Annotated in this window: 45 protein-coding genes (2 of these 45 only partly in view); 25 read left to right on the top strand and 20 right to left on the bottom strand. The window is 38.8% G+C overall.

Going from position 1 to position 57,671, the window contains the following annotated elements; genetic code table 11:
• Positions 1-969, bottom strand: partial view of a DUF5060 domain-containing protein gene (locus tag R9C00_21475; GenBank protein ID WPO34273.1) — the 5' portion only. 822 nt of this gene lie to the left of the window's left edge; the window shows 969 of its 1,791 coding nt (coding positions 1-969); its start codon is at positions 967-969; its stop codon lies beyond the left edge, outside the window.
• A gap of 497 nt (positions 970-1,466) precedes the next feature.
• On the opposite strand from R9C00_21475, the gene R9C00_21480 reads away from it, so the two are divergent.
• Together R9C00_21480 and R9C00_21485 are read left to right on the top strand one after the other, a co-directional pair.
• Positions 1,467-3,263 (top strand): M1 family metallopeptidase, encoded by a 1,797-nt coding sequence (locus tag R9C00_21480; protein ID WPO34274.1) that lies wholly within the window; start codon positions 1,467-1,469, stop codon positions 3,261-3,263.
• A gap of 161 nt (positions 3,264-3,424) precedes the next feature.
• Positions 3,425-4,477 (top strand): glucosaminidase domain-containing protein, encoded by a 1,053-nt coding sequence (locus R9C00_21485; GenBank protein WPO34275.1) that lies wholly within the window; start codon positions 3,425-3,427, stop codon positions 4,475-4,477.
• 4 nt (positions 4,478-4,481) lie between these two features.
• Here the strand turns inward: R9C00_21485 and R9C00_21490 are convergent, their stop codons facing one another.
• Positions 4,482-5,834 carry a hypothetical protein gene (locus R9C00_21490; GenBank protein ID WPO34276.1) on the bottom strand — a complete coding sequence of 451 codons (1,353 nt, stop codon included), beginning with the start codon at positions 5,832-5,834 and terminating at the stop codon, positions 4,482-4,484.
• A complete protein-coding gene (locus R9C00_21495; GenBank protein ID WPO34277.1) occupies positions 5,800-6,387 on the bottom strand; it encodes an RNA polymerase sigma factor in 588 nt (195 codons plus the stop codon). The genes R9C00_21490 and R9C00_21495 overlap by 35 nt, the downstream gene beginning before the upstream one ends.
• Positions 6,388-6,828: 441 nt before the next feature.
• On the opposite strand from R9C00_21495, the gene R9C00_21500 reads away from it, so the two are divergent.
• Positions 6,829-7,539, top strand: a complete 711-nt coding sequence (locus R9C00_21500) for a phosphatase PAP2 family protein (protein WPO34278.1) — start codon at positions 6,829-6,831, stop codon at positions 7,537-7,539.
• A gap of 160 nt (positions 7,540-7,699) precedes the next feature.
• A complete protein-coding gene (locus R9C00_21505; GenBank protein WPO34279.1) occupies positions 7,700-8,761 on the top strand; it encodes a hypothetical protein in 1,062 nt (353 codons plus the stop codon).
• A 302-nt stretch (positions 8,762-9,063) separates the two neighbouring features.
• Here R9C00_21505 and R9C00_21510 read toward each other — a convergent pair whose 3' ends face one another.
• From R9C00_21510 to R9C00_21525, 4 genes are all read right to left on the bottom strand, one after another.
• Positions 9,064-9,942, bottom strand: a complete 879-nt coding sequence (locus R9C00_21510; GenBank protein ID WPO34280.1) for a fructosamine kinase family protein — start codon at positions 9,940-9,942, stop codon at positions 9,064-9,066.
• 74 nt (positions 9,943-10,016) lie between these two features.
• Positions 10,017-10,442 carry a hypothetical protein gene (locus tag R9C00_21515; protein WPO34281.1) on the bottom strand — a complete coding sequence of 142 codons (426 nt, stop codon included), beginning with the start codon at positions 10,440-10,442 and terminating at the stop codon, positions 10,017-10,019.
• Positions 10,443-10,807: 365 nt separating this feature from the next.
• A complete protein-coding gene (locus R9C00_21520) occupies positions 10,808-13,171 on the bottom strand; it encodes a transglycosylase domain-containing protein (protein ID WPO34282.1) in 2,364 nt (787 codons plus the stop codon).
• Between the two features lie 175 nt (positions 13,172-13,346).
• Positions 13,347-15,617, bottom strand: coding sequence for a tetratricopeptide repeat protein (locus R9C00_21525; GenBank protein ID WPO34283.1), 2,271 nt, complete (start codon positions 15,615-15,617; stop codon positions 13,347-13,349).
• A 496-nt stretch (positions 15,618-16,113) separates the two neighbouring features.
• Here R9C00_21525 and R9C00_21530 point away from each other — a divergent pair, with 496 nt between their 5' ends.
• From R9C00_21530 to R9C00_21560, 7 genes are all read left to right on the top strand, one after another.
• Positions 16,114-16,977: a M23 family metallopeptidase gene (locus R9C00_21530; protein WPO34284.1), complete on the top strand. Its 864-nt coding sequence runs from the start codon at positions 16,114-16,116 to the stop codon at positions 16,975-16,977.
• A 442-nt stretch (positions 16,978-17,419) separates the two neighbouring features.
• Positions 17,420-17,869, top strand: a complete 450-nt coding sequence (locus R9C00_21535) for a polymer-forming cytoskeletal protein (protein ID WPO34285.1) — start codon at positions 17,420-17,422, stop codon at positions 17,867-17,869.
• Entirely contained in the window at positions 17,793-18,041 is a 249-nt protein-coding gene (locus tag R9C00_21540) for an AtpZ/AtpI family protein (protein ID WPO34286.1), read from the top strand. Before R9C00_21535 ends, R9C00_21540 begins: the two co-directional genes overlap by 77 nt.
• Positions 18,042-18,170: 129 nt before the next feature.
• On the top strand, positions 18,171-18,590 hold the full coding sequence (locus R9C00_21545; GenBank protein WPO34287.1) for a hypothetical protein: 420 nt from the start codon (positions 18,171-18,173) through the stop codon (positions 18,588-18,590).
• Between the two features lie 128 nt (positions 18,591-18,718).
• The gene (locus tag R9C00_21550; protein ID WPO34288.1) at positions 18,719-19,354 is read left to right on the top strand and encodes an LON peptidase substrate-binding domain-containing protein; all 636 of its coding nucleotides are present in this window, start codon (positions 18,719-18,721) and stop codon (positions 19,352-19,354) included.
• A 249-nt stretch (positions 19,355-19,603) separates the two neighbouring features.
• Positions 19,604-20,332: a DUF4231 domain-containing protein gene (locus R9C00_21555; GenBank protein ID WPO34289.1), complete on the top strand. Its 729-nt coding sequence runs from the start codon at positions 19,604-19,606 to the stop codon at positions 20,330-20,332.
• Between the two features lie 225 nt (positions 20,333-20,557).
• Complete coding sequence (locus R9C00_21560) at positions 20,558-20,962, top strand: nucleoside 2-deoxyribosyltransferase domain-containing protein (GenBank protein WPO34290.1); 405 nt, start codon at positions 20,558-20,560, stop codon at positions 20,960-20,962.
• 26 nt (positions 20,963-20,988) lie between these two features.
• Here the strand turns inward: R9C00_21560 and R9C00_21565 are convergent, their stop codons facing one another.
• Positions 20,989-21,609 carry a class I SAM-dependent methyltransferase gene (locus R9C00_21565; GenBank protein ID WPO34291.1) on the bottom strand — a complete coding sequence of 207 codons (621 nt, stop codon included), beginning with the start codon at positions 21,607-21,609 and terminating at the stop codon, positions 20,989-20,991.
• A 268-nt stretch (positions 21,610-21,877) separates the two neighbouring features.
• On the opposite strand from R9C00_21565, the gene R9C00_21570 reads away from it, so the two are divergent.
• Together R9C00_21570 and R9C00_21575 are read left to right on the top strand one after the other, a co-directional pair.
• Positions 21,878-22,336 carry a DinB family protein gene (locus R9C00_21570; protein WPO34292.1) on the top strand — a complete coding sequence of 153 codons (459 nt, stop codon included), beginning with the start codon at positions 21,878-21,880 and terminating at the stop codon, positions 22,334-22,336.
• Between the two features lie 60 nt (positions 22,337-22,396).
• Positions 22,397-23,080: a CAP domain-containing protein gene (locus R9C00_21575; protein WPO34293.1), complete on the top strand. Its 684-nt coding sequence runs from the start codon at positions 22,397-22,399 to the stop codon at positions 23,078-23,080.
• Between the two features lie 169 nt (positions 23,081-23,249).
• Here the strand turns inward: R9C00_21575 and R9C00_21580 are convergent, their stop codons facing one another.
• Entirely contained in the window at positions 23,250-24,083 is an 834-nt protein-coding gene (locus tag R9C00_21580; protein ID WPO34294.1) for a maleylpyruvate isomerase family mycothiol-dependent enzyme, read from the bottom strand.
• Between the two features lie 176 nt (positions 24,084-24,259).
• Between R9C00_21580 and R9C00_21585 the strand changes: the two genes are divergently transcribed.
• From R9C00_21585 to R9C00_21595, 3 genes are all read left to right on the top strand, one after another.
• The gene (locus tag R9C00_21585; GenBank protein WPO34295.1) at positions 24,260-26,356 is read left to right on the top strand and encodes a polysaccharide lyase 8 family protein; all 2,097 of its coding nucleotides are present in this window, start codon (positions 24,260-24,262) and stop codon (positions 26,354-26,356) included.
• Positions 26,357-26,464: 108 nt separating this feature from the next.
• Positions 26,465-26,740 carry a hypothetical protein gene (locus tag R9C00_21590; protein ID WPO34296.1) on the top strand — a complete coding sequence of 92 codons (276 nt, stop codon included), beginning with the start codon at positions 26,465-26,467 and terminating at the stop codon, positions 26,738-26,740.
• A gap of 219 nt (positions 26,741-26,959) precedes the next feature.
• Positions 26,960-29,503 (top strand): ATP-binding protein, encoded by a 2,544-nt coding sequence (locus R9C00_21595; protein ID WPO34297.1) that lies wholly within the window; start codon positions 26,960-26,962, stop codon positions 29,501-29,503.
• Between the two features lie 189 nt (positions 29,504-29,692).
• On the opposite strand, the gene R9C00_21600 is transcribed toward R9C00_21595, so the two are convergent.
• Positions 29,693-30,121, bottom strand: coding sequence for a beta-carotene hydroxylase (locus R9C00_21600; protein ID WPO34298.1), 429 nt, complete (start codon positions 30,119-30,121; stop codon positions 29,693-29,695).
• 469 nt (positions 30,122-30,590) lie between these two features.
• Between R9C00_21600 and R9C00_21605 the strand changes: the two genes are divergently transcribed.
• The 3 genes from R9C00_21605 to R9C00_21615 all read left to right on the top strand — a co-directional run bounded on the left by R9C00_21605 (position 30,591) and on the right by R9C00_21615 (position 34,072).
• The gene (locus R9C00_21605) at positions 30,591-32,093 is read left to right on the top strand and encodes a hypothetical protein (GenBank protein ID WPO34299.1); all 1,503 of its coding nucleotides are present in this window, start codon (positions 30,591-30,593) and stop codon (positions 32,091-32,093) included.
• A 190-nt stretch (positions 32,094-32,283) separates the two neighbouring features.
• Positions 32,284-32,691, top strand: a complete 408-nt coding sequence (locus R9C00_21610) for a YkvA family protein (protein ID WPO34300.1) — start codon at positions 32,284-32,286, stop codon at positions 32,689-32,691.
• Between the two features lie 238 nt (positions 32,692-32,929).
• Entirely contained in the window at positions 32,930-34,072 is a 1,143-nt protein-coding gene (locus tag R9C00_21615; protein ID WPO34301.1) for a nitrilase-related carbon-nitrogen hydrolase, read from the top strand.
• Positions 34,073-34,191: 119 nt separating this feature from the next.
• On the opposite strand, the gene R9C00_21620 is transcribed toward R9C00_21615, so the two are convergent.
• Both R9C00_21620 and lpcA read right to left on the bottom strand, forming a co-directional pair.
• A complete protein-coding gene (locus R9C00_21620; GenBank protein WPO34302.1) occupies positions 34,192-35,475 on the bottom strand; it encodes a TIM barrel protein in 1,284 nt (427 codons plus the stop codon).
• 180 nt (positions 35,476-35,655) lie between these two features.
• Positions 35,656-36,234, bottom strand: a complete 579-nt coding sequence (gene lpcA, locus R9C00_21625) for a D-sedoheptulose 7-phosphate isomerase (protein ID WPO38786.1) — start codon at positions 36,232-36,234, stop codon at positions 35,656-35,658.
• Between the two features lie 556 nt (positions 36,235-36,790).
• Here lpcA and R9C00_21630 point away from each other — a divergent pair.
• Positions 36,791-38,389, top strand: coding sequence for a carbohydrate-binding domain-containing protein (locus tag R9C00_21630; protein WPO34303.1), 1,599 nt, complete (start codon positions 36,791-36,793; stop codon positions 38,387-38,389).
• Positions 38,390-38,529: 140 nt separating this feature from the next.
• Here the strand turns inward: R9C00_21630 and R9C00_21635 are convergent, their stop codons facing one another.
• Positions 38,530-39,765 carry a M48 family metallopeptidase gene (locus R9C00_21635; protein ID WPO34304.1) on the bottom strand — a complete coding sequence of 412 codons (1,236 nt, stop codon included), beginning with the start codon at positions 39,763-39,765 and terminating at the stop codon, positions 38,530-38,532.
• A gap of 940 nt (positions 39,766-40,705) precedes the next feature.
• Between R9C00_21635 and R9C00_21640 the strand changes: the two genes are divergently transcribed.
• Positions 40,706-43,840, top strand: coding sequence for a hypothetical protein (locus R9C00_21640; GenBank protein ID WPO34305.1), 3,135 nt, complete (start codon positions 40,706-40,708; stop codon positions 43,838-43,840).
• Positions 43,841-44,005: 165 nt separating this feature from the next.
• Here R9C00_21640 and R9C00_21645 read toward each other — a convergent pair whose 3' ends face one another.
• Together R9C00_21645 and R9C00_21650 are read right to left on the bottom strand one after the other, a co-directional pair.
• Positions 44,006-44,377: a response regulator gene (locus tag R9C00_21645; protein ID WPO34306.1), complete on the bottom strand. Its 372-nt coding sequence runs from the start codon at positions 44,375-44,377 to the stop codon at positions 44,006-44,008.
• 323 nt (positions 44,378-44,700) lie between these two features.
• On the bottom strand, positions 44,701-45,246 hold the full coding sequence (locus R9C00_21650) for a biopolymer transporter ExbD (protein WPO34307.1): 546 nt from the start codon (positions 45,244-45,246) through the stop codon (positions 44,701-44,703).
• A 395-nt stretch (positions 45,247-45,641) separates the two neighbouring features.
• Here R9C00_21650 and R9C00_21655 point away from each other — a divergent pair, with 395 nt between their 5' ends.
• A complete protein-coding gene (locus R9C00_21655) occupies positions 45,642-46,706 on the top strand; it encodes a sialidase family protein (GenBank protein ID WPO34308.1) in 1,065 nt (354 codons plus the stop codon).
• Positions 46,707-46,712: 6 nt separating this feature from the next.
• Here the strand turns inward: R9C00_21655 and R9C00_21660 are convergent, their stop codons facing one another.
• The gene (locus R9C00_21660; GenBank protein ID WPO34309.1) at positions 46,713-49,403 is read right to left on the bottom strand and encodes a bifunctional acetate--CoA ligase family protein/GNAT family N-acetyltransferase; all 2,691 of its coding nucleotides are present in this window, start codon (positions 49,401-49,403) and stop codon (positions 46,713-46,715) included.
• Between the two features lie 886 nt (positions 49,404-50,289).
• Between R9C00_21660 and R9C00_21665 the strand changes: the two genes are divergently transcribed.
• Complete coding sequence (locus tag R9C00_21665) at positions 50,290-50,520, top strand: hypothetical protein (GenBank protein ID WPO34310.1); 231 nt, start codon at positions 50,290-50,292, stop codon at positions 50,518-50,520.
• Positions 50,521-51,043: 523 nt separating this feature from the next.
• Positions 51,044-51,529 (top strand): hypothetical protein, encoded by a 486-nt coding sequence (locus tag R9C00_21670; protein WPO34311.1) that lies wholly within the window; start codon positions 51,044-51,046, stop codon positions 51,527-51,529.
• Here R9C00_21670 and R9C00_21675 read toward each other — a convergent pair.
• Positions 51,526-52,038, bottom strand: coding sequence for an HNH endonuclease (locus R9C00_21675; protein ID WPO34312.1), 513 nt, complete (start codon positions 52,036-52,038; stop codon positions 51,526-51,528). The genes R9C00_21670 and R9C00_21675 overlap by 4 nt on opposite strands.
• A gap of 515 nt (positions 52,039-52,553) precedes the next feature.
• Between R9C00_21675 and R9C00_21680 the strand changes: the two genes are divergently transcribed.
• Positions 52,554-54,242 (top strand): LptF/LptG family permease, encoded by a 1,689-nt coding sequence (locus R9C00_21680; GenBank protein WPO34313.1) that lies wholly within the window; start codon positions 52,554-52,556, stop codon positions 54,240-54,242.
• Between the two features lie 60 nt (positions 54,243-54,302).
• Here R9C00_21680 and R9C00_21685 read toward each other — a convergent pair whose 3' ends face one another.
• From R9C00_21685 to R9C00_21695, 3 genes are all read right to left on the bottom strand, one after another.
• Entirely contained in the window at positions 54,303-54,584 is a 282-nt protein-coding gene (locus R9C00_21685) for a hypothetical protein (protein ID WPO34314.1), read from the bottom strand.
• A gap of 25 nt (positions 54,585-54,609) precedes the next feature.
• Positions 54,610-55,017 (bottom strand): NAD(P)H-dependent oxidoreductase, encoded by a 408-nt coding sequence (locus R9C00_21690; protein ID WPO34315.1) that lies wholly within the window; start codon positions 55,015-55,017, stop codon positions 54,610-54,612.
• Between the two features lie 172 nt (positions 55,018-55,189).
• Positions 55,190-57,671, bottom strand: the 3' portion of a protein-coding gene (locus R9C00_21695; GenBank protein WPO34316.1) for a two-component regulator propeller domain-containing protein. It continues 842 nt past the right edge of the window; 2,482 of the gene's 3,324 nt are visible here — the last part of the coding sequence; its start codon lies off the right edge, out of view; the stop codon is at positions 55,190-55,192.

Consider the following 57,671-nt stretch of genomic DNA (forward strand, 5'->3'; position numbering starts at 1 on the left):
TCGTGCGATCAACTCTCGGTAATACAATTTCCGTTGCGCTCCCACGCCGCCATTGTCCAACAAGCCTTGGTTTTCGACTTCCGCTAATTTAAAATGAAGGAATAAACCTTTTTCTTGAGCATGGTCAAAAACAATCTCCCACTGGTCTAGCTTAGAAACATCAAATCTATCATAGGTATCGTAATCGATATAGGGAAATACATTTTGGTCATCGCCTACAATATTGAGCGTGAGGAAAGAAACGCTATTCAGTCCTTTGGAAGAAAGGTAGTTCATACCGCCAATAAGCGCTTTTCCCTTTCCCTCTTTCCAAGTCGGATCGCCTTCCTTCCAGTCTTGCAAATGCGCCGCCCAAGTTTTTACCATCTTGTCTTTGTGCCCATCGTTGTGGAACATGCCGTCAAAATCGGCGTACGAAAGCATGTTTTCAGGAGCGTCGGGTCCTTGTTTTAGAAAATACTCTTTCGTTCCTTCAAACTGCAAATAGTGGCCTCCAACGTAACTCAACCTTCCTTTTGCCCTAAAGTCCACACCCGTTTTGTCCGTTTCGGTGATGGAAAAAGAGCCTTTCGTTCCGTCCATAAACTCACCAGAAACTCCAGTTTTTTTCTTGTCGCTCACCGCAGCCCAGTTACCTTTCCTGAAGTCAACGGCATACGTCCATTCTCCAACTTCGTCTGGGGCAAAATGCACTCGCCACACATTTCCTTTCTCGGCAGAACTCTCGCCAGCATTGCCATCAGCGGCAAAATAACCCGGTACCGTATAGCTCTTTCCCGACACCGCATGGTTAAATTCTACATTGAACCTATAATTCATAAATGGATTGAAATCGTCAGCCTCGCTTACTTCTGGGCCTTCAAAATCGATAGTAACTTTGTGCCATTTTTTTAGTTCTCCGGATACTTTCCCCTGCCCCAAGGTAAGCTGCGAAATGGTCAATAAAATGAATAATGAAATCAATTTCATATTTAGCTCTTTTAGTATTTAGTAAAAAAATCACGCTCAAGTTACGAATACAGACATTTTTCTAGGAACAAAAATCTAGGAAAACCTTTGCGCATAATAAAAATGAAGTAAAATTGAACTTTGCCTAATTCACATTAGGCTGTATCATGGTAAGAAGTAAAAAGATGTTTCCTAAGAAGAATAACAAGTATAGATTAGGCTAAAATCAAATAAGTATGGTGTTATTCAACGGGCTAACCCATTGCTAGTGATAAAATGATTATAGGTCACGCAAATAAAGCGTGACAAACTCTATATGATGAATCTTACTCGATAAGAATTAGGTAGGGTAATTCTAAAAAAGATACCATTCATTTCCATTTAAGGAAAAAATAGTCATTTTTTGGAGCTGAAACCTAATACAAACAATTATGAGATTGCGTAGCTTAATCAACTTATCAATACTTTTTACAGCAAGTTTCTTGATTATATCTTGTGAAAAACCAAAGGAAAAACCAATGGAAAAACCTGAACCTAAAGTAGCTAAATCTGAAGACCACCATAGCTTTGCCCAGCCAGAGCAGGCAATAATGACTCACTTGGACTTAGAATTGGAAGTGGATTTTGAACAAAAACAATTGAAGGGAAAAGCTAAAATCCATTTTAAGAATAACAAATATGATCAGCTATTTTTGGATACAAGAGGCTTAGAAATTGAAAAGATAACAGTAGGAGACAGGGAATTAAAATATACCTTACATAATGAAATTGAATATTTGGGAAGTGCCCTAGAAATTGAAATAGACACGTTTACCGAAGCATTAAATATTTTCTATAGAACATCTGCTGATGCACCAGCTCTCCAATGGTTGAGCCCTCAGCAAACAGCCGGTAAGTCTGCGCCATTTCTATTTACCCAGTCTCAAGCAATACTTGCAAGAACATGGATACCTTGCCAAGACAGCCCAGGTATTCGGTTTACTTACAATGCCAAGATTAAAGTTCCCAAAGGACTTACCGCCCTCATGAGTGCAGAAAGCCTCACAACTGACAGTTCAGATGGTTTATTCGAATTTAAGATGGAACAACCCATTCCCGCCTACCTCATGGCACTTGCAGTGGGAAAACTAAGTTTTGAAGCACTTGGCTCACGGACGGGAGTATACGCAGAGCCGGCTACTATCCATAAAGCAAAAAAAGAATTTGAAGATTTGGAGGAAATGCTGGAAACAGCCGAGAAAATATATGGAGAGTATGCTTGGGGAAGATACGATGTACTTGTTTTACCACCGAGCTTTCCTTTTGGAGGCATGGAAAACCCGAGGATTACGTTTGCCACCCCAACTATTTTGGCTGGTGATAAATCTTTGGTTTCATTAGTTGCTCACGAGCTTGCCCATTCTTGGTCTGGCAATTTGGTTACCAATGCAACTTGGAACGACTTCTGGCTTAACGAAGGCTTCACTGTCTATTTTGAATACCGAATAATGGAAGAGATTTATGGAGAAGATGTATTCAAAATGCTGGCTCTTATAAGTTACCAAGACCTCCAAAGTGAACTAGAATCGATGAACTTTTCCGAGGATACTCACCTCAAGCTTAACCTGACCGGTCGTGATCCGGACGAAGGGTTGACTTCCATTGCTTACGATAAAGGCTTTTTCTTCTTAAAACTGATTGAAGAAACTGTTGGAAAAAAAAGCTGGGACAAATTCCTGATCAATTATTTTGATGAACATAAATTCAAATCGGTAAATACAGAAGAGTTTTTAGCTTATTTGGACAAAAATCTTTTGGATACCATTCCGGGCTCAAAAGATCAAATTATTCCTGAAAAATGGGTGTATGGCCCGGGATTACCAGACAACTGCCCTCAAATAGTATCGGAAAAATTTGAAAAAGCAGAACAAGCAGCGAATAACTTTATTGAAAATGGCACTGCCCCCACTAACACAAAAGGATGGATGTACCAAGAATGGGTTCATTTTATAAGGAGTTTGAATGGAAAAATAGATGCCAAACAAATGGGACAGTTAGATGCTCTATTTGGATTGAGCAACAGTGGAAATAATGAAGTTTTATTTGAGTGGTTGATGCTGGCAGTAGATAATCATTACACCACAGCATACGGCCAGTTGGAAAAATTTTTGAAGGATGTAGGAAGAAGAAAGTTCATTGCACCATTGTATAAAAAAATGGCAGACGATGAAAATCTTAACAAAACAGCAGAAAGAATCTACAAAAATGCTAGACCAAACTATCATTATGTAGCTACTTCTACCATTGATCAGTATTTCAGCAATTCTAATCAATAGGCCCCACCTTCACAATCCCTTGTATATGAAGCAAGTAGATTTATGCAAAAATCTACTTGCTAATTTTATAAACATTTTATGTTTATTTATTGCTCATTAATTAAACAATCATTATTTTTGCCAATATAATTAACTATCAAATGTTTAAATAATTGGCAATCATGAAAGAAGCTAGATTTACTTTGCCCATCAAATACAAGGGGGACAGCGTTTCCGTGGGCATCAACAGCTGGAACCCTTTTCTGCACATCAAGGGACAAAATATATTCTTCATATTAGACCGAAGAATATTGCTTGCCATTCTCGCCTTGATGGTTGTAATACTTTTCAAAGGCTCCTTTAGCAAGGAACCGAGCGCTATTTATCATTACTATAATTTTGGAGAGGGGATGGATAAAATTTCGATCCCTGTTAAAAGTAATGAACCCCAGATTAATGATGAACTGCTTGACATTCTCCCTGACCTAGAGGAAGAACTTGAGCTTGAAACAGATCCAGGAAATGATAATATTAGGCAAGCCTTTCTAAGGGAAAAACACAAGATCACCTATAAATATATAGTAGGTAATAATGTAGCAAGGGCAGATCTATTGGACGACTATTCCCTTAAGGAAATGAATGAACAAATAAGCAGGTTATTTGTGAATATGATTCTAGACAAAATACCTATGGAGGATCATGTTTACCAATATTTTACCGATACGGCAGATTTAAAAAAGATTGAAACTTGCCTAATGGAACAAGCTAAATTTAATATTCCTGCATCCATTAAGCTTAGCCAATCTGCGCTTGAAACCAGCTATGGACGAAGGATTTTAAACAACAATTACTTTGGAATTAAAGATAAATCGGGGAAAACCAGAAGAAAAACAACTACCGAATACTATACAGCCGCTGAGCTTAAAAGAAATAAAGACAAGGTTGTTTCACAAAAATTGGTAAAAAAGAATGGCAAGACTTTTTATAAGTGCACTGTGCGAGATCATTTCCAAGAATACATTACTCCTTGGCAATCTTTTAGGGCGCACTCAACTTATTTGAGAAACAACAATAGGTATCACAAACTATTTTCAAGAGGGAAAGATTTTAATGAGTGGGCCGATACAATTGGAAGCACTAAAATGGGTGGGGTTGGATATGCCACATCTCCTATTTACGGGAAAATATTGAAATCAATAATCAAAAGATACCACTTGGATTTACTTGATTACTAAGCCCTTACTTCTTTAATACGAAGTTATATTTCAAAGATACTCCAGCTGACCTGAACTTCAGGGATTCAGAACCTATAGCTTTGAGCGGCAGCCTTACAAAAGGCTCGATTACGTAGGAATTATTATTTTTCAACACTCTTTCTAACCCTACTGACAAATTAATAGCTGAAAAAGCGTCAATAGAATTCATTCCATAATGCTCTCTACCAAACTCCAACAAAGTAACATCAGGCACGTTAGTCTCAGCCGGAACAACAAACTCTTCCTCCTTAAATTCATATATTTCTTTAAAGTTCACGTAGCTATTCACTCCGGCACTCCCATAAAGTGCAAACTTCCCTACAGTTCCAATGGAATATGATACATTTATAGGGATGACAATAGAATGCATCAACGCTTCTTTTGTTACCATCTCCACCTTTCTTGGAGGCGAGCCTTTCCCTTGAAAAGCCACATCATCAACCACTAGCCCATTTAGTTCAACAGCAGAAAATTTATACGGATTAGCTAACCCTTTAGCCTGATACTGCCCCAAAAGCAGTCCGCTTGAGACTTTTAGCTTTTTTGCAACTGGGACATTCACCAGCATTCCAAATTCAGCTCCTGGCTTTGTATACCCTAACTGGTTCTCATGGTTGAAAGATGCAAAAGCTCCTGTCGAGATACTTAAAGTCATTGGGTTTCTAAAATTACCGTTTACATTTTGAGACTCGCTTGGAACTATAACAAATCTCTTTAACCCCTTTTTATTGAGCCTTCTTTTTTTATCATTTTCTACACCTAATAATTCCACATCACTTTTTTGCAAAGAGTTGCCATAACTATTTGCAAGTAGATTTATTGAAACCTTTTGAAACAATGGAGTTCTGTTGATAGAAGGCGCATTTTTTACAAGTACTGTTTGAGGATAAAAAGTACTTTTTCGAACATAAGCAATAGCCTCTTGGTTTTTTATTACCTCAGGTTTTTCTTTAACCCAACCAACTCTTTTGCTGGTTTTTGACCTTAGTTCAGTTGCAGCTTGCTCAACTAACTGTTGTGATTCCAGACCTTTTGCGGTTTGCTCATTTTGAAAACCTTCTTCTATCCCCCCCCTTCTTGCCAACATGGATGCTGACATCATTTCAGATTGCACTATTCCCCCATCTTGATCACCCAATTGGAAGGGCACAATAGAGAATAATAGCATTGCTGCTATTGTCGATATCTTAGCTAATGGAAAGCGTGGTTCAGGAACAAAATTGGTTGGTAACTTTTTTTCAAATTTATCCCAACTTGTGGGATCATACTCTGGTTGTAATGAATCAAGTTCTTCTCTAATTTTATCCGCCAGCCTCTTGTCGAACAGTTCTTTCATATCTCTCCGTAAATAATTCCTTTACTTTTTCCCGAAGTATATTTTTGGCTCGAGTCAGGTTCGAACGTGAAGTCCCCACCGGTATATTCATTTTTTCTGATATTTCCTGATGAGAATAACCTTCAAGTTCGTAAAGGTTAAACGTTAGTCTGTATTTGTCTGGAAGTTTTTGGAGAAGGGTTAAAATTTGCTCGGCTGTCAACTTACTTATGATGTCATAGCTGTAAGTTATATCTGATGCACCCTCAAGACAAATAGTTCCTTTTTCTATCTGGTTTTTACCTCTGTAATAGTCTATTGATGTATTTATAATGATTCTTCTAACCCAACCTTTGAATGACTTGTTTAAGTCATACAACTTCAACTTCCCAAAAACCTTCATGAAGCTATCATTAAAAATCTCTTCCGCCTCTTCCTTATTACCTGCATAGCGCATTGCTATGGACATTCCATATCCATAATAAGACTTATAAAGCTCTTCTTGAGCTGTCCTTTTGCCTTTTAAGCATGCCTTAATGCACGTAATCTCTTTTTGAGTTAATCCATTTTCCATAAACTACGAAAGTGGCATTTTAAACTAAGATACCATTTAATGTTAGGCTCTCCTAACAAATTACCAACAATTTCTTAGACCCAACTTTTAAGCTTATGGTTTAACGGCTCAAATTATATTTTAATATTATTTTTATATTGGTTCATTATCTTTCTATACGGACAAAATTTACTAAAACGCTGCATTCCCCTCCTATTTTTTCTTCAAATCCTCTAATTTTATTACCCAACATTCAATACAGTCTATCTTCTTTTATTCTCACCTGCCAAAACTTATATTCCAACCCCAAATATCTCATAAACCATCTAGCAATTCCCCCTTTGCCTATTTAATTTTTTGTTCATACCTTATTCATCAAGTTTCCTGAAAAGGTGATTAATTTGCACTCGAATTTTCGACCTTTTCCTTTAAGCATCTTCACTAACACCAACAGTTACAACGATGTACTCAAAGCAATACTCTCCACATCCCAAATTTCAAAAATTTCACCAATTACAATATTTGGTGGCTTTTCTCTTTCTCATGCCGCTTATTCTGACCTTACCCAAAGGTACCATTAGTATAGCTGTAAATTCTTCCTATAACATTTTTTCTGATTTATTTTTCAAATACATCACCAACTTGGGGCACGGAGTTGTGTTCGGAGTTGCTGTGCTAATCTTACTTTTTTACAAATATTCTTACTCTCTAATTATGCTTCTTGCAGGGTTAATGCACGGGCTTATTGTTCACTATTGTAAAAACTATGTCTTCAGTGAAATGGCTCGCCCCACGGCTTTTTTTAGCAACCCAGATGTTTTGCATTTTGTAGATGGAGTTGCCGTCCATGCTACCCGCTCTTTTCCTTCAGGCCATACTGCTACTGCTTTTGCTTTTGCATTTCTGCTTCCTATGATGCTTCCTAAAAAAAGGCTTTCTTTCATTCTATTTACCTTCGCTGTTCTGACTGCATATTCTAGAATCTACTTACTCCAACATTTCTTTATTGATACCTATTTTGGAGCACTAATCGGCATAGGTACTTCATGGGCTATTTGGCAGTTTTTTGAAAAAACTCCTGCAATCAAAAATAGCAGAGCCCTCAACTCTTCTTTAACCAAAGATTTTGATCTAGACAAAAAGCTGCCGATCCTATTTTGGAAAAATCAGTAATGTTTGCTTATCAATTAAGCCTGATTTACCATTGTTTTCATCTTTCAGTTTGAATAAAAATTAAGAATTAGTTAAGGTTTGAGTTAAAAAAAGCAGATTTGGATAGAAGTTCTAATATTTGATCCTTCTTCCCCAAACAACTTACTTTTAACTACATCAAATGAAAAATGGGAAAAACAACTTTGACTCTTTAAAAAAACTGTTCAAAAACTCACCTACTATTCCTATCAATAAAAAAGATAGGGTGCTTATCATCAGTGATTTTCACATGGGAGACGGTGGCTCTACCGATGACTTTATTCCCAATTCGGACTTACTCATCTATGCCCTCAGAGAGTTTTATCTCCCTAAAAATTACACCCTCATTTTGAATGGTGATGTTGAGGAACTTCAGCGTTTCGACTACAAGAAAATAAACAAACGGTGGAAAGAGGTTTACAAATTATTTGATGAGTTTAACGCCAAAGGGTTACTTTATAAAACCATTGGAAACCATGACATTGGACTACTTTCTAAAGAATCGCCCACTACTAACTATGAACTTCATGAAGGAATTGTTTTAAACTATAAAGAGAATGACATTTTCATTTTCCACGGTCACCAGGCTTCTGCCAAGTACAATAAACATAATGCTTTGGTTGGGTACACCCTAAGGTACCTAGCTAATCCTCTGGGCATTAAAAACTACTCCGTAGCCCATAATAGCCGCAAAAAATTTAAGATCGAGAAAAGCACGTACAATTTCGCATCTAAACAAAAGGTGGTTGCTATTATTGGGCACACGCACCGCCCACTTTTTGAATCATTACCCAAGTCTGAGAGACTTCGATATAAAATAGAAGAGCTGTGCCGGAATTATTCTGAAGTGAGCAAAGAAGAAAGCAAGGCAGTTAAAAAACTGATTGATATTTATAAAAAAGAACTTAAGAAGCTTTATAAGGAAGATAAAACAGAAGGCGAACAGGATATCTACAACTCGTTCATACACCTCCCTTGCCTCTTTAATTCGGGCTGTGTGATAGGGAAAAGAGGGATCACGGCACTCGAAATAAGCAAAGGAGAGATTAGTCTCGTCCATTGGTTCGATAAAAAAACGAGTAAAAAATACCTCAAGCACAACGGCTACGATCCTATTCAGATAGGTACCTCAGATTATTTCAAGATGTTGATTAACAAAGAAAAACTTAGCTATATTTTTACAAGAATCAATCTACTAACCTAGTTAGTAACTATTGGATAAAAAAAGACCGGAGGCAGGTAACATTACCTAACCCCCGGTTTCTAATCTAAACCCAAATCCAATTAGATTTACTTTAAATTCTTAGCTATCAAACTTATTTATGCTTTTAAAACAAAAAAACTGGAGTAAAAAATTAGCCTACAAAAAATCAATCTAAAAAAGTTCAACATCATACTATTCAAGATACCAATCATAAATAAAACAGATCATCCAGCTGATTAGTTGGGTGCTTTTCAACTCTTATACAGCACATATCTTTGTTTCTGAACTGCTATCAACATTTCTTAGGTATATTTTCTCAATATGCTATCTACTCCTGACATATATCCTACTCCAAAAAGGTTTACATGAACGAGTAAGGGGTAGAGATTGTAAATATCTAAGCGTTCTTCAAGTCCTTTTTCCGTAGGGTAAGTTTCTTGATAAGCCTGATAGAACATGTGGGAGAATCCTCCAAACAGTTTTGTCATGGCCAAATCGACTTCTCTATGCCCAAAGTACGTTGCTGGATCTATCAAGCAAGGCTCTCCCTTTTCCCCTACCATCAAGTTCCCATTCCACAAATCACCATGAACCAATGACGGATGCTCTTGGACAAGCAAATTAGGCAGCTTGGCAGCTAAGGCATCAAGCTTTTTCAAATATGTTTTTGAGATAACACCGCTTTCAATTGCCAGCCTAAACTGAGGCTCAAGTCTGTTTTCAACAAAAAAATCAATCCAGTTACTTTTAAAGGTATTTGTCTGTGGAAGAGAGCCTATAAAATTATTTATACTTAACCCATACTGCTCATTTTTACTCCTATGCATCTGAGCTAGTTGCTTTCCCAAATCTTCCCAATAGCTAGACGAACGAACGCTTGATTCAATGTATTCCAACACTAAAAATGCAATTTGATTTACTTCACCAACCCCTATTGGTTTAGGTATCTTTATCGCATTTGCTTTTATCATTAAAAAAAGCCCTTCTTGCTCAGCTGCAAACATCTCTTTTGGCTGCGATTGGTTCCATTTGATGCAATAGACACCCTTAGTTGTCTTTAGCTTCGTTGCATTGTTGACACACCCTCCAGACAAGTTTTTCTCACCTAGCACAGCTATTTCTTCTTCAAAAACCTGGCTCAACGCCTTTTCATAAAATTCTTGTTTAGAAAACTCAAACATATTAGCCTGTGTGGTTAGCATTAAAAAACCCCACACCAAAGTGCGGGGTATATTTTATGAAATGAACCGTTTTATTATTTATGTAAATTAGTTATGAAACCAAATAAGCTTTGCCTGATATTGGCAAGCTCTTCTAAAAAAGAAACCATTTTTTCACCATAAGCTTTATGTTCTTCTCTAGACCTATCATTTTCGGGAATAGGGGCACCAGACTTGCTTAGTCTTATCAGATGCTTTCTGTGTTGTGAGACATCATGCTTAATCTGGTAAACAACTTCACCTCCGTAATACGTAATGAGGCTTTGCAGGTGGGAAATTTGTTTTTTTTCTTCTTTAGTTGTTGTGACAGCGTAATAATGGTCGAGCAAGCGTTGGAACAATTTCAACTCTTCGCGCCAAAATAATGCATCGGCTTTCCACTCATCACTTTGCTGTACTAATTCATCCAAGCTTGCTTCGGAAACGTATTCATTTGTGGGAGCTTCTACTAAAAGTGCCATAGGCTTTATGTATTTTAGTTTATGGAGATTAAATAAATAGATAAAGTAGTCTTTTCTTCATATTTACTGTTTTTGGTGTGAAAATAAACCTCCTAATTGCGCTTATGATCAGCAGCTTGATTGAAAGTTCTGTTATAATCCTCAACTTTTTCATGACGATCATTGGCAAAACAAATGATTTTCATCAGTAAAAACCCCTCCCTAAATTACCAGTAAAGACTCAAAAGGAAGAATGTTTCCATAAGCCGTGTTCTTGTTTTTCAATGTAAGAAAAAAATTGCTATTATCCATTTAGAAAAGGGAGATTTTGAGCAAAAAAAAGCACCGATATTTCCATCGGTGCTTTATATTATTTTTAGTGGCCCTTAATTAAACTCATTCTCATCAACCCTTCCTGGCAAAATAAAATTACCAGTAGAATCTGTAGAGCTTTCATGAACCTCATATTTCCAACAGTCAAGCTCTCCAATGGGTGTCACAGGCTTGGGGAACTCTCCCTTTTCAAAACCCAATTCCTCATCCTCAAATAGTTTCTCCATAAAAAGAGCATAAGCTGGCATCGCCTGTCTACCTCCTTGACCGTATTTCAAGCTTCTAAAGTGAATGCTCGTATCATCGCCACCAGACCAAACTCCTACTACCAAATCTTTGGTGATTCCCATAAACCATGCATCTGAATAGTTTGAGGTTGTACCTGTTTTACCTCCTACTTGATTTCCCCTTATAAAATTATAGCCTTGCTGCCCTTCTTTTACTTGACGAACCCTCAAGCCTACGGAAGTCCCCCCTCTCTCCTCGTTCGATCCTCTCAACATATAGCTCATGGTATAAGCCACATCTTCTCCAAATGTCTGGATAGTTTTAGGAGTGAAAGCAGCCAACACCTTTCCTTCTTTATCTTCTATACGGGTAATGAAAAGTGGTTCTGTCCAAATTCCCCCATTCACAAACGGGGTATATGCAGCTGCCATTTCAAATAAAGAGACATCGCTAGTTCCTAAACACAAAGAAGGCACACGCTCTAGCTTACGGTTTATTCCATATTTTTGGCGCAAATAACCAATCCCAAATTTATCTTCGGCATAATTAGCCACCAGCTCGGGGCCGTGGTCACCAAACTCTTTCATTAGGTAAGCGGCAATCGTGTTCTTAGACATCGCCATGGCTTGTCGTAAGGTAAAGGTAGCACCTGAATACTCTGAACTGTTTTTAGGAGTCCAGACATCGCCAGAGGGCAGCGTAAAAGTAATAGGCGCATCTACTACCTTGAAACATGGGTGGTATTTATGTTTGTCTATTGCATAAGAATAGAGAATAGGTTTAAAAGTAGACCCAGGCTGGCGATAACCTTGTTTCACGTGGTCAAACTGGAAGTACTTATGTTCTATCCCTCCTACCCAAGCTTTAATATGGCCGGTAAACGGGTCGACCGCAATCATCCCTGCCTGTAGGAAATGCTTGTAGTAACTTACCGAATCGATAGGGCTGAGAACTGTATCCATTTCGTGGCTCGGAGTATCCCAAGTAAACACCCTCATTTTCACAGGCCTGTTCAGCACGGCATCTATCGAATCTTTTTGGTCGCCAAACTGCTTTTTGAGCGAAGCATATCTTGGAGTACGCCTAATCACCCTATTCAAGAATCCTTTTATCTCTTTATAATCATCTGTTATCCATGGGTTTCTTCCTTTCCAATGCTCAAAAAACAATCCTTGCTGCTTGGTCATATGCTCCTCTATCGCCTCCTCTGCCAGCTTTTGCATACGAGTATCGATAGTGGTATATACTCGCAAGCCGTCTGCGTAAAGATCGTAGTTCGACCCGTCCGCTTTTGTATTATTCTTGCACCAAGTCCTTAATTCTTTGGCTAACTCTGCCCTGAAATAAGTTGCCAAGCCTTTATTATGACTTGCCACCGAATATTCTTCCAAGCCTATGGGCAGCTCTTTTAGAGAATCTAACTCTTCTTGGGTAAGGAAATCATACTTCTTCATTTGCCCAAAAACAGTATTTCTCCTCCTGATTGAGTTTTCAGGATTGAGACGAGGGCTGTAAGCGGTTGGGGCTTTGAGCAACCCGACCAAAATAGCAGCTTGGGGAACACTCAAGCTATCAGGCTCAACATTGAAAAAAGTCTTGGAAGCTACTTTTATCCCAAAAGCATTGCTACCAAAATCTACTGTATTGAGGTACAAAGTCATGACCTCTTTTTTGGTGTAATATTTTTCAATATTTACTGCCAAAATCATTTCCTTTACCTTTATGATAAACGTACCCACCAAAGGCATCCGGCATAGTGTTCCATCGTTCAGTGCACCCCTTGTCTGGAAAAGGTTTTTGGCAAGCTGTTGGGAAATAGTACTTCCTCCGCCTTGCAGATCGAAAGAAACAATTCCATAAAACACCCTTAACAAACCTATAAGGTCAACGCCACTATGCTCTTCAAATCGTATATCTTCCGTAGCAGTAAGGGCATTTATCAGGTTGGGGGAAAGGTTATCGTATTCTACACTACTTCTGTTTTCCCTAAAATATTTGCCGAGCAGTTCCCCATCAGCTGAAAAAACCTCCGACGCAAGTTCATTTTTAGGGTTATCTAGATCGCTCAGGTCGGGCATTCCTCCGTACAAGCCAAACCAATTGTACCTAATGGAAGAAATCAACAATGGGAGACCAATTATCGCAAGGAAAAAAATCACCCAAGCTATCCTTGTTATATTTTTATACATACTATCGTTTAAAATTTCCTGTAATGTTGGGATGAAAGTAAAATCAACTACTAGTTTAAACACCCCAATTGCAAAAGTATTAAAAAAGTAGGCTTCAAAATGGTTAAAAAATTATAAAAAGCGCCTGTTGCAACAAACGTCAAAAACCAGTCCTTTCCTTTCGAAGCTCGCTAGCTTATTTTTTTTCATCTCCACCGCCATCATCGGGAGGAGTTTGCCCACCTTCCTCTTGCTCGTTTATAGACTGTTGTTCCACGGCAGAAGCCCCCATTTGGCGTTCTTTTTCTGAAAGCCCACTCATGAGTGTTTTTGCATAAGCTACCAACTCGCTTTCTGTGTAGGTTTTCATGAACTTGTCTAATTTTATGTAGTATTCGGTGATATTGTCGGTTGTTTTCCCAAGTATCATCACCTTGAGCAGGGCTATTTTGTCAAGCAAGTTGTTTTCGGGGTATTGCGTAACAGCCAAGCTCAAAAGCGAATCTGCTTGCTCAAACTCATCTGCTTTATAAAGCTCGTAGCTATGCTTGTACATATTGGCCACCTTTTCATTAATCACATTACTCTCTTCCACATAATTCGGATTGACAATAATGCGCGCATAAAAAGACTTAGGGTATTCCTCGACCAATTTGTTTTTATAAGGATTAGCATCACAGCTATCGTAGTCGGTGCAGAGCAAATACATGATGTAAATTGCCTCTGGCGTATTTTCATGGTAGGGAAATTCATCCGCCATCCGATTAAACGTGGTGAGAGTATTCTCCAGCTCTTTTAACTTATAATAATAAGTTTTGCCCAATCCAAATAGCCCTTCTGCTAGTTTTTCTTTTACAGCCTCCATGGCTTCATCGCTGTTGGGAATTTGCGCTTTCCGTTGATCAACCGTCTGCACCGAGGCAAAAATATCTTCTTGTTCTTCTTCTCCTTTCTTCTTCTTTGCAGTATTCTGCTGTTGCTGGGGGAGTTGCTGAATTAGCGAAGAACTTTTACTTACCAACCTCCAGTTGTCTTCTAGCGGTCGGGTTCCCCAAATCCGCACAAAATTAGTTCTTCCAAATACCACGGCAGATGAATTGTAGAAATACCATCCTCCTTCTACTTCTACTTCAGAGCTTTCCGCTGAAGTAGGTTGCACTCTTTTTTGGGCAGCCAATTCTCGGTTTTCCCTCGTTTGAAGAATCTTCTCTTTCTCTTTTGTGACTTCTGCGGTAAGTACGCTATCGAGCTCAGCAGGCTCCATGTTCGAATAATTGATGAGCCTATCTTGGTCACGAACCATGTTGAGGTATTTTACAAACTCCTTCAGCACCTCCGCCTTTTCCTTTACCTCTTCATAGACCTTAATATCTTTTGGCATCACCTGCATGGTGCTATCGTAATAGAGTGCCGCATTTTCAAAATCTTTGAAATGGTCGTAATAAATCTCTCCCATTTTCAAATAAGAATACGATTTTTGAACCGTGTTAGAGCTACTCACCTGTGCCGATTCACTCAAATAATTAATCGCACTATTATGCTCGTTGCGCTTAATTTCAAATATGGCCATTTCGTAATAAATCTTGTCGCGGTACTCCCAGTTATTCTCATCGGAAAGCAATTTCCGATAATACTTCGACGCTTTTATTACGTCGTCTTCGGTTTCCAACTTTTTCACCCCCGATCGGTTTAGATCAGCTTGGAAAGCAAGCTCAAAATCAGGATTGTGCTTCATCACGGCATCGTAGTTTAAAAAGGCCTTCTCGTCATCGCCAAACATCTCATAAATCTGCCCTAACAAATAGTAGTAATGAGCCTTGTCTTTTTTCTTTTGAATAAGTGGCATCGCCCTCTCAAGGTGCTCCACCACCAGCGGGTAATCTTCTATAAGACGGTAATAATGGGCCATTACGATGTGGTAATCGCGGGTATTGTCTTCGCTAAAGGGTACTTTTTCTTTTCGAATAAAGTCGAGCGTTGCAAACATATTATCATACTCCCGAGCTTCAATGTACGTCCGCATGAGCTTCACCAAAGCTTCATGCCGAGTATCTGCATCTTTCGAGTAGGTATTCACAAACTTGTAGGTAAGCGTGGCGTTCATAAAATCGCCTTGGTACAGCCGAGAAGTCCCTATAAGTATATAGCAATCGTCCACCCACTCGCTAGTCTCGTGCCATTGGATGGGCAACGATGCCTTTTCTATCACATAATCGAAGCCAGTTTTCTGGGAGCGGGTATGGTTGGTATCTATCGTTACCAATACTTGCAGGATATCGTTGTAATCGTTGACAGGCTCACCAAATAGCGTATTCTCTATTTCTAACATCTTCTCTTTGGCAAGAAAATAGGCATTGAAACGGGCAGTGGTGTCATGATAAGCCTGGCATCCAGAGAATAACAAGACCACGCTCAGCAACCTTACCCAGGTTATAAGTGATAGTTGGAAACAATTCTTCTCTTGCATAGGTATAAGTAAATGCTTTTGATGTAGCGAACACTTAGTTGAAACAAATGCTTTGCATAAGCCATTCCATTTTTTACAAATATAACAAGAAGGCTCTCTGCGCCAACTTATTTGTAAAATGTTGAGTATTTCAGAATTTAGGACAAATTCTATTTGCATTAAAACAATCAACCTTTCCCCTTCATTTACTCATTACTCGCACTTCCCAACCAAGCTCTGTAGACCCGAATAGCCAACACCCCTTAATCAGCTGATATACAGTACCCTATTTATTTTCTAAAATACCCCTCATGCTTCCTTAGTAAAAAGATGTACTTTTGCACCCAATACGCTCAAATGTATGATATGTAATGGGAAAGTGTTATTATAGCTTTCCAAAAAGGGTTTTGTGAAAAGATTATGAGTTTCATTGGATACGATTGAGCGTGACTTTCCTTCAAAAAACCAGCTTGCGCTTAGTTTAAAGGAAACTCTTTTAGTAATTTGAACAGATAGTTTGAAACAGAGAAAAACAATATCAAATCGGCTTACATCAAGGTTGTTGCTCATTGTAAGAGATGAGGAAAATTTTGCGGAGAAGACGACTATAAAATTCAGCTATGCTAAGCTAATTTTATCGGTAAGTATCTTTTTCTTAGTCATGCTTGGCTTGAGTTTTGCCCTGGCCACCACAGTGCTTTCCAAATGGTTCGACCCCAGAACCGAATCATTAAAAACAAGTTCTGCACTACTCGAAATAGAAGACAAGCTCGACTCGCTAATAATAGAGGTGGACATGAAAGACAGGTACATCCAAAATCTGAAAATGGTACTGGAAGGAGGAATCCCTATTACCGAGCTACAAACAAGTGAAACTATTGACTCGTTTAAACCTAACCAGTACAGCAACAACGAGATACACCCTATAGATTCTCAATTCAGAAAAGAATTTGAAGAGGATGATTACGAACAACTTTCACTCATAAACAGCACCCGTCACGAGCTGCAAGAGTTTTTCTTTTTTATGCCCATTAGCAATGGAGTAGTTTCCAAAGAGTTTAGTGTAAAAGAAGGCCACTATGGCTTAGATATTGTAGCTAAAAAGAATGAGTCTATTAAGGCTATTGCCGACGGTACAATTATTATGTCATCGTGGACGCAAGATGCTGGCTACGTGATAGCCATCCAACATAAGCACCAGCTAATTAGTGTTTACAAACACAATTCCGTGTTACTCGGCACAGTGGGGAAAACAGTGAAAGCAGGCGATATTATAGCTATTATAGGGAATACAGGAGAATATACGGACGGACCTCATTTGCACTTGGAAATATGGTTTAATGGCAATCCGGTGAACCCTCAAGACTTTATTCCACTATAATTATTTTCATAATGTCGGCAGATATCGTTATCTTGACATAGGGAATAGGAGAAAATGAACCGAACTATTTATAAAAGCAATGAAATTTTATAGATGATTCTTTCGAGTATTTCTAAATTACAAGCTAACCTACTTTTTTTTAGCAAGCAGCCCGCATCAACTTTTGAACAAGCTCTAAATGAGCCAGACTTTAATGAGTATCTCGCTATTAAAAAACTAACCTACAACTTCTCTGACAGGCTTTTGAAGGAAATATTCTTTTTGTAGAAATTGCTACAATCAGTTTTTTTTTCTCATTTTAGCAAAATCAACTACATTAATCGAGCCTGTGCCCACTTCATATTTTGAAGTAACCAACTGACTAGAAGACACTTTTACCCGAAATCATGGTGTAAACAGTGCTCAAATGATTGATTAAGAAATAATTAAAATCTGAATCATAATGAGTTTATTTAACAACAAAGCCGAAAGGCAAGAAGAAGTACAAATGAGTAATTCGAGTAATATCATTGGCAAAGGCACTGCTATTACTGGTGACTTGGAAACATTTGGCAACATAAGAATAGATGGAAAAGTAACTGGAAATGTACGCTCTAAATCTAAAGTTGCCCTAGGCGATGGCTCTATGGTAGAAGGCAACATCTTCAGTCAAAATGCTGAGGTATCTGGTGAAGTTGTAGGAAAAATTGATATTACAGATGTGCTTGTTTTGAAGCCTTCGGCGGTGATCAATGGTGATATTTATGCGGGAAGATTGATCATAGAATCTGGAGCTACTTTTAACGGAAACTGCCAAATGGGCGATAAAGCAAAAGATGGACAAGCCAAAGCACCAGTCAACGGAAAAACAGAGCAAAAACCAGCGGCAAAACCCCAAACCGCTACTAAGTGATTACGCTAAGTACTCTGGGATAGCCACCAAAATGGCCCTCACCATGGTAGCTGGGGTATTGGGAGGAATGAAAATAGATGAATGGCTTGAGCTTGAAACACCTATTTTTACCATTATTTTAGCCCTCCTTTCTTCTGGTTTAGCTATTTATATCATTATAAAAGATACCTGATCGGTCTGAGCCGTCTTTCTTCACAGAAAGACGGCTTTTTTTGTACTCTCTCTCCAAAAGCTATATTTGGCAGGTCATAAATTCACAAAGCACTTTTGTTTCAGTATAATTGCAAACATATTTACCCTAATGAAGCAAATGGAACAAGTTTCGGCACAATTCAACAAATTCATCATTACCCTTTCTATTCTTACCGCTCTCCTACTTACACTTTTTATTGTAGCTTTTGAAGTGGCGCATATAGCCGAAGCCCCCAAACTTGTATATGGGTTTTTCCCCTATTTTTTCATCCTCACAGCCTTTATCCATCATACCTTACTCAAAGCCAACCAGCAAAAGAGCAACCAGTTTGTAAATAAGTTTTCAGGCTTGCTTGGGCTCAAAATGTTTCTTTCGGCAGCAGTGATAGGCGTTTGCGCTTACATCTACAAAGAGCAGATGAACCAAATCGTCACTTCTTTCCTCATCCTCTATTTTTCATACACAGGAGTAGAAATCACTGCAATAAACAAAGCCGTACGAAGCAAACCAAAGCCTGATTCCGAATAGTTTGGGCAGTAAATTTGATAAAAAACAGCCTTGTTAAAAGATTAACACTGCGATTATCACAACCTTTCTGGTTCAATTTGTTGTTAAAGATAAAAAAGGACTCTTTTTCGATAAAAACAGATCTGGGTATGTTAATCAAACTCCCTCTTTTCCCCCTCAAACTGGTGGTTTTCCCCAACGAAACCCTCAACTTACACGTGTTTGAGCCCCGCTACAAGCAACTTGTGAACGACTGTGTAGAAAGCGGAGCTACTTTTGGAATATCTACCTTCCTGAACAACAAGGTACAAGCATGGGGTACTGAGATACGCATCCACTCCATCACCAATACTTACAAAGATGGCAGGATGGACATATCAACCAAGGGAGATAGAATATTTAGGATTGAGAATTTTAAAAACCCGATGGATAGGCAAAAACTCTATGCAGGTGGAGAAATCGAGTTTAAAGAGTTCACCGACGAAGTTTCCAATGAAAGACGGGCTAAACTGCTGAAACTTTTAGAAGTGTTTTTTGAGCTAATAAAAATAGATATTGATGTCCCTGTCAATGATCCATTTCTTTCATTCAGGGTCGGGCATAAACTGGGGCTTTCCCTCAGGCAAGAGTATCAATTGCTCAAAACAAAGAGCGAGGGTGAGCGAATCGCTGTTCTTATAGACCACCTAGAAGGCAACATACCCGTGGTGAGAGCCATGGAAAAAGCCAAAGATAGGATAAAGAAAAATGGGCATTTCAAGAATTTTGACCCTATTAATTTTTAAAACGAAGATATTCCATTAACACAAGTACAACCTCTCAATTATTAAGGAGTTGATACTCAGCAGTACCATTTTTTGCTAAAAAACAAGTGTCCTTAGCAATCTTTACTCCCCTCAAATAAGAAACCGACTTTTTCTAAGTTATTTTATAAAATCGCTATTTCAATGCGTCCAAATGTTTTTTATTTGGAAAGTATAAAACAAAATTTTATATTAATAAATCTATTCAGTAGAACCTAATGCCTAGGCATCATGGAGGAAGAAAAAGTAAAAAAAACAGTAGAGGATAGAGCTACAGAGATTGCTATGGAAGAAGGGTTGCCTTTACCAAAGAAGAAAGGCGAGGCAGAAAAAGCTGAGCCTGAAGAAATTGAAGTACAAGAAGAAAGCACTAGTTCCGATAAAAAAGATTTTAGCGGTGAACACCGAAACTATAAGCCATTGGGAAGAACCATGCCATTGATGACAGATGAGGAGTATATAACCAATAGGCTTGATGACCAAATGAATTGGTTTGACAGGAAAAGCTCATTGAACCAGAAAAGATACAAGAAATATAAGCGGATAGAATTTATCATCGCCGCTACCATTCCTGTACTCACTACCATGACAGCCGTAGCAAAAGGCTACGATAACAGCGAAACGATAGAGACAGTAATGCTTGTATCGGCAGCACTTGGAGGTATTGTACTGGTGATTCTCAATAAGTTTTTAGAGTTAGGAGATTTTTTCAAGTATTGGAAAGAGTATAGAGCTGCCGCCGAGGCGCTACAATACGAACGAGCATTGTACCTTACCCGTACGGAACCTTACGATGAGGAAGATGCCTTCCCCAAACTGGTGGAAAAAGTGGAGTCGATCTTGAGCAAAGAAACCCAAAAATGGCAAACCCGAATGAAACAGCCTCAGCATACTGATTTCTCGAACTTAGCCAATAAAAAGGGCGCTCCGACAACTAGCCATCCTGCTCCAAAAGTATAGCACTGAGCAAGGGTATCCCCTTGCTTTTTTGCCATCTTGGCTAGCTCGGCACTTGTTTTGGTTAACGTTATTATAAAATAAAAGAAAGTGGTAATTTGCCAGAAGTTTTGCAGATTTGTGTGGTGGACTTTTTCCAAATCACTCTTAAATAAATTGCCCTAACAAGCCCATAGTACTTTTTAAATGTTGAACAACCCAATTCTCAGACAATCCATTTCAAACAATATGGCTAAAGTTTTTCTTGGAGGTACAGCAAACAAATCCCGTTGGAGAAACTACGTAATTCCACGGTTACAGATCGAATACTTCAACCCAGTGGTTGATAATTGGGACGAGGAAGCCTATAAAAAAGAGTTGGTAGAAAGAGAAAATTGTGACTATTGCCTATACGTGATCACCCCAAAAATGACTGGGGTTTATTCAATAGCCGAGGTGATTGATGACTCCAACAAACGACCAGGGAAAACCGTTTTTTGCGCCTTGGTGAAAGATGAGGAAGCACGCTTCAGCGAAGCACAAATAAAATCGATGATAGCTGTTGGGCGGATGGTGGAAGCCAATGGCGGCAAGTGGTTCAAGTCGCTCCAAAAAACAATCGAATTCCTAAATAACGGCTTGCACAAAGACTAAGCAAAATCTATATAAAACAGGATCTATCACTTCATTTTAGCACTCCCCCAAAAGTTATAGCTGGCAAACCTTAGTCCGGTAATATACCCCGTATCCATTTCATTAATTTGAAACCCATTTGCCTTTATCAAGGTGGGAATATCTCTGTTTAGGTGGCAGCCACCTCCCATCCTTTTCCAAACAGGATTAAGTGCATTTTGGAGCAAATTCACCGCTTTTTCTGGAGCTTTCCCATGCTCACAAAACAGCAACTTTCCGCTAGGCTTTAAAACCCTCCTCATTTCCTCAAAAGACGCTCCCAACCCACTTACGGAGCACAGCGTAAAGGTGGTAAGAATGGTATCTACCGAATGGTTTTCTAGTGGCAGATTTTCCGCAAACCCTTCCTCAAATACAAACTCGAAACCAAGCTCACCTACCGATACGTCCCTCCGCTCCCAAACTTCTTTCGAACGGTCAATTCCTACCACTGCTTTCACCTTTTCAGGATCATAAAAAGTCAAATTCAGCCCAGAACCTATGCCAATTTCAAGAACAGTACCTTCCGCTTGGGGCACAATCAAGGAGCGTTGGAAATTCGCAGGTCCGCTATTGCAAGCACGATGGATCAACCTTGGCAATAAATATCTTTCGTATAAGTTTTTCATTTGAGGGGCTAAGCCTTCAGGATTTATTCTGAATAATACTGTATCAATTAATTGTTAATTAAAAAATCTTTTTGTTTTATTTACAATTCATTTGACACCCTGTAGAAAGATATTGTCACTATTAAATATCTTTCTACAGGGAATTTATTTTTGGCTAAGGGAGAATCCTTTAGCCTATTTTTCTAACTCATTACTAAGTGCCTCTTTTAGGCTTGGCAATAAGTAAGGGTAAAATGTTAAATACTACATCACATTTAAATATAAACCAATGAAAACTTTTTTCATGTCACTGGTGGACTATGATGTTTGGGCTACCAAGCTTCTGGCAAAAACGATGAAGACCAATGGGATTCACGACAGTGAAATTCCAGTAAAAGGACTAAACCATATGATCTATGTGAACCAAATGTGGTACGATAGATTGGTAGGCAAAGAAATGTCTCTTCCCAAACCTCCTGACTACGATTTTGAAGGTTCACTCAGCCATTACCTCGAACTGATGGAAGCTTACAAAAAATTGGTAGAAGATGCTAATGAAGGTGATTTGGCTTCAAAAATAAGCTATAAAAACACCAAAGGTTTGCCATTTGACAATACCATGAGCGAAATCTTGTTCAACGTATTGAACCACGGAACTCACCACCGCAACGGTCTTTCGAGATTTATCCGCAAATCGGGCTATACCCCTCCCCCTACGGATTATATTTTCTATTTAAGAGAAAAATAAAAGCAACATATTTGAGCCAACGATAGTATAAGAGATTGATCATAAACCTAAAATTCTACTATGAAATTAGCCTTGTCAATCCTTTTTACTTTCGTTGGTCTTTCTTTTCCTTCCCAAGCCCAAGATTCCCCTTGGCACGATGGACTCTACAGCCAATATGATTTCAATTCTTTTGTCGAGTTAGCAATAGCCCAGCGCGAGATGGACTTTAAGAATATTGATTATCCTTTGCTCAACGCTGCTGTTTTTTACGAGACCAACCGCATGCGCAAAAAGAAACGCCTCCCCGTATTCCAGCATTCGGCTAAGCTGGAAGAAGCCGCTTTCGGGCATTCTACCGACATGGTGGAGCGGAACTTTTATGGGCACAACAGCAAAGTACGGGGAAAGAAAACTGTGAAAGATAGGCTAGCATTGGTCGGGCTAACTAACCTTGGTTTGGCAGAAAATGTAGCCCAAACCTTTGCCCTCCAAATGAGCGAAAAGAACTCCTACTATCTCCCCTCACAAAATGGAGGCTACTTTAGCCTGTCGTACCGAGGTGAACCTGTTCCCGCCCATACTTACCTTAGCTTTGCAAAATCGCTGGTGAAGGAATGGATGGACTCTCCAGGGCACAGGGCAAACATCCTCGACAAGTCCTTTACACACCTAGGCTGCGGAATCCGTTACAACACTCCCAAAAAACAAGACGATTTCCCGATGTTTATGGCTACCCAAAACTTTGGAACAAGAGGGGAGTAAAGCTTAGTGGTCGGGCGCACTCACGCATCGCTCGCCCTGGGTTGGGCAAGCCACCTTTCGCACAAGCCCATTTCGGTCTTGCCCCTACCCTCTTTCCCCTGTGCGCAGTTTTCGGAAATCTTTGACAATATGAAATACCTTTTCAAAACCCGCAACCAGAAACCCTTTTTTATGCCATCACACTCACCATGCTGAACAGCGGCATGGCTAATTCTTCATCGCCACTAATGATGGAAACCCCGAGTGCTTCTTCCCTAGAAATCCCTTTGGAAAAAAGTCGCCAAGCTATTTCAGCAGGCACTTTTACCTTAGCCTTGGGCTCCATATCGGTTTCTGATAGCAGCATCCATTTCCCTTCTACTCGCTGAAGAAACCAGCTGCCTTCTACTTCGGGAACTGTTACTTGCAAGCAGGTTTGATCGGACGCATCCACATTTCGGTAGGTATGCGGCAAGCCTCTCATAAAAGTATCGAGGAAAGGGAGGTACAAGGCTTTGCTCATGATGCCCGGCTTGCCCACCGCCAAGCGGATTTGCTGCTGGTGGTGCCACTTTTCGGTATATTCCCTAGCAATATCGAACCAGTTGGGGGAAACCGTATCACCTGCCCAAGAAACGGCAAAAGCCGCTTGGGCTTCCATATCCAACCTTTCAAACTCGGCTATCATCTGCTTGCCGCTTTGGTCGAGTTGTTCAATGAGCACTTCGGGGCTCAGGCGCTTGCAAGCTTGCACCCAATCTGCGTTCAGTTGGTTCAAAAATGCCAGCAAATCGGCACTCGATTTTATTTCAGGGACATCCTTAGAAAAGTAGCCATCTCGGTGTAAAACTACCCTCCTGAGATTTCCATCCCAGAGGTGGGCGGCAATATCTTTCACACACCACTTGGAACAAACGGTTGGCTTTTCCCAATCAGATGGTAATAAACTTTTGAGCAAGGCAATTAGCTCCTCATGGATTTTGGGAAACAGAGGAAGAGTATCAATTTGGGCAACTGGTTTCATTTTTTTGTGATTTTAAGCTTCTGTCAAAAATGTCAAAACCTATTGATCCATGCAAGGTTTAAACCATTTCTCCATCTAGTTTATATCTCCTTTTCCTCTCTAACTCTTTCATCTAAACCTTTTGTAATGTATTTTCAGATCGACAATCGTTCCATAGCACTAATCACTAAACACTGATGTCCCGCAAACCAAAATGCCTTTTTACCCTCACATTTCTATTACTTCCGTTTTTTGTATTTGCCCAAGTAGAAAACTCTTTATCTGAGCAAATAAAAGCAAATCTGTACAAGCAATACCTTTCCCAATATTCTAATAAAAACGAGGTAGTCGAACTTCTCAAAGCCCAGCAAGAAGACGGCTCTTGGCAAGAAGTTGATTATGCATCTAAAGCAAGAAGCGGATGGCCGGCAAGGCAACATCTCGAAAATTTGAAAATTTTGGCTACGGCCTACCAAACCCCAACCGACCGCCTTTTCAAATCTGAAATCTTATTGGAAAGCATCCAAAAAGCGTTAGACTTTTGGAACAAAACCGAGCCTTTGAGCGACAACTGGTGGCAACAAGAAATAGGAGTTCCCATGGGTCTCAGCCCTATTCTAATCTTGATGGAAAAAGAACTTGACTCTGCCGACATGCAAGCATCTCTCAAAATAATGGACAAAGCCCAAATAAAAATGACGGGGCAAAACAAGGTCTGGCTCTCGGGAAATGTGCTAGTAAGAAGTACCTTGAGGGGTGATGATGAGCAAGTAAAAAAGGCGATAAACTCCATTCAGGAGGAAATAGTACTTTCTACCAAAGAAGGTATCCAACCTGATTTTTCCTTCCACCAACACGGACCTCAACAGCAATTTGGCAATTATGGACTTTCTTACGCTTCTAGCACGCTCTTTTGGCTCCAAGTAACCCAAGGGACAGACTTTGAATTTGAACAGGAAAAAATTGACATCCTGAAACATTATCTATTCGATGGAATAGCTTGGGTGGTATGGCATGAAAAAATGGATATCAGCGCCTGTGGAAGACAACTTTTCCCAAGTACTCCTTCGCACAAAGCTGAAAGTGCTTTGGCTTCGATCAAAGCTATGGAGAAAATAGTTGATGAAAGAAGTGTAATCGACAATGGGTTTGAGGGGAAGAAGTTTTTCTGGCGTTCGGATATGTTGGTAAGCCAAGATCCGCACTATTACTTTTCGGTAAAAATGTCTTCGGGGAGAGTGAGAGGCGCAGAAACTGTGAACAGCGAAAACTTACAAGGTTACCACATGGGCGATGGCGCAAGCTTTTTGTATCAAAACAACGAAGAATACACCGATATTTTTCCACTATGGGACTGGAGAAAAATCCCGGGAACAACCACCCTGCAACTGGAAGAAAAACTTCCAGTGCTAACCAGCAAAAATAGCTGGGGCGGGACTGACTTTGTAGGAGGCATTGCCACCGGCGAACACGCCATTGCCACTATGCACTACAAAAAAGATGGGTTAGAAGCCAAAAAGTCTTGGTTTGTGGTAGATGGGGAAACCGTTTGCCTAGGCACGGACATCAGCTCTTCCAAGCCAGAAACCGTAGCAACCACCATCCAACAAAGCTGGCTGAAAGATAACATCTTGGCAAGAATCAACGGTAAAATCACAACATTGAATGAAGGAGGGCACACCTTTACAGAGATTGATTTCCTACGCCACGACAACGTAGTTTATGTATTTGAAGAAAACCCTAAAATTCAGCTCAGCAACGAAGAGGTAAGCGGAAGCTGGGACAAGGTAGCCCAAAAACTATCAGACAAACCAGTGAGAGGAAAGGTGTTTAAGCTTTGGATAGACCACGGCGCTAACCCTACTTCTGCCAGTTATGCTTATTATATTTTCCCAAGAATCAACTCCCAAGACTTTGAACAACTGCTGAGCAACAAGCCTGTGGAAATTGTGTATAACTCGGGGGAAACCCAAGCTGTCGGAAATGAAAACATGCTGATGGCAGTGTACCACCAAGCTAGTTTGGCAAAGTTTGGTCGGGTACAGATAAAAGCGGAACAGCCTTGTGTAATGAGTGTGACTCGGCAAGGGGAAACTATATTTAACTTCGTAGCGAGCGACCCTACCCATAAGTTAGAATCACTAACTTTCACATTGAAAGGCGCTTATCTTTCCAGTAATCCTAACCTAATGATCACGAATAAAGGAAGGAAGTCTACAACCGTGACTATCGACTTACCACAAGGAGGTGAAGCAGGGAAAGCGGTCTCTTTTTCACTTAGTAAAAAGCCTTGACAAATTAGGATTGATAGAAAAATGCAGGTAAGTATTGGATTCATCCTAATGAGAATTTTTGAGGCTTTGGTATTATATCAATAAATTTGGGCTTCAAAAAAAAGTAACATGATAAAATACACAAAAGGATTTTTGGTAAAGCTTGAGGACCTTGTGGGAGAAACAGAGTATATTTTACGCTACGAGAAAGGAAATTTCAAATCGGGCTATTGCGTGCTGAAAGACACCAAAATTGCCATCATCAATAAATTTTTCCCCCTCGAAGGGCGTATTAATTCTCTGCTCGAAATCATTAGGGAAATAGACTTTGAGCCTGAAGAGCTTTCTGAAAAAAGCCAAAAACTCTACAAGGATGTATTGGACGCTGGTGAGATTGAGGAATAAATCAAACTGCTTACGTCAAATACCTAACCTTAAAGCTGAAAAATAGGTACGATACATTTCCCTCAAAATAGTTATATTTGTTAAGATTGTCCCAAACTTCTATTCCACAAGCCTGACTTACGCAAGCAATGCATCTGTTTGTCCAAACGGTGCATACCTTTACTTTTGTTTTTTTAGAGAAGAAATAACGCGATTCCTTATGAAAGGGAAACTGAGCCTATGAAGTTTTTATTTAACAAGAAGAAAACTGACAACAAGCAGCCGAATGACGGGGAAATAAAAAGGAAAGTCATTCTGGGATTTGCCTCTGTGGGCGGTGCCGTAGCCATTGCGGTGCTGGTGACCTATGTAAGTTTTTCCCTTTTGCAAGATTCCGTAGAGCGCCTTGCCGAGCGGGATACTCGCTTACTGATGCTCAACAAAATAAGGGCGGACGTTGCCGATGCGGATAATATGATTCGGGAATATACACTCAACCAAGACGACTCGGTTTACAAAACCTACCAGTCGACGGTTGATATGATTTATGTTGAAATAGACTCTTTAAAAAAGCACCCTGCAAATAATTTTAAGCAACGTGTAAGAATAGACAGCATAGCTACCCTGCTCCGTACCGAATCGAAAGGCCTGGTTAATTTCATGAAAGAACGGAATTATGCCAAACTCAAAGATCCGCTCACGGCAGTGGTAAACAAATTGGAAAAAGAAAAAGAAAAACAGCTCATAAAAAGCTTAGCAAAAAAATCGCGTGCAGAAGAAATCCCCGACCTTGACCCAATTAGCCTTCCTCTGATTTACCGTAAATACCGCATTATAGCACTTAGGCTGTATGAAAAAGAGGACAAGCCCAAAATGGAAGTAGAGAGCGTTGAACGTATCCTCTCCAACGCACTCAAAAAAGAAGGAAACATCAATGCCTACATGACCCGCCGAGAGATCAACTTGCTGAGGCAAAGTGCGGGGTTGATGACCAAAATCCAGCAAATTATCGACTCGCTACAAGATGAGGCACGGTTTACTGGCTACCAAAAAGCAAACGAAGCCAGGTCGGTGATCAAAACTTCTACCTATGCCCTTTTAGCTGTCACCGTACTGGCTTTGATCTGTGTGGGGATTTTCGTGTACCTCATTTTCTCCGATATCTCCAAAAGTGATTTTTACCAAAAAATGCTTATTAAGGAGAAAAGGCGGGCTGAGTTTTTGAAAAATGCAAAGGAAGAATTTTTGGCAAACATGAGCCATGAAATTCGGACTCCGCTCAATGCACTCATGGGTTTTACCGAACAGTTTGCCTACACTCCGCTCAACGGTATGCAACAAGAATACCTTACAGCTGTCCGCAATTCTTCGGAGCATTTGCTGGCTACGGTAAACGATATTTTGGACATGTCAAAAATTGAGGCTGGGAAACTCAACATGGAATCAGTTCCTTTCAGAGCTGATTTGGTAGTGAAAGAAGTCTGCGATGCCCTTAGCCTAAAGGCAAAAGAGAAAAACTTAGACCTCAAGTATTTTATGGGCGAAGGGACTAGCCAAATTCTATCAGGCGACCCTACTCGCTTGCGCCAAGTGCTTTTTAACCTGATCCAAAATGCGGTAAAATTTACGGAAGAAGGTTTTGTTGAAGTTGAATGCGAAATAGAAAAAGAAACGAAAAAAGAAGTGGCCCTAAAAATCTATGTGAACGATACTGGCATCGGCATTCCTGCCGATAAGCAAAGTGCCATTTTTGAAGATTTCTCTCAAGCAGATTCTTCCATTTCCCGCAAATATGGCGGAACGGGCTTGGGCTTGGCAATTTGTAAAAAACTCCTCAAAATGCAAGATGGAGAAATATCTTTCGATAGCACCCCAGGAGAAGGTACTTCTTTCACCGTATCTATTTCTTATCCTAAATCGAGTGAAAAAGAGGTAAAAACCCACGAAAGGCCACAAGAGGTAAACGGAAGTCTGCTTTCAGGTAAACGCTTGTTGGTAGTGGACGATGACCCGTTAAACATGAGGCTCACCCAGATCATCCTCAACAAATGGGGAGTCATCACTGGAACTTCCCTCAATGGGCACGATGCCCTCCGAAAAATGACGGATAGTGAGTTCGACCTAGTACTCACCGACATGCAGATGCCTGAAATGAGTGGGCTAGACCTCACAAAAGCCATTCGCAAGCTGCAAGACAAGCAAAAAGCAAATATCCCTGTGGTGGCCTTTACGGCGAATATGATGCGAGGTGACCTTGAAGAATATAAAAAAGCAGGTATCAACGACTTCTTACTCAAGCCTTTTAAGGAAGTAGAAATGTTTGAAAAACTAGCAAACGTGCTAGAAGTCGGTACCATAGAGGAGGTAAATTCCCACATTTCGAACACTAAAAAGCGACTGGAAAAGCCAAAAGCTAAGAATGGGAAAAAGAATGGTGAAGCTAAGGCATACTCTTTGGACAATTTCAAAAAATTCACGGGAGATGACCCCGAAGCACTAGCCGAGGTATTGTCTATTTTCTTATCTGACAACCAGCAAAACCTTAGTTCGTTCAAGAAAGCCGCACTGCAAAGCGATTGGAAAGAAGTTTCTTCCCTTTCCCATAAAATGCTGCACGCTTATGAAAACTTGCAAGTAAAACCTATGATCCCGCTTCTGAAAGATTTGGAGCTGATGGGGCTAGCGCCCAAAGGACAAGACGAAAGGAGATTAAAATCGACAGTTGACAAAGCGGTAAAAATAGCCGAGGATATCCATGGGAAAATAGAGAATGAGCTCGCTTAATAGATTCAGATGCTTTGAACTAACCATTCGTATCGAATTTTACTACGATTGAATATCCCTTGTTGCTAGTTTTAAATTAAAAAGTGAACTGTCTTTTCTATTAAAAGGGATTAAAACACAGTATATCAACCTATTATTCAGCTGTAAAAAATCAGTAACTAATAGCAGCGCTGCAAATATCTTTAGCACTTAGCTAAGCTGCTTTTCTTTTTGCCCTTTTTTAAGCTTGTATTTTTTCGGTGCATACAAAAAACCAAATGCTTCTGCTCCTTCTTTAGAGTGTACCGCATGGTGTACATAATGCGCATTCATAATACGTTTCATGTATTCCGTCTTCGCTTTGTACTTAATCTTGATTCGGCGGTGAACAATGATATCGTGGAAAATAAAGTAAAAAAGCCCGTAGCCTGTAATACCAAAACCAACAAACATCAATTCCCTAAGGTTTGGGTTTTCTGAGCCAATAAAAATGAGGACAATGGCAGGCAAACTGAATACGACTGCAAACAAGTCATTTTTCTCGAACATGCCATGCCTAATTTGATGGTGAGATTCGTGCCAAACCCAAAGAAAGCCATGCATGATGTATTTGTGGGTAAACCAAGCTACACCTTCCATGAAAAAAAATGTTCCAACGCAAAGAAGAATATTGAGTAACATAATGGACAAAAATTAATGTATAGCGAAACTACCGCTTGAGAAGCACATTTGTTTATAAAAACCGCAAAAATAGCCAGACTATTCGGAAAAACGACTGCAAGCAACCTTTCCGCTGCAGATAGTTGAATTTGCAACAAAGCGATAGAGCTTACTTAGGAAAATTTAACACACACAACATCCAGCAGCCTTTCAGCATCTGCATACTTGATAAACAGCCCAGCGTTGCATTATTCCTAGATTAAACAACTAGAGCATTGTTTTTGTTGGAAAAGCAATATACACTTTGATTATCAATAGCTTAAAAAAACATCTATCAAATTATTTTACTCAAAATAATATTCCTATTTTGCCATATATCTACTAATTTTATGAATTAGCGATAAAAAACCATAATTCCTCAATAGCAGACACTTAATTAACCATAAAGATGAAGATCAAACCTAACGATTCTGCCATAACCTCATATGCACGGGAGTTCGCCTCTGTCTCAACCACTAAAATATTTGAAAACAAGCATTTTGTAAGCGGTAAAGAACTTGTGAACGCTACCGAAGTGAAGCAAGTAAATCTCTTTTTAGTAAGGATCATTTACGAAAAATGGCAGTCGCAAACCAAAAACTTGGTAAGCCCTTATTTTGATTATTCGTCTGACGAGGTAAAGCAAGCCCTCAATACACTAATGAGCTTGTTGTCTAAAAACATTAAAATAGGCAAAGAAGACTTAGAAGAGCTTATCCAAGAAGCTACCGAAGACTGTCTGCTTCTGAGTGTTTCCCCAAAAGCTTTTTTCGAAAAGTTCTTAGGTCAGTTTGATGAAAAAATCAATTTCAAAAAGCAAGTAGCCCCTGTTGCCCAATACTTCATAGTCCAGCACAAAGAATGTAAAACATTCTTCAAGGCGTTGAAATCGAAGGGAAATAAGCTTTCTATAGAAGATGCAAGTGCTGTTTTGGAAACCATATTTGAATCAAACGACGCCAACTTTAGCCCAAGTGAAGATGTAATCAAAACATTTGACCAAGTAACACCTTTGTCGCTGAGCGATATAGTTGACGGGCTGAAAGAAGACGTGGAGCGCGAACCTTCCAATGTGCTTGAAGAAACCAGCTTTGACCTTTCAGGGGTCGGGCTAGAAGATAGCGGTGAGTATGAGTTTGAGGATTTGGAAACTACTGAACCTTCTAAAAAAGGAGAAGGATTAGTGGATGAACTGGAATCTATGCTTACCAACAAGGAAGAGGAAAGCCCGCTGATAGATGAAATGGCCAACAAACCTGAGTCTACTCCTCCTGCTGAAGAGAATAAGGATGAGTTTTCGGAATTTGACATACCCGCCAGCATGGAGCCTTCCACACCCGAGGTGAAAGTAGGTGAGCCAGAGGAATCTAACGACTTTTTTGAAACCGATGAGGTAAAAGAGACTCCAGATCCTTTACTAGATCCGAGTAAAATAGAAGAAGCGGCTCCTCAAGTGGAGAAGGCGACTGTGCCCAATGCGCAGAAAGACGAAACTCCGCAAGTAGAAGAAGTTAAAAAAGAAGAGGAAGCAACTCCGGCACCAGCGGCTGCTTCTACCGTATTGGAAAAACTAGGTGGCACGACCGAGGATGAAGGTGATGAGGACAAAGGTGACGAATCACAAGATGACTCGGACAACTCCCACTACCAATCGCTTTTGGAAAAACTAGGCCACACCAAAAAAAACGACATCAGAAGCAACATGTCGCTCAATATGAAATTCCGCTACCAAAATGACTTGTTTGCTGGAGACAATGCTGAATTCAATAATGCTCTTGATTTGATAGAACAATGTTCCGACTATCAAAAAGCAATGGAACTGCTTAAAACCAAATATATGAGAACGTATAACTGGGATGTGAGCGATGACACCACCAAAGAATTTTTGACAATGGTTACTAATCAGTTTTAACCACTTCAAACCCCGAATTGAGCCCTGCTTTGGTTATTAGACTAAGGCAGGGCTTATTTTTTGTTCAATTGACAAATATTCCCGTTCATCAAGTATCTATTGGTTAGCTGAGGGAGAAACTTTATTTTAGGTAAACGAGTTACAGTTGTTCAAGTAGACTTAAGTAAAAGCAACCAATTGACATGCTCTTATGAAAAAGATCAAGTACGAAAAGTTTGTAAAACATTACAATGAAAACACCTTTTGGAAGAAAATAAAGAAGATTGCTTCCAAAGTTGGGGTGAACGTAATGTATATGGTTCTGCTATTATACTACACATTACAGTCGAAAGAGCTTCCTCAAAAAAGTAAGGCGCTCATTGTTGGCGCAATAGGCTATTTTCTTTTCCCATTCGATGCCGTTTCAGACCTAATCCCAATGGTTGGCTACACAGACGACATTGCAGCTTTGCTGTTTGCCCTCACACAAGTTGCTTTTTATATTACCCCAGAAGTACGCTTTAGGGCTAAGGAAAAGCTCGCTATTTGGTTTGGGGAATACGATGAAGCCGTATTGGCAGAAGTAGATGACAAAATAAAAAAGGAGGAGACCTCTTAATCTTTAAAACCCTTTACATCAGTTTATTAAACCAAACAAATCAACCTTTTGAACTAGCATTCGTTAAATAGGCTACCTCTCTTATAAATAACAATTATTTATTGTGTAAGAAAATCAGTCTTTCTTATACCCCCTCTCTTTTAAGCTTCTAATTCCTTATATTTGAAGGAATGAAAGCAAAACTCTTTACTCATTGACCTCTTGCTTAATGAAATTTGATTTTCAACTTAATTAAGCAATGATGAAAGCATTAAGGCTCGTATTCATATTTTCCACAATTGCGGCAACAATCTACCTGCTTTGGGGCTTCAAAGAGAAGAAGCTTGAACAGCACGAAATTGACTTGCACTTAAAGGAAATTTCTGAGATTGGCGAAGATCATCATAAAGGTAACTTAGTGGGCATTCAACCATTTATGGAGACCGCTGATTATGCCAATTTTGAGAATTTTTATGAAAAAATAGATCAGTATTTCTCTAAAGCCCAAAAAGAGTATTTCTTTGATGAAAAAACCGTAGTAGTATTGCCTGAGCACATAGGCACTTGGTTGGTCGCCCTCGACGAAAACCCAGAGGTTTATTACAAGTACAGCTTCAATGCTGCTCTTAGGCAGATGTCCCTCGACAATTTTAAGGGTTTGATGAATAAAGACGTAAGCCCTCTGCACAAACAAAAAATCCTCAATAAGAAATTATTTGCCCTCAAAGCCGAAAGAATGGCTAAAATCTACGGCTATGTTTTTTCTTCGATGGCAAAGAAATATGATGTGACCGTGGTAGCAGGAAGCATCACACTTCCCGACCCGAAAATTGTAGATGGCAAACTTACCGTAGGGGAAAAAGGACACTTTTATAATGTATCAGTGATTTATGGACCTGATGGAAAAGCATACTCTGAATTGATCATCAACCGTGCTCCAGTTCACCAAATCCTATCGTTTGTTTCCGAGCCAGAAAACTACAAAATGCCTGTTTTTGATCTTCCAACAGGAAAAACAGGTGTGCTAATTAGCCACGATTCTTTTTATGGCGAGCATTATGAGCGGTTTGCCCAAATGGATGTAGATTGTATTTTGGTCCCTTCTTGCATGATAGTAGGAAGAAAAAACAAGAAAGATGGAAATGGATTAGTGAAACAACAACTCCCTCCCAGCCTACTCGAAATTGAATGGATTGATAAAGCTCCTTTGGAAGATGTTTGTATCAACTATGCCTTAGCTGCCAAAATGAAAGTGGTAGGTGTTGAAAACGGGTTCAACGTGTTCTTTAGAGGCAATATTTGGGACTTAGAGACCAAAGGTCATTCTATAGTGATAAATGAAGGCGAAGTGACGAAGGGGTTTCAGGTAGAAGGTAGTAGTATTATAAATGTGTGGATGTAGAAAGAAATAAAAAGCGGACTGGAAGTACCTTCGTCCGCAATAGCAATTCATAAAAAAGCCCCAATACTCGTATTGACACGAGTATTGGGGCTAAGTTTTGAAGTTCAAAAAAGGTCAGGCTACAAACCAGTAGCAAGTGATAATTCACCTCTTTCCCCAATCAATTGGTTTCTTACGCCAGCTTCTCTATATAATTTCAACGGATCGATAGCAGCTCCTACTTGTCTCCTCGACTCAGCTAGAAGTGCCCTCACATCTGTACGGAAAGCCTCTTGCATTAGTTCTTGGGCTACAGCAACATCATTGCTCATCTGAGCTGTTTCCAGTGCCTTTCTATCCACAATCAGAGCTTGAGCATAGGCAATTTTAATTGCTTCTACAGACTGTAAAAGATCTTCCAAAGGATCTTTGAGATTGTGACTTGCATCTATCATCCAGTCAATAGAAGGATTGATACTTTCTGGGTCTTCCATTCCCTCTACCAGCTCACTAAATATCAAGAATAACTGATAAGGTTTTATAGAACCTACTGTCAAGTCATCGTCGGCAAATTTGGAATCGTTGAAGTGGAAACCGCCAAGCTTCCCTTCCATCATGAGTGTAGCCACAATTTGCTCAATGTTGGTATTGGGCAAGTGGTGGCCTAAATCGACTAAGCTCAATGCTTTTTTACCCAACTTGCTACACAGCAAATGTGAAGTACCCCAATCAGGAATCACTGTCGAGTAAAAATTAGGCTCGAAAGGTTTGTACTCTATGAGCACCCTCCAGTCTTCTGGTAGGGAATCGTAGATAGTACCCAAAGATGAAAGTGTATTTTTCAGTGCCTTTCGCAGGTTATTTTGACCTGGGAAACAAGAGCCATCTGCCAGCCAAACGGTTAGTGCTTTTGAACCCAGCTCTTTTCCATATTTAATAACCTCTATATTGTGATCTATTGCCAGCTGTCTCACACCTGCATCGGCATGGCTCAACGAGCCAAACTTGTAAGACAATGCTTGGTCGGGCTGGTCTTGAAATGTGTTGGAATTGACTGCGTCAAACTTCAACTTCAATGAATCTGCTAAGTTTTTGATTCCTGAAACATTTTCTGGAATATCCCACGGAATATGTAGAGAAATAGCTCCGCTAGAATGGTTGAGGGCATGTAACAAGCCTACATCGAGTAGTTTGTCTTCCAACGTACCTGGCTCTCCTCCTCCTGGAAACCTGCCAAATCTTGTCCCACCTGTACCTAAAGCCCAACTGGGAATTGCCACTTGGAAATCTACTAATTTTTGAAGGATATTTTTTACATCTAATCCCTTTTTGTCGAGTTTATTGGCTATAAACTCAAAGTCACTTTGTTGTTCTTTTGCCAAAACGTCGTTATGCTCCGAAATGGCAGTTTTGTCTATAATCATATTAACTGGGGTTTTTAATGAGTCTTATTTCAGCTCATTTTCGTCGTTATAATAAATTTTCTTTGAAAATAAAGTATTCTGGGCTCATCTACAATGGACGAGCCTAGAAAAACGCCATACCCTGAATTGGTTAGTATGTATTGCGTAAGCTGTTTGAAAAAGTTGATTTACAAACAGTTTCTAAGCATTTCCTGTCAGTTTTTCAATAAGAAGAATCAGGATATGGATAATTTTGATGTGTATTTCTTGAATTCTATCTGCATAGCCCATATGAGGGACAACAATTGCTACATCTGCCATAGGCGCTAGCTTTCCACCATTTTTCCCTGATAGCAATACAGTAACCATTCCTTTTCTTTTGGCCGCTTCAAAAGCATTTATTACATTTTGAGAGTTGCCACTTGTGCTAATACCCAATAGCACATCACCTTCACTTCCCAAACCTTCTACAAACCTTGAAAAAATATGTTCAAACCCATAATCATTTCCGACACATGAAATATGGCTGGGATCTGAAATAGCAATGGCCGGCAAAGATGCCCTTTCGTCGCGGTAACGACCAGAAAGCTCTTCGGCAAAGTGCATAGCATCGCAGTGAGAGCCACCATTGCCACATGAAATAATTTTTTTGCCATTGTTGATAGCATCTGCCATCAAATGCCCTATTTGTTCGATAGTTGAAATGTGTTTTGGGTCGCTAAGGAATACTTCTAATACCTTTTGGGCCTCTTGTAGTTCATTGGTGATGATTTCTTGCATATTCATAATGGAAATATTCTGGTATTTTTTGTACTCAAGTATTGCTACTCACGCATATACAGCGAGAGCAAACAAAACTACATTGATAATCAACTCTTTATGTACGATTGAAATATCTTTACTTTCAGACGTATACTTATTTGATAATAGTAGCGTGGTAACGTTTGTGTGAGCATTGCTAAAAACAAAAGAAGTTATTTTATTATATTTTGTTCACAAAAAACAAAGAATTGTTAAACAATTTTATCTAACAAACTTTTATCTAGCTATAATTGATGTGTTTGAATATTCGACAATTGTAATGACAGATATACAAACATTTTAAAATAAGCTCCTACCAAACGTCTTCAACTTCTTTTCGAAAAGAGAAAACAAACCTACTTACACTAGTTACTAGCTACTGGGAAATAGTTGAGCAAAACTAACATATTCTGTTCTTTAAGTACGAGTGCTTAGAGAAAACAAGCACTTAAACTATCCTCTAAAAATAGTTTAAGCCATGTTGCCTTTATCAAAACATTTAGTTTAACCTTCTAACACTTAAAGATTTTAAGTTATGTCACACCATTTACAAAAACTCAATCCCTTTATGAAGGTGATGCTTGCTCATCTATGCCTTCTTTTGTCACTTAACCTTAGCCACGCTCAAAATGACTCGACTACTATAGTAGATATAGCTGTAGAAAATGAAGACTTCAGCATCCTTGTGGATGCCTTGGTCAGAGCAGGTTTAGTGGATGCATTGAATGGCGAAGGACCATTTACCGTTTTTGCACCAACTAATGCCGCTTTCGAAAAGCTATTTATGGATTTAGGTGTGGATAGTGTTGGAGATATCCCATTGGACTTGCTTACAACAGTGTTACTTTACCATGTAGCAAACCCAGATGTGTATTCTATGGATATTGAAGACGGCCAAGAACTCTTGACTTTAGCCAATCAAACGTTGGAGTTTACTGTTGATGAAATGGGTATAAAAGTAAACGATTCAAACATTGACCCAGCAGATATAATTGCTTCCAATGGTGTTATACATGTAATTGATATGGTATTATTACCACCACCTCCAACCCCAATTACGGTTTATGCCTCTGGCACCGAGGCTAAAGGAGGATTTGCTAGCTTCAAAGTATATGTGAACGGGGATATGGTTGGTGAAGAGGTAATGACTACAAATTCAATCATGCCTTATAGTTTCGAAACCTCTTTGAAACCTTCGGAAATTGAAAATGTGGCTATCCATTTCTTCAATGATGCATCTGAAGGAAGAGCTGATAGGAATTTAACAGTTGACCTACTCAAAATTGGTGATATGGAATTCTCTCCCCTAGCTTCTAACGTGACTTACGATAGAGGAGAACTTGACGGTGAGGATATTGCCACTATTTCTCCCCGTAAACAAATGTACTGGAACGGATTCTTGATATTTGATGTAAAATCAATGATGCCAGTGGAAGGTGTGAAAGTTAAAACTTCTGGCACTGCCCTTGACGGAGAGTTTGCCAAATTCAGGGTTTATGTAAACGGGGAAATAGTTGGGGACACCTCTTCTACAGCCAGCCTTGAAGATTATATCTTCGAATCGACCATGGGAATGGACGATGTAGATACGGTAATTGTAGAGTTCTACAATGATGCTTCAAGAGGGGCAATTGACAGAAACTTAAACATAGAATCGATTACTGTTGGCTCTAAAACGTTGGTAGCAAGCTCTAAATCGGTTACCTATGACAGAGGAGCCTTAGATGGTGAAGATATTACTGACTTTCCTGGAGCAATGTGGTGGAACGGTTTCCTAATCTTCGACTTCACCGACGGAATGGATGAAGAAATGATGATAGAAGAAGCCACAATAGTAGCTGAAGAACCTTCAACAAAAAGTACGGTAGCTTTTAGCAATGGAGTAAAAGTATATCCAAACCCGGTGACCGATAGATTAAGCGTTTCTTATAAACTGGAAAAAGCCGGCAATGTAAACCTAAGGATCTATGAAATTTCAGGAAAAACAGTCTTTTCAGAATCGTTCCAATCTGAGGTTGGGTTTGGAGAGAAAACCATAGACATTTCTACCCTAAACCTAAAAACTGGAATTTTCTTCTTAAATCTATCGGATTGTCAAAACATTAATGAGAACATCAAGTTAATAAGGTATTAATTGAAAATCTGAGGTAAAAAATGTCGACTATTTATTGCCAATTTCAGGTTTCAACAAGTAATCACTGAAACAGATTACATACTAAAAAAACTCCTTGTAGCATGCTACAAGGAGTTTTCCTTTTTATAAAAGGTCTTTTATTATATTTTGACTTTAGCCATGGCATCCAACCTCTTGAGGAGTGGAGGGTGTGAATAATAAAAGAAAACATAAGCTGGGTGAGGTTCCATATTGCTCAAAGAATCTACTGAAAGTTTCTTAAGCGAAGATTGAAGAGCTGAACCAGAAGAAGTTTTAACCGCATATTCATCTGCTTCAAATTCATTCTTTCTAGAAAACACATTCATTATAAGCCCAGTAACGGTTGAGAGCGGGCTGTATAAAATAGAAAAAGCGATTAGGCCCATGTGCAAGCTGGGAGCATCGGCGCCCAATGCTTGGGACAACACAGGGTTATCAACCACAAGGTTCAAAATGTATAAAGTAAGAAGCATGGTAGCCGAAGAAATAGCTAAGCCTTGAAGCGTATGTTTCTTTTTATAATGCCCTACTTCGTGTGCCAAAACAGATACCAACTCTTCAGTTTCTTGTTTTTCGATAAGCGTATCGTACAATACAATATTCTTTGCCCCGCCCAATCCACTGAAATAAGCATTTGCCTTGGTAGATCTTTTTGAGCCATCAATTACCATGATATTTTTGAGGGGAAACTTTACTTTCTTAGCATAAGCTTCAATAGCCTGCCTTAGCTCTCCATCTTCCAACGGGGTAAGTTTATTAAAAAGAGGAACGATAAGATTAGTGTAAAACATGGTAATAAAAATGGTAAACGCCATAAAAATAACCCACGCATACAGCCAAAAGTATTCTCTGAATGCTTCGTAGAACCAAATAAATACGGTTAGCAACAGGCCTCCTATAATAGCACCAAGCACCCAACCTTTTATCTTATCAATTATATATGTTTTTGGGGTAGTCTTGTTGAACCCAAATTTCTCTTCGATAACGAAGGTGCTGTAAATACCGAAAGGTGTACCCAAAATATCTGAACCAACTCCTATTATGGCAAAGAAAAGCAGTGTTTGCAGAAGTGAACTCTCAGTTTGAGTCCCCACAAAGGAATCTAGCCAAGCAAACCCACCTAGTAACATGACAATAACCGCAACCAAACTTACAGCACTTGAATAAAGCGCTAACTTATCTTTCGCAGCTGAGTACTTTTGTGATTTGGCATACTTTTCATCATCATAAATGCCCTTTAAACTTTCGGGAAGCTTTGTACTTCTGTTCTTTTGGTTGAGAAAATCTAATATTCTTTCTAGTGCAAATTCTGCCACTACTATGGCAATGATTATATATAATAATGTCTGGCTCATAAATTTAATCCTGATAAGTATAGTTTTCGATTTTCACTTTCTTGAAGGCATAAACAACAAGATAGGGGCAAAGTTGGAGAAATTAGCTATAACCGCCAAGTTATTCAAAAATCTTCTTAAGCCCCTTAAAGCCTTACCAATAGTTTTATTAATAAAATACATGATCCAGAACTCAACTCCCAATTAGCAACATCGGTCTCTTAATATGAGAAGGAGGTCTTTAAACAATCGTTAATAAACTGAAAAACCTTTCTGTTTTTTTACTTAAATCCCCCAAAACCTTACATTGTCGCCAAACGATATAAGATAAACAAAAATAGATTTTGTTCACATACCTCGCTCGGACTTGTCAAAATAATATTTCATTAAGAGCGTATTAGATACTGAAAACACAAGAAATCCAGATTAAACCAAAATAATCAATCAAAAAAAGGTTTCCCAATTGGGTACAGCAGGCTAAAAAAAAGGAAAGTTTCCAATATTTGGAGATTGTTCAGAGACAAAAATTTATTTTTATCTCACTATCTAACCTGATAGCCTCCATTGGCTAAAGCCTCTTGAGCATACAAATGGTATATGGTTTGCCAAATAATGTACAAAAGCGAGGGTTTTTCAAATAACTAGCAAAACATTATTCCATAACCATTAACCCAAGCCAAACAAGCCGTTTATCAATTCCTACCCTACTACACTCATCACATAAGCTTAAATGGTATTACATACCTAAAAATTATGGATTCTTTTTTTCTATCCATACTGGATATGTATTCGATATAGATTGAAGTTAAATAATAGATTCTCGAAAAGTTATAAAAAAATTACGCAGTGAGACTAAACGCATCCTAAAAATGGAAAAAAGGTTGAAATACACCTAAATACTATATGCAGGAAAAATGCGTAATGACTTTAGTTCTGCAACTAACGAATAAAACTAAGAACTATGAAGATAAAGCTTCTTCTCGTATTACTTATAATAGGTTTCAAATCTTTTGGTCAGGGTTTGACAGGGGTAATAATCATCAACAATGACGAGACGGTGACCAATAATAAAGAGAAAAAAGTCTCCCTTACGATTCAAGCAAAAGGGGCTAAAGACATGATGATCAGCAATAATGGTAGTTACACTGGTGCCCGATGGGAGCCATATGAACCACGCAAGCCTTATTGGAGACTTGGAGGTGAAGATGGTGTAAAAACTATTTACGCTAAGTTCAGGGATGGTGATGGCAACATTTCCGAAACTGTAACTGCTACCATCGAGTTGGATAGGCTTCCACCACAAGATCCGGATATAATGGTGAATGGGGGAAAGCAGTATACCAACAATAAGATGAAAGTAGTGCAGCTTGAGCTTACTACTAGTTCTGACGATGTAGTGAAAATGAGAGTCAGTAATAGAAATGACTTCCTTGGATCACCATGGGTAGCGTACAGGAAAGGAGTAAGAGCTTGGAAACTAAGCCCTATGGAAGGTGTAAAAGAGATTTTTGCCCAATACATGGACAAAGCTGGTAATATCTCTGCACTTGCTTCAGCTGAGATCATTCTTGACCTCACTCCTCCTAACCAATGTAAAGTTGAAATCGAAAAAGATGCTACATATACTAATAAAAAAGTAGTTACAGTTAAGGCTAAAGCAACTGGTGCATCTGAGATGATTGTAAGAGGTGGCGAAGGCTGGGAAGAATATAAAGATTCATTTACATGGGAACTTCCCCCAGGAGACGGTAAAAAAGAAGTATTTATCAAGTTTAGAGATGCCGTTGGTAACCAATCTAGCATCGTTTCTGACTATATTCTTGTAGATACAGAAGCACCTAAAAATGGGCTTATTCTAGTAAACAACGGAAGCAAGTACACAAGAAGCTACCAAGATCTTCACCTAAAAATATTAGCTACCGGCGCTACCGAAATGATGATTTCGAATGATAGCACATTCAAATACTCAAAATGGCAAGGTTATACCCAGCAAATCCCAACATGGCTTGTTGAAGATGTTGATGGAGATAAAACTGTTTTTGTAAAATTCAGAGATCCTGCCGGAAATGAATCGAAAGTTTATTCAGACGATATCATATTAGATAAAACACCTCCAAGCAATCCATTCATCAGAATTGTCACTCCAGATGCTCAATATGACAGCATTGCGGGTGTCACAATTATCAGTAACGATGCCAAAGTAGTTGACTTGGAAATCAGTGCAGTTGATGGAGACTATATGATGGTAAGTAACGTGAGCACATTCTACGGAGCGAAATGGGAAAAGTATAAGCCTAAATTGACTAACTGGGAACTTGGCGGCAACAATGATGGAGACAGAGCTGTATTTGTAAAATTCAGAGATAGAGCCGGTAATGTGTCTACAGTAGCAACCGATAAAGCTGTAGTAGATACTCAAGCACCTGTTGATGCTAAAATCATGATCGACAATAATGCAGAATACTGCACTGATATTGATAAAAAAGTTAAACTCCAACTTTTTGCTCGGGGTGCTAACTATATGATGATTAGTAATGACCCGACTTTTGAGGGAGCTACTTGGGAACCTTATAAAACCCACACTAATTGGAAGCTTGATGGTGAAGATGGAATCAAGAGTGTTGTGGTAAAGTTTAAAGATATGGCGGGCAATATGTCTGAGCCTGAGGTAGACAATATTTTACTTGATAGAAAACCTCCATTTGACTGTACTATTGTTGTAGACAAAGGAAATGAGGTCACCATGCACCCTGACAAAGTTGTTTTGGTAAAAGTAAAGTCAAAAGAGGCAAAACTAATGCAAATAAGCAACTCAGATGACTTCAAACATTCAAGATGGCAAAGTTATTCACCTAAAAACTTCAACTGGGTACTTGCAGGAGATGATGGCAACAAGCAAGTCTTTGTAAGATTTAAAGATGAAGCTGGTAATATATCTATTCCTGTAGCCGATTCTATTCACCTTGATAGGACTCCTCCAAAAGAAGGCACTATCGAAATTGACGAAGGAAGCAGCATCACTAATAATGCTAACAAAAAAGTTAAGCTTAAGCTGTACGCCGAAGATGCGACGACCATGCGCTTGGGAAACAGGTTTGACTTTAAAGAAATTGATGGTGAAGCAGAATGGATCCCATATGCAGAGGAAGTACACTGGACACTTACAGGACCTGATGGTTTAAAAACTGTGTTTGTTCAATTCAGAGATGCTATAGGTAACGTTTCAAAAACAGCGCATGCTAGAATAGGTATTGATAGGCAAGCACCAAAAGAAGGTCGCATTACTATCAACAGAGGAGCTCAATACTGTACTGATGTCAGTGGGTTTGTTAACTTACAGCTTTACGCAATGGAAGCAACTCATATGATGTTAAGCAACTCACAGAACTTTGATGGTGCAGGTTGGATTAAATATGAAGGCTTTTACCAAAATTGGCCGTTAGATGGGGAAGATGGCGAAAAGAAAGTTTATGCTAAATTTAAAGATGAGGCAGAAAACGAAACTAGCCCTATTGTAGCAAGTATTATGCTCGATAGACAAGAACCTTTTGGAGAAGAGCTGATCATAAATGGTGGTGCGGAATTCACCAATGATAAAACACATAATGTATCACTCGAACTCAAAGCAGAAGATGCAATTGAGATGATGGTAAGTAATAGCCCCCATTTTAGAGGAGGAACACGTTGGGAAAAATACAAACCAACTAAAAACTGGACTTTAGTGGGTGGAGATGGTTCTAAAGTATTATATGTGAAATTTAGAGATCAAGCAGGTAACGAATCAGATGTTGCCAATGCTAGAATCACACTTGACACAGAGCCTCCTATTGCTCAGTATATCAAAATAAATAATGGAGCAACTTCCACTGAAGATGCGAGGGTACAATTAACTCTCAAAGCTCGAAAGGCTGTCTATATGAAAATTTCAAATAGCCCAAAATTTGAGGGCGCAATTTGGGAGCCATATTCGGCAACTAAAGAGTGGGATTTAGAACCTACAGAAGGTTTGAAAAGAGTATTCGTCAAATATAAAGACGATGCCAATAACGAATCTAGAATGGTGTTCAAGGACATCACACTAGTCAACAAATTCTAATAAAAACTGATAAAAGTCCATATACCACAAAAGCACCTAGACTTGAAACCTAGGTGCTTTTATTTTTTCATTCAAACCAAAATTGATATTCTTATTAAACTAGCATAAACACAAAGAGCCGCCTAGTAATTACTAGGCGGCTCTTTGAATATGATTATAAATAAGTTAAACTTTCTGACAACTATCTATCGATTCCTCTAAATCAACCAGATCCAAAGGTTTTCCAAAATATTTACTTACTTCTCCTCTTTTAATCGCATTACCGATCTCTTCGGTAAGTGCATAGCCAGTCAGTATGTAACAAGTAAGCTCTGGGTTTCTACTTTTAGCTTTTCCGATAAACTCTACTCCGTTCATCCCTGGCATTTGCATATCGCTTATAACGATTGTGATATCTGGATTTTGGGCTATTTTAAGTAACCCTTCATCGCCATTTAAGGCTGTAATCACTCGGTATTTTATCCCAAAATTAATCTCGAACAATTCAAGATTTATTGGCTCATCATCAACATAAAGTAAGGTAATATTCTCTTTCATACTTAGTTTCTTTGTAAGATATTACATCTATCGTTTAATTATCAACGGTGGAATGAAAATCAATTGCATTTCAATTCGACTTATGTATTGAGGCTAAGTTGTTTTTAGAATGTTTAATTATTCAATCCTTAATACCATTTCAGGGAAATATTGAATTAAAAACAACTTTAACTGATACAATTTTTAACTAAAACACCTGACTAATAATGTCCTTTTTCATCTAAAATACTACATGCAGTAAATAGATTTAACTTGTAAGAGACGCCCCCAACTGACACACAGATGGAGGCGTGGAATCGCTGAAAAATTAATCCTAATAATCTTTACCAATCCCCTGCATCGGAAACTTGATAAGGGAAAATCTCCTTTGCTTCTTGGTACATTGACTTTTCTCTTTCAGAGCCTTTTTTATCAAGTACCAAATATTCATCAATAGATATTCCTAAATGAGCTGCCCTAAGCTCATTATATGCCTTTTTGATTTCATCGAGCACTAAAATATATACTTCATAACTTGTCCCTCTATCTGTTTTGATAGAAACGATCGCCTTCTTAGGGCTTTCCGAAAGAGCCAAGTCTTCGCCATTATTTGCTATGAAGTTTTTAACAGAACGTTTCAACTCTGCTAATTGAATTTGCTCATCCTCAACCAATAGTAAATCTTTGGAATTTAGCCTCACATCAAGAATATTTCTTGCCTTCACATCAAACACAGGAGGTTCTTCTACTTTAGGAGGTAGTTGAACATAAATCCCCTTATCTGAAGCAATTGTAGTTGTAACTAAAAAAAAGATTAGTAACAAAAATGCAATATCTGCCATTGAACCAGAGCTCACTTCAGTCTTTGCTCTATTTTTAAGAAATCCCATAGTAAAAACAGTTTTGTTGAATTTTAAAATACTGTAAACTATGGGTTGCCAAAACTCTTAAACCTTCTGCAAGAGTTACTTCTATAAACAAAGGAGAGTCAAGATCTCGCCAAATCACAACCACTCATTTTTTGCCTAAGGCATGTTTAATAGAGGTAATGAAAAGGAAATTATCAAATATTTTTAACAATTCCTCTGAATACCATAAAAAAATTTCACAAAAAAAACCTCCGATCAAAAAAAGAGAGCAGCTCCTATTATTTCTATAATCTGGCTGCTCGAACATAGATAAGCAAAGTATAGAATATTAATATTATTTGCATTTATTGTAACCCTCCCGTGTGCTTAGCAGTATCCTATTACAACTGAAGCTGTAATTCAACGAAGAAAAACTAATGAAACTCCTTTCTGCTGTTATCATTTGCATCCTATTTTATTTACATCCAACTTTTTCCCAAAACTCGCCAATTATATCAGAAGAATTCATTTATGGAGATGCTCTATTTGAAGAAAGTAACGCTGCAACAATTGTAGAAACCGACAGCGGATTGGTAGTAGCTTGGTACGGAATACCCGAGGAAAAGTACAATAATGTTGAGATTTGGCTAAGCCGAAAAGAAGGGGGAAATTGGACAGACCCAATACCTATAGCCAATGGCATTCAAAATACTGGAGAAAGCCATCCCACTTGGCATCCAGTACTATACCAAGTACCAGGAAGGCATTTGCTTCTTTTCTACAAAGTAGGTCCCAACTCTGCTGAGTGGTGGGGTATGCTAAAAAAATCTAAAGATAGTGGGCAAACTTGGCGTAAAGCTTACCGCCTTCCTGAAGATATTTTAGGACCTATATCAAACAAGCCTATACTTCTGCCAGACAGCACGTTAATATGCCCTTCCAGCACTGAACATAATGGATGGAAAGTACACTTTGAAAGTAGTACCGACTGGGGAAGAACTTGGGCTATTACTGCTCCTATTAATGATAAAAAGCATCAAATTATTCAACCAAGTATTTTACGCCACCCAAATGATCGATTACAAGCTCTTTGCCGAAGCAAATCTGGGTATATCTTATCCTCTTGGTCAGAAGATGGCGGCAAAAGTTGGAGTGAACCAACCTCAACTGGCTTACCAAACCCGAATGCAGGAATTGACGCCGTTACACTTAAAAATGGCATGCAACTACTTGTTTACAATCATAGCCATAAGCAAAAAAACAAATCAAAAGGAAATCGTTCCCCTTTAAATATTAGCATATCTGACGATGGAATACACTGGAAAGCGGCATTGATATTGGATAAAGAAAAAGGTGAGTACTCTTCTCCCGCAGTTATTCAAGATAGCCAAGGACTAGTCCACATAGTATATACATGGAACAGGCAAAAAATTAAGCATGTAGTGATAGATCCTTCTAAACTGAAAAGCAAAATGATAGAAAACGAGGTGTGGCCACACTAGCGACCTTTATTTTCCATCTTTTAGAGAAAGTTCTGCTTTTGTCATCTGTTCTTCCATATCTAGCCTGAGCTTAAAACCAAGCTTTTCGCAGACCTTTCTCATTGACCTATTCTCGGGTAAAATATCTGCTTTTATCTTCTCTAAACCTTCTGCCTTTGCCACCTCAATCAATTTTTTGAGCAGATGAGTTCCCAACCCCATGCCCTGCATAGCATCACTTATGGTAATACTAAACTCACACTCATTCTCTGTACGCATCTTTACGATCCTTCCCACAGCCAGCAGCGTATCTCCTTCTGCACCAGGCCTAAGAGCTACTAAAGCTATTTCCCTATCATAATCCACAAAACAGATCCTTGCCAAACGATCATGCGACACTCGATAATCATAACTAACCGAATGAAAATATCTAAAGTATACACTCTGATCCGACAATGTTTTGTGAAACTGGATAATAAGCGGCTCATCTTCTGGCATAATAGGTCTTACAAAAATTTCTTCCCCACTTTTCATTTCCCAATTATGCTCGTATTGGGTCGGGTAAGGCCTAATCGCCAACTTAGGCAACTCTTTTTTACTTATTTTGAAAGGATGAAGAACAATTGCTGCATCCAATATTTGAATATCATGCTCCGAAACTACAACAGGGTTCAAGTCTATTTCTTTAATTTGTGGAAAATCGATTACCAATTTGCTAAACTGAACCATCATATTTTCCAGTTTATCAAACACTTGTGGGCTCAGCTTTTTATTTTCCTTTAGGTAGCGATAGATCTTGGTTTGCTCAAGCATTCTTCTCGTGAGTGTGGTATTAAGTGGAGGAAGACCAAAAGCCTTATCATTATAAATCTCCAAATTGCGACCTCCATTACCAAAAACCATTATTGGTCCTAACTGCTCATCTGTTTTGCTACCGACCACCAACTCATACCCTCGCCTTCCAAACATTTTTTGCACGGTCACACCCAAAAAGACATCTTCACCCCTATTTTTCTCAATATTATTTTTGATCTCTTGATAAGCAGCTCGTACTGCCGTTTCGGAGTGAAGATTAAGCACCACGCCCCCAAACCGAGCCTTATGCACCAACCTATCAGCATGTACTTTCAGGGCGACAGGATATCCCAATTCCTCTGCTTTTGCAACAGCTTCTTTTTCTGAAGTTGCCAATTGTGTCGGAATTACTGGCAAACCATATCTAGATAAAATTGCCTTGGACTCAAACTCAGAAAGATATTTTCTCTTCTCCTTTTTACAAATATTTAGCATCAAATCCACTTTTTTCTTAATAGCCAAATCTTCCGTTGGTCTACTCGAAAGCATTCTTGGAGTTTCGTAAATCCCCTTTAGATTATATGCATATTTCCACATGTAGCCAAAAAGCTTGGCTGCCGTATCGGGAAAAGAGAAAACAGGAATATTTGCTTTATTGAGCAATACATTTCCTTCTTGACTTAGCCCCCCTCCCATCAAACTGACGATCAGCGGTTTATTGTATTTTCTTGAAAGTTCAATTACCTGTTTTGATAAGTCTTTAATGTTCAATAAAAACTGAGGACTTATTATCAACAAAATAGCATCTGTTTCAGGATCTTTCCACACTAGTTCTAAAGCTGCCACAAATGTTTTAGGCTGCGCATTCCTATGCAGATCCAAGGGGTTAGCTATTTTCCTACCCTCTAACTGATTGTTCTTTTTGAGGGCTAGCACTGTTTTTTCATGAAAAACTGAAAGCACAGCCCCATTGCGCATGAGAGCGTCCGTTGCCAAAACTGCCGGCCCCCCAGCGTTACTTACTATTGCAATCCTATTCCCACGAGGTGTCGGTTGTTTAGACAGCAATGAGGCCATGTAAAAGAGCTCAGCAACTGTTTCTACACGAAGGACACCAGTTCTTCTGAAAGCCGCATCCAGCACCGCGTCAGCACCTGCTGGGGCACCTGTGTGGAACGCAGCCGCACGGCTTGCAGCATTTGTTTTGCCCGCCTTTATCATAATAATTGGCTTAGTGAGTGCCACTTCCCTCGCCGCTGATAAAAATGCTCTTGCATTACCAACACTCTCCATATAAAGCAAAATAGCTTTTGTATATGGATCGTCGCCCAAGTATAGCAGCAAATCTCCCCAATTAATATCAATCATATCACCTAAGGAAATAAAATGGCTAAAGCCCACATTTTCCCTTAAGCCCCAGTCCAAAATAGAATTACACAATGCTCCACTTTGGCTCACAAATGCAATATTTCCTGGTTTTGGAGTTGTTATAGCTGTAGATGCATTAATCTTATTGTGCAAGCTCATCAGGCCTATACTATTTGGTCCTAAAATCCTGATTTTATACCTTTCTACCAGCTTTTTTATCTTCTCCTCATAAGTATAAGTATCAAAGCTCCCTCTATTTCGTGCGTTTTCCGAAATCAAAACCACATATTCCACCCCTGCTTTTGCACAATCTTTAACCACTTCGGAAAGTTGCGCAGGCTTAAGGGTTATCACTGCCAAGTCCACAGCTTCCTTTACCTCTCTAATATTCGTAAAAGCCTTTGTATTTAGGATCTCATCATGGTTCAGATTAATAGGAAAAAGCTTTCCTCCAAATGCGTTTTTTAAGTTCTTAAAAACCTGATTACCTGCTGTATTTTCCTTTTCAGAAGCCCCAATCACCGCAATAGAGGCTGGGTGAAATAGTTTTTTCATTTGAGTCATTTTATGGTTGAATCGGCAATCCTGTACTTGCAACAGGAGTTTATTAGCTGGTAAAAAATAAGCATCTATTTAGGGAGATGCTTTAAAGAAACAGGTAGAATAATGCACCTTTTAAAGGTATAAATTATTATGCTAATTCTCGAGTTGAATCAATACATTAAAATACTCTTTTACAAATAATTTACCTACTAAAAAACAAAGGTCTCAATCAAAAAATAATTTGTCATTTTCACTCAATTGATATGTTTTTATAGGGAAAAACAAAAAAACATACAATTATTACTTGTTTTTTTAAAAAAAAGTCCTTTATTTAAAACTATAAATAATGCTCCACCAACTAATCTGACTAATTTTAAAAGACTACTTAAACATTAAACCTTTTATAAAATACCTACACCTTCAGTCGGGATACCTTTCAGAATTAATTATAACAACAAACTTTTTATAATCCTATGTTACTGTATACTAAGCCAAGAAAATAACTCCTTAAACTCTTACTATTTAATATAGATTATTTTTATTCATGTTTAAAGTGGTATATTTTTATTTGAATCTTTCTAGTACCATCATCTAGTAACCAAAAACTACTAAAACACAAAACTTATAGTACAAACAACAAAATCAGAATCCTATTTTATTGCCTTTTAGGGTATCCTACTACTTAACGAATGTCAACAAGTTATTAATTCAATAACTTGTTGATAACCATTCACTAATCTTAACAGATTTTGCAGTATTTGAGCAAATATTTTCACAAAAAATCTCTTTTAAATAGTAAACAACACAGAATTGTACAAATTGGAACAATCCACAGCCCCAAAAAGCTGGGGATTACACAATGTACAACCGCATTGTTAGAAACTTTAAAGGTTTGTATATGAAAAAGATTACACTAGAAGAAAAAGAAGTAGAAGAATTGGTTCGGTTTTATGAAGCAGAACTTAAAAAAACGAAGAAGAGAGTAAAAGAACTCGAAAACCTAATTCAAAAACTAAAAGGAAACAACAAACCATCAGCACGAAGCAGGCCGCTGCCTGAAAGAGTTATAATCGAAGACGACGATGAAGAAGTGGTGATCATCAACCCAGCTTCACATAAAAAAAGCTAAATAGCAGTACAGCTGAAAACACCAAGGTTAATTACTACAGCAAAGGGTGGTTACTTTTTTATTGTAACCACCCATAAGCTATACTTATCATAGTGAAACATAATTGGCACGTATTTTCAGTTCAAAAACAATAGGTCTGCCAATTGAATATCATTGGTTCATCAACTTGCTTATAAAGCAACTAATAAAAAAGCTTTCTTCTCTATTAAGGAGCTATTTCTTAAATTATCACACACCCCAAAACCCGCCTTTCTTACATAATGGGGTGTTATGCCATCATATTACGCAACTCTGCATATGCACCTATCCTTTACAACAAGCAATCAAATAATCTATAATAAATGATAATTATTTGGGCTAACTTTAGTCATTAATTATACTGTTGGCATTCAGCATAAATAATTGAGTTTTTCAAAATTTATAGTAGGAGCACAGTAGCTCCAAAAAATTTTGGCGAACTAAATTTTGTTATGCACTTTTGTAAAATACCTTATGTTTATATAAGAAGAAAACTCAGAAGACTATGGAAGAAATGCTAGAACCGTTTTTATTTGGATTGGTGATTGGAGCTTTGCTAGCTATCGTAGTTTACGTCAATGGCTTGTTGAAAAACAATAGGCTGAAAGGCGAAATAAAGAAACTAAAGAATCACTTGCACCAAAAGCTGGAAATAGAAGCTGAATCTATAGATACTAGAAAGAATGAGGTAGAAAGGCTCAAAAAGGAAAATGAAAACCTAAGGATTACTAACCAAACCTTGTTGCAAAAACCAGGAAGAGGGGAAATCATGAATTTCCACATTTACCAGAAAGCAGTGGATATCATGTCCGAGTCGGCAGTAGGCTTTGCCCCAATGTGGCAAAAATCACTAAAACAAGCCAAAGAAGATTATGATAAAAGCTTGGAAGGAAAGTCTTCTTTTGTAAAGAGAATTATCCCGCTGAATATCTTTGGAAACGATACGGCAATTGAAGAAAAATCGTCTTCTAGCCCAGAAGACGATGACTAGTTAGCCACTTTGAGGAAAGGATGCCACGTATCATCTCCCATACCAGAATACTCTTTAATGAACATGACAAAAGTTGGCTTAAATGGCTTGTAAGGAAGGTTCATTTCTATTTCCTCAGGAGTAAAATCACCTTTTTTTGAATTACAACTTTGGCAAGCTGTAACCAAATTGGTCCAAGACGACTTTCCGCCCCTCGATCGAGGCATTACATGATCAAGCGTAAGGTTCTCTTTTACACCACAATAAACACAAGTAAAATTATCCCGCCTAAAAATATTTTGACGGGTCATCATTACTCCCTTATACGGGATATTCACATACTTAAACAGCCGAATAACCGAAGGCGCATCGTATGTTCTAGTTACAGTACGCAACATTCTTCCCGCCGCTTTGGTCACTATTTCGGCTTTTTCAAGATAAACCAGCAGGAAGGCTTTGTGGGTACTGCAAATAGATAGTGCGCGGTAGTCAGCATTAAGTATCAAAACTTTTTGCGATGCACTACTCATATTGGTAATAATCTTATGAAACTCTTCAATAAATATAAAAATTGAATTGGAACAATCACAATCCCTTTCAATTTAATGACTTATAATTCATTGTTCAATCCAAAGGTTACACTTTCCTATCTCCTATTCAACATAGATTCACTTGCAATTATTCATTTGTCTCTCCCTTTTGAAAAATCAGGTTACAATGGCACTTGTCCAATTAGTGCTTAAACGCTGTTTACCAAAATAGGACTAGAATCTAAATTGTACTTCACAAAAAAATCAAAACTTGAAAATCAAAACAGGCAAAACATCTTTCTGATAAGTAATGTTTTAAGCTTAAAAACAACCTTGTCCGCAAAGACACTTTTTAACTTGCGCATAAAAAAAGTTAAAAACTCAGCTCGTAAGGGAGATATACTTATTTTTGTACACACGAACTTTACGTTTTAGAGGTTTGAATAACGGTGAGGCTTGATGATTGTTTTTGAAGAGGAAAGTCATGCGTCTAAAGCATTTTATTAGATAGAAATATGTTAAGATTAAAGAAAATAGATAAACTGATTTTGAAATCATTTCTGGGGCCATTTCTATTGGCATTCTCAGTGGTGCTTTTCATTTTTCTTACTCAGTTTATGATCAAAAACTTCAAGCACTTTGTAGGCAAAGGCTTGCCACTAGAAGTGTACGGGGAGTTGTTTTTCTACTTTTCACTGGTGCTAGCACCGGTTGCATTGCCCTTGGGAGTGCTTCTTTCAAGCCTTATGACTTTCGGCACGCTCGGCGAACACTCGGAACTTACCGCTATTAAAAGTGCAGGTATTTCCCTTATCAGAATTTTGTGGCCTGTTGGGATTTTTGTGATGATGCTAACCTTTGGTGCATTTTATTTCAACGATCAGCTTGCCCCAAAAGCAAACCTAAAAGCATGGAGTTTACTATATGATATTAAACAAAAAAAGCCTACACTAGAGTTTAAAGAAGAAGTTTTTTATACCGACTTGCCCGGATACAGGATCAAAATAGACAAAAAAATTGCTGAAACAGACTCGCTTGAGGGTATAATGATCTACAACCATAGGGACAGAAAAGGTAATGTTCAAGTGATTATGGCCAAAAGAGGCACCATGAGAACTGTGGGCGACAAATACCTTAGGCTTGATCTTCAAGATGGCACAATCTATTCTGAGGAATCGGTTAGAAAGGGGAAGAAAAAGGGACAACCAACGGAGTATTTCCGCAACAAGTTCGACAGTTCTAATTTCATGTTTAGTTTATCCTCATATGGCATGAAGGATACTAAAGAAGCATTTTTTGCTGGGCACAACTATATGAAAACTACTGCCCAACTGGCTGTCGAAAAAGATTCGTCTCAGCAGCTTTACGATATGTATATGGGCAAACTATATACGTCAGTATTGTCATATCATACTTTTTGGAGGCAAGATGATATGAAAGAGCTGAGACAAAAGCAAGCAAAGGAAGAAGAAGAGAGAGAGCTGCAAAGAATGAATGAAGAAGAGCGCATGCAGTTTGAGCAAGATAAACGAAGAGAGGAAGAAGACCTGAAAAAGACTCGACAGTTACAAGAAAAAGAACCGCAGACTTCTGATGTGCAAGGTGGGCATGCCACCGTTCAACTTGCCGCATACTCTCCCCCTATAAAAGATGACGTGAAACCAAAAACAATCGAAGTAGACACAGCAAAGGTTCGTGAGATAATGACCGATGATCCTACTAGCAGTGAATTGGTGAAGGCATCGTCTAAAGTTGGAAGTATTTATAATTTGATCAATACGAATGTAGAGCGATCGGAAAGACAAATAAAACTTGTTAATAACTACAGGGTAGATATTTATAGAAACTTTACTAAAACGGTAGCGGTCTTTGTGATGTTCCTGATTGGAGCTCCCCTAGGGGCAATTATCAAAAAAGGCGGATTGGGAATGCCAATTTTGATTTCAATAGTCTTTTTTGTGATCTATTACATAGCCACTATTTTGGGTGAAAAGTATGCCAAAGAAATGGTAATTGCTCCTGAGATAGGCTGTTGGGCAGCAAACTTTATTTTATTCTTATTTGGACTATTTTTCCTAAGGCAAGCCCGCCGCGATGCTAGGTTATTCGATTTTGACTTTTACTATGTTGTCTTCTCAAATGTGAAAGACTATGTAATGGGTAAAAAGAAAACGGTAGAAAAGGCTCCCCAATTAGTAAAATAAACCCGTATCCATCAAAGCAAAAGCTCCTTATATAACAGACGCTAAGGAGCTTTTGCTTTTTTACCTATACTCTGGGTTTTCAAACCCAAACCTTTCCCCATCATTCCATCTCGACCGTTGGTTACCATATGCCGGGATACCACCAGCATTTTTCAACATTTTTGCCATATGCATCAAGTTCCAAGTCATAAAGGTGGTATTGCGGTTGGTAAAATCATTTTCAGGACCTCCAGAACCCTCGTCTAAATAAGAAGGACCCGGACCTACTTCACCAAGCCATGCTGCATCTGCTTGGGGAGGGATTACATAACCCAAATGCTGGAGAGAATAAAGAATATTCATAGCGCAGTGTTTTGCCCCATCCTCATTACCAGTAATAAGAGTCCCTCCTAGCTTTCCCATAGTAAGCATACTGACCTTCTTTGTTCAAAATGCCCGAATAAGCATACAAACGTTCAATAACTTGGTTACAAATAGAGGATTTTTCACCAAGCCAAATAGGTGTTCCTATCACGAGAATATCAGCTGCCTCAACTTTTTTGAATAGTGAAGGCCATTCGTCTTTTTCCCAACCATGCTCGGTCATATCGGGGTACACCCCAAAGGCTATGTCGTAGTCAACAGGGCGAACAGTTTCTGTACTTACCCCGTTCTTCTCCATAATGTTTCTTGAAACACTAATCAATCCTTCGGTATGCGATACACTTGGCGATTTTTTTAGTGTACAATTAAGAAAAAGAGCGTTAAGATCACTATAGTCAGCAGGTGGGTTCATGTTTTGTCTTTGGTTTATAGTAAACTTGATTTAGAACATCAGTACCAAACCAACAAACTCCCCCCCTCATTTTGTTTTATAAAATTCATTTCTTCTACTGGCTAAAACAAAAAAAGCACAACCTTAAGGTTGTGCCCAACAATCATTTCAACGCTGTTATGACTCTGTATTTTTAAAGTCTAATACCTATAAGAGCTATATCATCACGCTGTGGCTCATCTCCCATATATTCAATTAAATAATTCTCGAGGAGTTCTTTTTGACAAACCAAGTTTTTCCCTTTCACTTTTTCAAGTTGCTCTCTAAGCCTTTTCCTACCTAATCTCCTTCTATCCGAAGCCCGGTGCTGATCTATATATCCGTCAGTAGTTAAATAAAGGACTGTTCCTTGGTCAAACATAAACTCCTCAGATTCAAATGATAACTTTTCAGCTTTACTTCCACCAACTGACATCCTGCTACTTATATACTCATCTACCGACTCCTTAGTTGGTTGCTGTACAAACAAAGAGCTTTTAGCTCCTGCAAATACTACTTTTCCTTTTGCACCACCTTTATAAATAGCACACAATGCCATATCCATACCGTCTCTGTTATAAGTAGCTTCTTGCCTCAAAGCTTTCACCACATTTTTGTGAAGTACTTTAAGAATATTAGCTGGGTCGGTAATTTTCATCTCACCTACAATCCTGTTAAGAAGCGAACTGCCGATCATGCTCATGAACGCTCCTGGTACCCCATGACCTGTACAATCAACCACTGCAATAAAGGTTGCTTCCTCACTTTCGTGCATCCAATAAAAATCACCAGAAACCACGTCCCTTGGACGGAAAAGTACGAAGTGGTCATCAAACTGACCAGACAGTTCCTCTTCCATCGGCAAAATAGCCTGTTGGATGCGCTGGGCGTAATTGATGCTTGCGGTGATCATATCGTTCTTCTTGGAAATTGACTCGTTCGCATCTTGCAAATAATCGCGCTGCTGTTCTAGCTCTTCTGCCTGCTGCGCCATTTCCTCATTGGCTACTTGTAGCTCAGAAGTCCTCTCTTCAACTTTAAGCTCCAAAACCCTTTTTTGTTTTTTAATGGTGTGCATTCTATACTTATAAAAAGCAACTGAACCACCAACTACGATCAACCCGACTAATGTTCTAAACCACCAAGTTTCCCACCAAGGGGGCAAGATCGTAACCTTTAGAGTGACACCATTTTCGTTCCAAATCCCTTCATTGTTAGCTGCCTTTGCCCTAAACACATACTCTCCTGCACCAATATTCGTATAGGTTGCCTGTCTATTTTCCCCAATATAATTCCAATTCTTTTCAAACCCTTCTAACATATAGGCATACTGATTTTCATCAGTATTGGTAAAGTTCAAGGCAGTGAGTTCAAAGCTGAAAATATTTTGCTCATGGGTTAGCACAAGCTCCTTCAGCGTACTGATATCTCCTTTAAGAGGAGAGTTTTCATCTTTAAAAGAGACTTCTTTATTGAACAGGTTAAACTTAGTAATATGCACAGGAGGAATGTTGTTATTAACTTTAATTTCTTCTGGTCTGAAAACATTCAACCCTTTTACCCCACCAAAATACATCTCTCCAGTACTCGTATACATAGAACCATCGTCAAAGCTTTTGCTTTGCATCTTATCTTTCACTCCATAGTTTGATACAGCCCCTGTTTGAGGGTTAAATTTAGATAGTCCATTCGATGTTCCTAACCATAGATTACCCTCTTTGTCCTTTTGGATGGCTCTAATCGAATTGCTCGGTAATCCATTATTTTCAACATCGTAAATTTTGATGTTTTTGGTCTTTTGATCAAACAAAAATAAACCAGATTCCTTTGTTCCCAGCCAAATCCTGTCTTCATCCTCTGATAAAAAACATGCTATGTTTAGCTTGGCTGATAAGTCTTCGAAAAAAATAAACCCATCCCTCTTTATGTCATATTTATACATAAAACCTCGAACGCCAACCCAAAGATTATTATAAGGATCTGCGTAAAGAACCTCTGCCCCCTTTGCAGGCGGGAAGTTTCCCTTCCCTTTCTTGCTATAAAAATGTGTAAACTTCTCGGTTTTGGGATCGAACTTGGAAAAAGCGACACCATTATTCCCACAAAAGTTATAGCCGACCCAAACTTGATTGTCTGTGCTGACCGCTACTTGCCATACATGGTCGCACGCCAATCCTTCTGGTTTATCATCATTTGCCCTATAGGCTTTGAACTTACCCGTTTTAGGGTTAAACTTATTTAATCCACCGCTCCATGTACCAATCCAGATCATCCCGTCTTCTGTTTCTGCCATACCGATCGCTTGTTTGGCCGAAATACTGTGCTTATCTTTTGGGTCATGTATGTAATGCTTGAATTTGCCCGTTTCTGGATCAAATTTATTAAGCCCACCTTGGTCAGTACCAATCCATATTGTCCCATCCTGACCCTCCAAATAAGAAGTGATCATATTATCACTCAGGCTATTTTCAAGATCGAAACCCTGTTTCCTGTATAACTTGAAAGGTTTTAAATTAAGGTCCAAGATGTTGGCACCACCATACTGGGTGGCTATCCAGATGAGCCCATCGGGTGAGCGGTATAAGTTTAAAACATGATTACTTGTAAGACTGTTGGGGAAGTTTATATCATGCTCA

It is taken from the genome of Flammeovirgaceae bacterium SG7u.111, from assembly GCA_034044135.1.
Lineage (GTDB): Bacteria > Bacteroidota > Bacteroidia > Cytophagales > Flammeovirgaceae.

Excerpts from the sequence above, each read along its gene's own strand:
- R9C00_21480 (WPO34274.1), top strand. The coding sequence starts at position 1,467 with ATGGAAAAACCTGAACCTAAAGTAGCTAAATCTGAAGACCACCATAGC.
- R9C00_21485 (WPO34275.1), top strand. The coding sequence starts at position 3,425 with ATGAAAGAAGCTAGATTTACTTTGCCCATCAAATACAAGGGGGACAGC.
- R9C00_21490 (WPO34276.1), bottom strand. The coding sequence starts at position 5,834 with ATGAAAGAACTGTTCGACAAGAGGCTGGCGGATAAAATTAGAGAAGAA.
- R9C00_21495 (WPO34277.1), bottom strand. The coding sequence starts at position 6,387 with ATGGAAAATGGATTAACTCAAAAAGAGATTACGTGCATTAAGGCATGC.
- R9C00_21500 (WPO34278.1), top strand. The coding sequence starts at position 6,829 with ATGTACTCAAAGCAATACTCTCCACATCCCAAATTTCAAAAATTTCAC.
- R9C00_21505 (WPO34279.1), top strand. The coding sequence starts at position 7,700 with ATGAAAAATGGGAAAAACAACTTTGACTCTTTAAAAAAACTGTTCAAA.
- R9C00_21510 (WPO34280.1), bottom strand. The coding sequence starts at position 9,942 with ATGTTTGAGTTTTCTAAACAAGAATTTTATGAAAAGGCGTTGAGCCAG.
- R9C00_21515 (WPO34281.1), bottom strand. The coding sequence starts at position 10,442 with ATGGCACTTTTAGTAGAAGCTCCCACAAATGAATACGTTTCCGAAGCA.
- R9C00_21520 (WPO34282.1), bottom strand. The coding sequence starts at position 13,171 with ATGTATAAAAATATAACAAGGATAGCTTGGGTGATTTTTTTCCTTGCG.
- R9C00_21525 (WPO34283.1), bottom strand. The coding sequence starts at position 15,617 with ATGCAAGAGAAGAATTGTTTCCAACTATCACTTATAACCTGGGTAAGG.
- R9C00_21535 (WPO34285.1), top strand. The coding sequence starts at position 17,420 with ATGAGTTTATTTAACAACAAAGCCGAAAGGCAAGAAGAAGTACAAATG.
- R9C00_21540 (WPO34286.1), top strand. The coding sequence starts at position 17,793 with ATGGACAAGCCAAAGCACCAGTCAACGGAAAAACAGAGCAAAAACCAG.
- R9C00_21545 (WPO34287.1), top strand. The coding sequence starts at position 18,171 with ATGAAGCAAATGGAACAAGTTTCGGCACAATTCAACAAATTCATCATT.
- R9C00_21550 (WPO34288.1), top strand. The coding sequence starts at position 18,719 with ATGTTAATCAAACTCCCTCTTTTCCCCCTCAAACTGGTGGTTTTCCCC.
- R9C00_21555 (WPO34289.1), top strand. The coding sequence starts at position 19,604 with ATGGAGGAAGAAAAAGTAAAAAAAACAGTAGAGGATAGAGCTACAGAG.
- R9C00_21560 (WPO34290.1), top strand. The coding sequence starts at position 20,558 with ATGGCTAAAGTTTTTCTTGGAGGTACAGCAAACAAATCCCGTTGGAGA.
- R9C00_21565 (WPO34291.1), bottom strand. The coding sequence starts at position 21,609 with ATGAAAAACTTATACGAAAGATATTTATTGCCAAGGTTGATCCATCGT.
- R9C00_21570 (WPO34292.1), top strand. The coding sequence starts at position 21,878 with ATGAAAACTTTTTTCATGTCACTGGTGGACTATGATGTTTGGGCTACC.
- R9C00_21575 (WPO34293.1), top strand. The coding sequence starts at position 22,397 with ATGAAATTAGCCTTGTCAATCCTTTTTACTTTCGTTGGTCTTTCTTTT.
- R9C00_21580 (WPO34294.1), bottom strand. The coding sequence starts at position 24,083 with ATGAAACCAGTTGCCCAAATTGATACTCTTCCTCTGTTTCCCAAAATC.
- R9C00_21585 (WPO34295.1), top strand. The coding sequence starts at position 24,260 with ATGTCCCGCAAACCAAAATGCCTTTTTACCCTCACATTTCTATTACTT.
- R9C00_21590 (WPO34296.1), top strand. The coding sequence starts at position 26,465 with ATGATAAAATACACAAAAGGATTTTTGGTAAAGCTTGAGGACCTTGTG.
- R9C00_21595 (WPO34297.1), top strand. The coding sequence starts at position 26,960 with ATGAAGTTTTTATTTAACAAGAAGAAAACTGACAACAAGCAGCCGAAT.
- R9C00_21600 (WPO34298.1), bottom strand. The coding sequence starts at position 30,121 with ATGGAAGGTGTAGCTTGGTTTACCCACAAATACATCATGCATGGCTTT.
- R9C00_21605 (WPO34299.1), top strand. The coding sequence starts at position 30,591 with ATGAAGATCAAACCTAACGATTCTGCCATAACCTCATATGCACGGGAG.
- R9C00_21610 (WPO34300.1), top strand. The coding sequence starts at position 32,284 with ATGAAAAAGATCAAGTACGAAAAGTTTGTAAAACATTACAATGAAAAC.
- R9C00_21615 (WPO34301.1), top strand. The coding sequence starts at position 32,930 with ATGATGAAAGCATTAAGGCTCGTATTCATATTTTCCACAATTGCGGCA.
- R9C00_21620 (WPO34302.1), bottom strand. The coding sequence starts at position 35,475 with ATGATTATAGACAAAACTGCCATTTCGGAGCATAACGACGTTTTGGCA.
- lpcA (WPO38786.1), bottom strand. The coding sequence starts at position 36,234 with ATGCAAGAAATCATCACCAATGAACTACAAGAGGCCCAAAAGGTATTA.
- R9C00_21630 (WPO34303.1), top strand. The coding sequence starts at position 36,791 with ATGTCACACCATTTACAAAAACTCAATCCCTTTATGAAGGTGATGCTT.
- R9C00_21635 (WPO34304.1), bottom strand. The coding sequence starts at position 39,765 with ATGAGCCAGACATTATTATATATAATCATTGCCATAGTAGTGGCAGAA.
- R9C00_21640 (WPO34305.1), top strand. The coding sequence starts at position 40,706 with ATGAAGATAAAGCTTCTTCTCGTATTACTTATAATAGGTTTCAAATCT.
- R9C00_21645 (WPO34306.1), bottom strand. The coding sequence starts at position 44,377 with ATGAAAGAGAATATTACCTTACTTTATGTTGATGATGAGCCAATAAAT.
- R9C00_21650 (WPO34307.1), bottom strand. The coding sequence starts at position 45,246 with ATGGGATTTCTTAAAAATAGAGCAAAGACTGAAGTGAGCTCTGGTTCA.
- R9C00_21655 (WPO34308.1), top strand. The coding sequence starts at position 45,642 with ATGAAACTCCTTTCTGCTGTTATCATTTGCATCCTATTTTATTTACAT.
- R9C00_21660 (WPO34309.1), bottom strand. The coding sequence starts at position 49,403 with ATGAAAAAACTATTTCACCCAGCCTCTATTGCGGTGATTGGGGCTTCT.
- R9C00_21665 (WPO34310.1), top strand. The coding sequence starts at position 50,290 with ATGAAAAAGATTACACTAGAAGAAAAAGAAGTAGAAGAATTGGTTCGG.
- R9C00_21670 (WPO34311.1), top strand. The coding sequence starts at position 51,044 with ATGGAAGAAATGCTAGAACCGTTTTTATTTGGATTGGTGATTGGAGCT.
- R9C00_21675 (WPO34312.1), bottom strand. The coding sequence starts at position 52,038 with ATGAGTAGTGCATCGCAAAAAGTTTTGATACTTAATGCTGACTACCGC.
- R9C00_21680 (WPO34313.1), top strand. The coding sequence starts at position 52,554 with ATGTTAAGATTAAAGAAAATAGATAAACTGATTTTGAAATCATTTCTG.
- R9C00_21685 (WPO34314.1), bottom strand. The coding sequence starts at position 54,584 with ATGAATATTCTTTATTCTCTCCAGCATTTGGGTTATGTAATCCCTCCC.
- R9C00_21690 (WPO34315.1), bottom strand. The coding sequence starts at position 55,017 with ATGAACCCACCTGCTGACTATAGTGATCTTAACGCTCTTTTTCTTAAT.